Raw genomic sequence first — 48,299 nt, 5'->3', positions numbered from 1 at the left:
CTGACCATCCACCGGGAGATCGACCTGGCCACTCACCGGGATTTCCGGTGACCACACCAGGAATTTTGATGGCCACCAGCCGGGAGAAATCTGGCCGCTCAACTGGAGAACGGCGTGTCCGCTAGCAGTCTAGAAGCCGGAGCTCGGTTCAGCTTGGGTGCGATCGTTGATCCATCGGGTCGGAAGCCGCGCTGGCCCGGGTGTGCGGGAAAGCGTTAGCTCCTGCGCCACACCATCACAGCCAGGCACTGCCGATATCGGTCAGGGAGACAGCGATCAATGCGGTGGACACGTCAGGCCACAGCCAGTTCTCCACATCACGCACCACATTGGCGAGCCGATCAAGAGGGATGAGAGCGGCCTGCTCGGGATCGGGAGGCCACGTGGGAGAGGTGTGCACCTCCACCAGGCCATGCCGTGCCAGAGACACGACAGCATCGGCGAGAAGCGGCACGGCTTCGATACGTTGATCTTGAGTGCCGTTGTGCGTCAAAGCCGCCGCAAGCTCCCACAGCAGGACGTCGCCCGCCTCCGCTTCCTCCACCACGAAATGCTCAACAGGCGTCAACCCCTCAAGCTCGTTCACGAACGCATTCTTCCTGATGCCGTGCGCACGGGCGGGGTATGCCGGACTGCCTTTGGCCGGCCTACTCGGCTGGTTGTCATAATCGCCGGAGGAGAGAGCAACCGGCATTGCGGTCATAAGGCCTCAAGAGCCCTCCCTGAAATGATCTGTGGCCCTGCGGCAAGTGAGGCAGAATACCGGCGCGTGAGGGATAGACCGGCGGGTCTGGCGGAGGCCGAACTGATGGTGGCACTGACCGAGGGCTGGGGCATCGAGCCCCACTCGGTCGAGTATCTCCCGGTGGGCGCAGGCAGCTACCACTGGTCGGTGGTGGATCAGCGTGGGACTGCGTGGTTCGTCAAGGTCGATGACCTCGGCGTCGAGGACGCTGGACGTGATGATGCGTTCGACCGGCTCGGCCGATCGTTCGGTGCCGCCCTGGCACTGCGCCGGGACGCGGGGCTCGACTTCGTCCTCGCGCCGATCCCGACCACGACCGACGCCGCGGTCTGGCGGCTGACCTCGCGGTACGCCCTGTCGGTGTTTCCAATAGTGGCGGGTGCAGCCGGGCACTTCGGTGCGCACCGGCCCGAGGATCGCGCCGAGGTAATCGACCTGCTGGCCGAGCTGCACGAGGCAACCCCGATCGTGGCGGACACCGCATCACGGGCTGACCTGGTGCTGCCCGCTCGGGACAAGCTGGAGGAGGCACTGCGGGACCTCGATCGGGAGTGGACCGGCGGGCCCTATGCCGAGCCAGCCCGCAAGCTGCTGTCCGTCCATGCCGGGCAAGTCCAACGATTGCTCGCCGACTTCGACCGGCGGGTCGACCAGGTACGAAACACCGCGGCGGTCTGGGTGGTCACCCACGGCGAACCGCACCCCGGGAACTTCATGCGTACCCCGGCTGGACTGCGGCTCATCGACTGGGGCACCGTGCAGATCGCTCCGCCGGAGCGGGACCTGTGGATGCTCACCCCCGCCCTCGCCCGCATGCTCGGCGAGGACCCGGCTGCCGACGTCGACGACGTACTCGTCCGTTACACCCGGGCCACCGGCCGGACCGTCACACCGGCCGGCCTCGCTCTCTATCCTCTTTGGTGGCGGCTCGCCGACATCGCCATCTTCGTCGACGAGCTGCGCCGGCCGCATGGCACCGGTGAGGACATCGCTGCGTCGTTGACCTATCTCACCGGCTATCTCGAATCCAGCCGGGACTGACCTGCGGTCCGGATGCCGGTGCGGCGCCCTGTGCGGCACACCCGGGCATGTCATCTGGCTGCCAGCCCTATCAGCGCAGGAGGACGCGCTCCGACGCCTTAACAGGCTGTTCGAGTGAGGCCGTTGCAGTACCCGTTGCAGCAAACGCCCCGGAGCTTGATCGCTACGGGGCGTTTTCGCTGGTGGGGCTACCAGGACTTGAACCTGGGACCTCTTCCTTATCAGGGAAGCGCTCTAACCGTCTGAGCTATAGCCCCGTCGTGCGGTGCAGAGAACACTATCGTCTTCGTCGGGCGGAGGCGAATCGTCTCTCTGACAGGGAAAAGCTTACCGTGCTCTGGCGCCGTGTGCGTCCATGGAACGGAGTCGTTTGCGGGTGTGGGCGGGGGCGGTGGGGGTGCCGTCGGGTGGTGGTGCTGGTGGACGGCAGCCCCCGGGCCACGGGTGTTCAGGTCTACTCGGCCTCGCTGAAGGTCACCTCGACGCCGCCCACCAGGTCGGAGGCGACGTTGTAGATGACCGAGCCGAGGGTGGAGAGGGCGGTGATCAGCACGACGTTCACCGCGCCGAGCAGGGCGGTGTAGCCGAGGATGCGCACCGGCTCGAACCAGGACTTGATGTCGATGCCGCTGTTGGTCTTGCCGTCGGCGACGGTGAGCTGCGTCACGGTGTTCACGATCGAGTCGAAGACGCCGAGCGCGGACAGCACGCCGTACAGGACGGCGACGGCCACGAACAGGACCACGAAGCAGACGAGCGAGACGACGAAGCTGAACTTCATCGCCGACCAGGGCTCCACCCTGCGCAGGACGAGGTGGGCCTTGCGGGGGGCCTTCAGCGGCGCGGGCTTGTCGCGCCGCTCCTGGCCGGTGATCGGCTCCGGGGTGGCCAGGGCCGAGACGTTGCCGAGGCCGGACTGCTTGGACGCGCCGCCGGGGCCGGACGGCCTGCCCCCGCTGGACGGACGCCCGCCAGGACCGCCCGCAGAGCCGGGGCGGCCGGGGCCTCCCGGACCACCCGCGCCGCCCGGACCTCCTGGGCCGCCAGGGGCGCCCGGGCCCCCGGGACCGGGGCGCGGGGGTGCGGACGGCATGGAACCCGAGGAGGGCGGCGGCAGAGGGGCGGACGGAGGCTTCTGGGAGGGCCTCGTAGGGCCGCCGCCCGCGCCGTCGGAGGAGGGCGACCACGAGTTGTCGGGCATGGCGGAGGAGCGGATGCGCATGGTGGCGTCCCTGCCCTCGCCGTTCTCACCCGGGCCCGCGTTGCCGCCTCCAGGCTTCTGGCCGTCGCCGGAGGAGGCAGCGGCGTCGTCGTCACTGGTCACGACGACAACTGTGTCATCCGGCGGGTCGGTCGACGCGCGGACTTTACCCGGAGCGTCCGGGCTGTTCACGCTTTCTGTTACCTGGTTTCGGGTCGACGAGTTCATTGAGGAGGCCGGCCTGGGCCCCTTGGTCGTCGTCGTGCTTCGCTTGCGGTTCGGCGAACCCGGAGGTTTGCCGGAGCCACCCGAGTTGGATTGTGGGCTCATTCGGTGTCATCTCCCCCGTTGTCCGCGTTCTCCGTGATGTCGGAGGTGTCCCCGTTTTCGTCAGTGTCCAGCGATTCCGCGTTGCGGGCGAGGGCGACCACACTGTCCCCCTCAGACAAGTTCATCAGGCGCACTCCCATGGTCTGGCGGCCGGACTGCTTGATCTCGCCCGCGCTCGTACGGATCACCCCGCCTGCGGAGGTGATCGCGAACACCTCGTCTTCGGGACTCACCATGACTGCTCCGACCAGCTTGCCACGGGCACTGACAATCTTGGCAGTCAGCACACCTTGCCCGCCTCTTCCTTGTACGGGATATTGATCCGCAGGTGTCCGCTTCGCATACCCGCCTTCGGTCGCGATAAGCACGTCGTCGCCATCGCTGACGACGTTCATGGCCAGCAGTTCGTCGCCGTCCAGGAACCGCATTCCGATGACGCCGCTCGTGGCGCGGCCCATGGGACGCAGCGCCTCGTCGGAGGCGGTGAAACGGATGGACTTGGCGCCCCGGGAGACGAGCAGCAGATCGTCCTCCTCGGAGACGAGCCGAGCCGCGATCACCTCGTCGTCCTCGCGGAGGTTGATGGCGATCAGGCCGCCGGACCTCGGGGAGTCGTACTCCGACAGCCGGGTCTTCTTCACCAGGCCGCTGCTGGTGGCCAGCACCAGGTAGGGCGACACCTCGTAGTCGCGCAGGTCGAGAACTTCCATGACATGTTCGTCGGGCTGCATGGCCAGAAGGTTCGCGAGGTGCTGGCCGCGCGCGTCGCGGCCGGAGTCGGGCAGCTCGTAGGCCTTGATGCGGTAGACGCGGCCCTTGTTGGTGAAGAAGAGCAGCCAGTGGTGGGTGGTCGTCACGAAGAAGTGCTCGACGATGTCGTCCTGCCGGAGCTGCGCGCCGCGCACGCCCTTGCCACCGCGCTTCTGGGCACGGTACAGGTCGGTCTTGGTGCGCTTGGCGTAGCCGCCACGGGTGATCGTGACGACCATGTCCTCCTCGGCGATGAGGTCCTCGATGGACATGTCGCCGTCGTAGGCGATGATCTCGGTCTTGCGCTCGTCGCCGTACCGGGAGACGACCTCGGCGAGCTCGTCGGCGACGATCTGCCGCTGCCGGGACTCCGAGGCCAGGATCTCCTGGTAGTCGGCGATCTGCGTCATCAGCGACTCGTACTCGTCGATGATCTGCTGGCGCTCCAGGGCGGCCAGCTTGCGGAGCTGCATGTCGAGGATGGCCTGCGCCTGGATCTCGTCGATCTCCAGCAGCTCGATCAGGCCGCCGACCGCCTGCGCCGCCGAGGGCGACCGGCGGATCAGCGCGATGACCTCGTCCATGCGGTCCATCGCCTTGAGCAGACCGCTCAGGATGTGGGCGCGCTCCTGCGCCTTGCGCAGCAGGTAGCGGGTGCGCCGGACGACGACCTCGATCTGGTGGGTGACGTAGTGCTTGACGAACTGGTCCAGGCGGAGCGTCCGCGGCACGCCGTCGACCAGCGCCAGCATGTTGGCGCCGAACGTCGTCTGCAGCTGGGTGTGCTTGTACAGGTTGTTCAGGACGACCTTGGCGACGGCGTCGCGCTTGAGCACGATCACCAGGCGCTGGCCGGTGCGCGAGGAGGTCTCGTCGCGGACGTCGGCGATGCCGGAGACCTTGCCGTCCTTGACGAGCTCGGCGATGGTGAGCGCGAGGTTGTCCGGGTTGACCTGGTAGGGGAGGGCGGTGACGACCAGGCACTGGCGGCCCTTGGGGTCCTCCTCGACCTCGACGATGGCGCGCATCGTGATCGAGCCCCGCCCGGTGCGGTACGCGTCGTCGATGCCGCGGCGGCCGACGATCAGCGCGCCCGTGGGGAAGTCGGGCCCCTTGACGCGGGCGATCAGCGCTTCGAGCAGTTCCTCCTCGGTGGCCTCCGGGTGCTCCAGGCACCAGCGGACGCCCTCGGCCACCTCGCGCAGGTTGTGCGGCGGGATGTTGGTCGCCATGCCGACCGCGATGCCGGCCGCGCCGTTGACCAGCAGGTTCGGGAACCGCGATGGCAGGACGACGGGCTCCTGGGAGCGCCCGTCGTAGTTGGGCTGGAAGTCGACGGTCTCCTTGTCGATGTCACGGAGCATCTCCATGGCGATCGGCGCCAGCCGGCACTCGGTGTACCGCATGGCGGCGGCCGGGTCGTTGCCGGGGGACCCGAAGTTGCCCTGGCCGTCGACCAGCGTGTAGCGCAGCGCCCAGGGCTGCGCGAGCCGCACGACGGTGTCGTAGATCGACGCGTCGCCGTGCGGGTGGTAGGAGCCCATCACGTCGCCGACGACGCGGGAGCACTTGAAATATCCGCGGTCGGGCCGGTAGCCGCCGTCGTACATGGCGTAGAGGACACGCCGGTGCACGGGCTTGAGGCCGTCGCGGACATCGGGGAGCGCCCGGGACACGATGACCGACATCGCGTAGTCCATGTAGCTGCGCTGCATCTCGGACTGGATGTCCACGGGCTCGATGCGGTCAGCGGGGGTCCCCGGCGGGACGTTGACTTCAGTCACGGGTGGTGTGTCCTTTTACGAGATGAGCGAGATATGTCCGTACGGCGGCCGCTACACGTCCAGGAATCGGACATCCCGTGCGTTTCTAATGATGAACGATCTGCGCGCCTCGACGTCCTCCCCCATGAGCACGGTGAACATCTCGTCCGCCTGGGCGGCGTCGTCGAGGGTTACCTGAAGAAGCACCCGGGTGGCCGGGTTCATGGTGGTGTCCCAGAGCTGGGCGGCGTTCATCTCGCCGAGACCCTTGAAGCGCTGGACACCGTCGTGCAGGCGCGGGTCGCGCCTTCCCTGCTCGATGCCGGCCTGGATGACGGCGTCGCGCTCGCGGTCGGAGTAGGCGTAGCTCGCGTCCTCGCCCTTCCGGTCCCACTTGATCTTGTAGAGCGGCGGCTGGGAGAGGTAGACGTGCCCGGCCTCGATCAGCGGCCGCATGAAACGGAACAGCAGCGTCAGCAGCAGCGTGGTGATGTGCTGGCCGTCGACGTCGGCGTCCGCCATCAGGATGAGCTTGTGGTAGCGGAGCTTCTGGATGTCGAACTCGGCGTGCACGCCCGTGCCCAGCGCCGTGATCAGGGCCTGGACCTCGTTGTTCTTGAGGACCCTGTCGATGCGGGCCTTCTCGACGTTGAGAATCTTGCCGCGGATCGGGAGGATCGCCTGGAACTTCGGATCACGGCCGCCCTTGGCCGAGCCGCCCGCCGAGTCACCCTCGACGATGTACAGCTCGCACTTCTCCGGCTCGGTCCACTGGCAGTCGGCCAGCTTGCCCGGCAGCCCCGACCCGGCCTCCAGCAGCGACTTGCGCCGGGTGAGGTCGCGGGCCTGGCGCGCGGCGATGCGGGCGCGGGAGGCCTGCAGGGACTTGTTCAGGATCTCCTTGGCCTCGCCGGGGTTGCGCTCGAACCAGTCGCGCAGCGAGTCGTTGCAGGCCTTCTGGACGAACGACTTGGCCTCGGTGTTGCCGAGCTTGGTCTTGGTCTGGCCCTCGAACTGAGGGTCGGCCAGCTTGACCGAGATGATGGCGGTGAGGCCCTCACGGATGTCCTCACCGGTGAGGTTGTCGTCCTTGCCTTCCTTGAGGATCTTCTGCTCGCGCGCGTAGCGGTTGACGATGGTGGTCAGCGCCGCGCGAAAGCCCTCCTCGTGGGTGCCGCCCTCGGCGGTGTTGATCGTGTTCGCGAAGGTGTAGACCGACTCGGTGTACGAGGCGTTCCACTGCATGGCGATCTCGACGGAGATGCCCTCGCCCTCGGCCTCGAAGTCGATGACCGAGCCATGGACGGGCTCCTTCTTCGAGTTGATGTGCTTGACGAAGTCGGAGATGCCGCCCTCGTAGTGGAACGTCACGACGTGCGGCTCGCCGTTGACGTGGTCGGCCCGCTCGTCGCGCAGGACCATCGTCAGGCCCTTGTTGAGGAAGGCCATCTCCTGGAACCGGCGGGACAGGGTCTCGAAGTTCCATGACGTCGTCTCGAAGATCGAGTCGTCGGCCCAGAAGGTGGTCGACGTGCCGGTTTCGTCGGTGGGCTCGCCCCGCTCCAGGGGGGCGTTGGGGACGCCCCGGGTGTAGGACTGGCGCCAGTGGTGGCCGTCGGTCCTGACCTCGACCTCCAGGCGGGAGGACAGGGCGTTCACGACCGCGGCGCCCACGCCGTGCAGACCGCCGGAGACGGCGTACGACTTGCTGTCGAACTTGCCGCCCGCGTGGAGCACGGTGAGCACGACCTCGACGGCCGGGCGCTGCTCGCCGGGGACGATGCCGACCGGGATGCCGCGGCCGTTGTCGACGACGCGGACGCCGTTGTCGGCGAGGAGAGTGACCTCGATATGGTCGGCGTACCCGGCGAGCGCTTCGTCGACCGAGTTGTCCACGATCTCTTGGACCAGGTGGTGCAGGCCTCGTTCTCCGGTCGACCCGATGTACATGCCGGGGCGCTTTCGAACCGCCTCAAGCCCTTCGAGAACGGTGATAGAGCTAGCGTCGTAGGACAAGTGCCAAATCCTCCTGCCGTCGGACACGCGGCGGGAGAGGCCATAATGGGGCTGCCCCTGCCGTGCCCGTCACCGTCGTGAGTGCCTCGATGCGACCACCCAGGGGTACCGGCGCGCGGCCGGGGGTGACTCGCATGCGGACGTGTCCGGAATCCGGTTTCATTCTACCGGTCAGAAGCGCATCAGGTGGCATTGACGGCCGCTGTGATGGCCTGTCGGGCGTTGAATACCCTCTTCGGCATCCCCCCACTAGGGATGGGGGTCACCACCGCCAACGGGATTCTGATCGGTTTCCGGGGGCGGGCACCCCGCCGCCCGGGGTTCCGGCGGCGCGGTGAGGGGCCGCTCAGCCGTACGTGTCGCCCGGACCTCTGCTTCCGGTAACGCGCAGGCCACCGGCGGGTCTGGGCCCGTTCTGCGGCCCGCGCACCTTCACCCTTCGCACGGTACCGTCGCCGAGCTCCTCGTTCAGACGCCTGACCAGCGTGGACGCCAGCAGGCGTACCTGGGTGGCCCAGGCGGTCGAATCGGCCACGACCACGAGCTCGCCGTCGACCAAGGTCTCGGGCTTGGTGTGGGCGGCGTTCTCGGGGCCGACGATCTCGTGCCAGCGCCCGAACACTCCCCCGACCGCGGCCGGCTGCTCCCACCCCCGGTCGGCCAGAAGATCGCGGATCGCCCGGCCGAAGAGCTGCGGATCGCCGGAGTCGCGGCGGACCGCCGAACGGCGCCTGGGCTCACGCCGTGGGAGCCGGCCGCGTTTGGCGGCGTCCGCCTTGGCCTGGGCGAGTTTCTCGCGCGCGAGGGCCGCCCCGCGCGCGGCGAGGCCCTCCGGCGACTGCACCCCCGTCACCGCCGACGCCTCGGCGCCGGAATCATTTGACACGGATGACGCTCCCTTCCGCGACGTCGAACCGGGCACCCGCGAGCTGCGCGGGGACGTCCTCGGGCACCGCGGCGGTGATCAGCACCTGCTCGGCGGGGCTCACGATCTCGGCCAGGCTGCGACGCCTGCGGCTGTCCAGCTCGGCGAACACGTCGTCGAGGATCAGCACCGGGTCGCCCCCCTCGGCCCTCAGCAGGTCGTAGGCGGCGAGCCTGAGCGCCAGCGCGAACGACCACGACTCGCCGTGGCTGGCGTAGCCGCGCGCGGGCAGCTCGCCGAGGCTCAGGAACAGGTCGTCGCGGTGGGGGCCGACGAGCGTCACGCCGCGTTCGAGCTCGGCGGGCCGCGCCTCGAGCAGGCTCGCCCGCAGGGCTTCCTCCAGGACCGCGCGGTCGGCCACAGGGGTCGCCCCGCCTGTGGACGGCGACGCGGCGGCGGTATCCCCCGGTTCGCCCACGGCTGTGGACGCTGTGGACGACAACGTGCCGCGGTACTCGATGCCGGCGGGCGCGGAGGCCGGGGCCAGCAGCGCGTACGCCCGCGCGACGTAGGGCCGAAGCGCCTCCACCAGGTCGAGCCTCGCGGCGAGCAGCTCGGCGCCGTGCCGGGCGAGGTGAACGTCCCAGACCTCCAGCGTGGAGAGCGCGTCTCCGGCGCCGGCGGCCGAGAACCCGGCCTCGGACTCCTGGCGGCGCGGGCTCTGCCGCCTGCCCGGCCGTGCCTGCATCGCGCTGCGCAGCAGGGCGCTCCGCTGCTTGAGCACGCGGTCGTAGTCGGCGCGCACGCCCGCGAAGCGCGGCGCGCGGGCCACCAGCAGATCGTCCATGAACCGGCGCCGGTCGGACGGGTCGCCCTTCACCAGCGAAAGATCCTCGGGCGCGAAGAGCACCACGCGCAGCAGGCCGAGGACATCGCGCGGCCGCGGCACCGGGGAGCGGTTGAGCCGGGCGCGGTTGGCGCGCCCCGGGTTGATCTCCAGCTCCACCATGGCGCGGCGGTCGTCGCGGACCACCACGGAACGGATGATCGCCCGCGCGGCGCCCTGGCGGACCAGCGGCGCGTCGGTCGCCACCCGGAAGCTGCCGAGCGTCGCCACATAGCCGAGCGCCTCGACCAGGTTGGTCTTGCCCTGGCCGTTGGGGCCCACGAACGCCGTCACCCCCGGCTCCAGCTCCAGCTCCACAGAGGAGTAGGACCGGAAGTCGGTCAGCGACAGGTGGGCGACATGCACCTCACGAAGGTTAGTGCGCCCCTACGACAACATGGGCACAACTGGTTCACGCTCTCGGCGCGCGCCGGTGCCGGGTCCGAAGTGTCTGAGGCGGCGGAGGGGGCCAGAGGTGCCACGGAGGGCCATGAACCGGCCGTTGGACACCGGGCCCATCCACGGACCCCGGGCGTGGTGCGTGCGGGATCCCTGGAGCCCTTACAGGGCCTCGGATGGGGCGGCCCGGCTCAGCGCTGCGCCTCCACCGGCGGGACGACGTCGGCACCCGGCGCGTCGGCGCCCTTGGCGCGCTGGCCCTCGACGGCGGAGACGGCGTGGCCGCCGAACTGGTTGCGCAGGGCCGCGACCATCTTCATCGCCGGAGAGTCGGTCTGGCGGGAGGAGAACCGGGCGTAGAGCGCCGCGGTGATCGCGGGCAGCGGCACGGCGTGGTCGATCGCGGCCTGGACCGTCCAGCGGCCCTCGCCGGAGTCCTCGGCGTAGCCCTTCAGCTCCGACAGGTCGGCGTCCTCCTCCAGGGCGCGGACCAGCAGGTCGAGCAGCCAGGAGCGGATCACCGTGCCGGTGCGCCAGCTCTTGAAGGTGCCGGGCACGTCGGTCACGATGTCCGTGGCCTCCAGAAGCTCCCAGCCCTCGGCGAACGCCTGCATCACGCCGTACTCGATGCCGTTGTGGACCATCTTGGCGAAGTGGCCGGCGCCGATCTTGCCGGCGTGGACGAAGCCGTCCTCCCCCTCGGGCTTCAGCGCCTCGAAGATCGGCATCAGCCGGTTCACGACCTCGGCGTCGCCGCCGACCATCAGGGCGTAGCCGTTGCGCAGGCCCCAGACGCCGCCGCTCACGCCGACGTCGACGAATGAGATGCCCTTGGCCGCGAGCTGCTCGGCGTGCTTCTGGTCGTCGAGGTAGTGGGAGTTGCCGCCGTCGATGACGACATCGCCGGGGGAGAGAAGCTCGCCGAGCTGCTCGATCGTCGCTCTGGTCGGGTCACCGGCCGGGACCATCACCCAGACCACGCGAGGGGCGTTCAGGCGGTCGACGAGCTCGCGCAGGCTGCCGACGTCGCTGGCCTTGGGATCGCGGTCGTACCCCACCACGTCATGACCGGCACGGCGCAGCCGCTCGGCCATGTTGCCGCCCATCTTGCCCAGCCCGATCATGCCGATCTGCATGCCTGTCACCCCTCGATGAAGGTCTTTCATCATTCACGACGCACCGCTCGCGCCGTACCCCGGCCTGCCCGGTCCAATCAGACGGGCCGACGGGGATCCTAGCTGGACAACCGGATCGGCATGATGAGGTACCGGTAGTCGGGCGTGATGCCGTCGTCCACAGGCTTTCCGGTCAGGATCGCGGGTTTCGTGGACGTCGTGAACTGCAGCCGCGCCACGTCGGAGTCGATCGCGCCGAGGCCTTCCAGCAGGAACTGGTGGTTGAAGGCGATGTTGATCTCGTCGCCGTCGAAGTCGACCGGCAGCACCTCGACCGCCTGCGCCTCGTCGCCGCTGCCGGCCTCCAGGACGACCTCGCCGCCGTGGAAGGCCAGGCGCACCGGCGTGTTGCGCTCGGCGACCAGCGCGACGCGCTTGACGGCCTCGACGAACGCGGAGGTGGCCAGGTCGGCGTGCGCGGAGAACTCGGTCGGCAGCAGGGAGCGGTACTTGGGGAACTCCGGGTCGAGCAGGCGGGTGGTGGTGCGACGGCCCGCGCTGGAGAACCCGATCATGCCCTCGCCGGTGCCGCCCGTGGAGCTCAGCGCGATCTCGACCTCGGCGCCGGTGGTCAGCGACTTGGCCGTGTCGGCGAGCGTGCGGCCCGGGATCATCGCGATGGCCGAGAAGTCGGGCTGGTCCGGCTGCCACTTGAGCTCGCGGACGGCGAGGCGGTAGCGGTCGGTCGCGGCGAGGGTGACGGTGTCGCCCTCGATCTCCATGCGCACGCCGGTGAGCATCGGCAGCGTGTCGTCCTTGCCCGCCGCGACGGCGACCTGGGCGACGGCGGAGGAGAAGATGTCGCTGCCGACCCGGCCGGCCGCCGGGGGCATGGCGGGCAGCGAGGGGTAGTCCTCGGCGGGCATCGTCAACAGGGTGAACCGGGCGCTTCCACAGGTGACCACCGCTTTCGCGCCTTCAACCACGAAATCCACAGGCTGTGCGGGAAGGGCTCGCGTGATCTCGGCGAGGAGGCGGCCGGAGACGAGCACCAGGCCCGGGTCTCCGGTCTGCAGCTCCAGGGTGACCTCGGCGGACACCTCGTAGTCGAACCCTGAGAGCTTGAGCTGCTGCTGGTCGGTGACCTCCAGCCGCATGCCGGCGAGCACCGGCACGGACGGCCTCGCGGGCAGGCTGCGCGCGGTCCACGCCACCGCCTCTGCCAGCACGTCTCGTTCGACCCGGAACATCACGTGGATCCGCCTCCTGTTGATGAGCTGTGTGTCTGTGTGTCGGTTGCTGGGCGTCGCGGTCTTCGTCCCGGCTCAGGCGCTCCGCGCCCTTGGTGCAAGTCTTCACCCTCGGGCACGGGCGCACCTCCGGAACCCTTCTATGGGTCTTGAGTTCTTAGTAGAGAGAGATACAGGTCATCTAAGTAGGGGCCGTGGATACTGTGGAAGTCTACTGTCTTCCCAGCTCAGAGGCCTTTTGTTATCCACCGGGCCTGGGGATGACCGGTGGGTTTCCGAGCCCGGCCTGGGGATGACGGAAGGTTGCGCACAGGCCGTCCCCAGATTCGGGGGTCTTCATCCACCGGTCATCCACCGGGTTTCCACCGGTTATCCACGGGGTAGGAAGGACATTTCGGAGGGGGCTCCGACACTACCCACAGGCCGCCCACAGGTCGTCCACGAGTAGTCCCCAGGTCTTCCCCAGGATGTCCCCAGAGTTGTCCCCAGGGTCGGAAACCAGGTTTCCCGGCCGGTCGCTTGCTTGGTCGCGTCCTGTGCGCCGGTTTCGCTGCATTCATCGGCAGTGTGCCCTGATCCACAGAGTTATCCACAGGCTGTGGATCATTAGGCGCTACGGGAGTTCTGTTTGATGCGGTTCGTCAGCTCGGTGACCTGGTTGTACATCGACCGCCGCTCGGCCATCAGCGACCGGATCTTGCGTTCCGCGTGCATGACGGTGGTGTGGTCGCGCCCGCCGAACTGCTGGCCGATCTTGGGAAGCGAGAGGTCGGTGAGCTCGCGGGCGAGGTACATGGCGATCTGCCGGGCCGTGACGAGCACGCGCGAGCGCGAGCTGCCGCACAGGTCGTCGATGGACAGCCCGAAGTAGGCCGCCGTCTGCGCCATGATCGTCGCGATCGTTATCTCGGTGCTGGAGTCCTCGGTGATGAGGTCCTTGAGCACGACCTCGGCGAGTTGCAGGTCGACCGACTGCCGGTTGAGGCTCGCGAACGCCGTGACCCGTATGAGCGCGCCCTCCAGCTCACGGATGTTCGTCGAGATCTTGCTCGCGATGTATTCGAGCACGTCACCGGGCGCGGCGAGCCCCTCCTGGATGGCCTTCTTGCGAAGGATCGCGATGCGGGTCTCCAGCTCGGGCGGCTGCACGTCCGTGATCAGCCCCCACTCGAAGCGGTTGCGGAGCCGGTCCTCCAGGGTGACCAGCTGCTTGGGCGCCCGGTCGCTGGAGATGACGATCTGCTTGTTGGCGTTGTGGAGGGTGTTGAAGGTGTGGAAAAACTCCTCCTGCGTCTGCTCCTTGCCTTCCAGGAACTGGATGTCGTCCACGAGCAGGATGTCCACAGCCCGGTACCGGGCGCGGAACCCGTCCGCCTTGTGGTCGCGGATCGAGTTGATGAAGTCGTTGGTGAACTCCTCGGAGCTCACGTACCTCACCCGCGCGCCGTCGTACAGGCGCTGGGCGTAATGCCCGATGGCGTGGAGAAGGTGGGTTTTCCCCAGCCCCGAATCGCCGTAGATGAACAGCGGGTTGTACGCCTTGGCCGGCGCCTCGGCCACGGCGACGGCGGCCGCGTGCGCGAAACGGTTGGACGCGCCGATGACGAACGTTTCGAATGTGTACTTGGGGTTCAGCCGGGCGGGCTCGCTGGGCTTGCCGCCCCTGCTGTCCCAGCGGTTCTGCACAGGCGGCCGGTCGAAGTTGTCCGGATCCTGGCGCGGACGCGGCGGCTGTGCCTCCGGCCTGCCCGGATAGGACGGTTGCGCGGCGTATCCCCCGGTGGGAGAGGAGTACGACTGCCCGGCGTCGCCGCGCGCGTACGGCTGCGGGGGCTCGACCCGGGGAAAAGGCTGAGAGGAGTCGCCCCGAGGCTCGGCCGGGTAGGGCTCGGAGCCCTCGCCACGAGGAAACGGCTGGTCACCCCGGGGGAAGCGCTGCTGAGAGTCGCCGCGGGGAAAGCTGTCGCCTCGGGGGAAGGGCTGCGCGGAATCGCCGTGGGGATAACGCTGCGCGGCGTCGTCACGGGGGAACGGCTGCTCGGAGGCGGCGGCGTCCTGCTGCGGGGCCGGGGACTGGTCGAGCCCGCCCTTGCCCTGCCGGTCGAAGCCGTCCTGCCCCTGGTAGCCCTCCTGTGGATAACCCTGGGACGGACCCGCGGGCGCGTCGCCGTAGGAGCCTTCGGAGTTGCCCCCATAGCCGTAGGAGTACGGCTGCCCCTGTGGCCGGGGCTGTGGATAGTCGGTGGATATCCCCTGCTCGCGGAACGGCGGATGGCCCATGGACCCCGGCCCACCAGGCTGTCCGTACCCCTGCTGCGGTTGTCCACCCTGGGGATAACCGTCGCCGCGCGGAGCGGGATTCTGGGGATAACCCGTCCCCGAGGCGGGCGGGGCGTCACCGGCGCCCGCGAGCGGGTCCACCATGACGGCCACCCGCATCGGCCGACCGAACTCCTGGGAGAGGGCCTGGGCGATCACCGGGCGGAGCTTCGTCTCCAGGACGTCCTTGGCGAAATCATTGGGCGCCGCGAGGATGAGCGTGTCGTTGGCCAGCCCGATCGGCCGGGTCATGTTCAGCCACGCGCGCTGCTGGGGCGAGACGCGTCCTTCCGCGAAGCTCTCCAGCGCTCGGGCCCACAACGAGCCGAGGTCGACGCCATCCATTGGCCGGCCCCTCCTCCCTTACGCGGCCCCCGTAAGCTCGCCGCGGTTCGTTATCCACATGGACGCCCACCGGAGCAGGCTCCGTCGGTGCCGGGCCTCGCGGCTGTCCCCACAGCGTTGTCCGCAGGCTCCTTTCGGTGGTCCACAGCGGGTCCACACTGTTTCCACAACCCTTGGACGCGCCTCCAGGCACTTCGACGAGCGGGAGGGAAGGTTCCGGAGGGCCGACAGTAGCGCTGTGCACACCCCTGTTCAAGACGTTGTCCACAGCCTAGTGGCTGGTTGGGGGAGGCACGATGCACATCCTGTGGATGACGCGGCGCCGGTGGAAAGAGGGGCTGTGGAATAGTGGATAACCTGCGGTGGACTCGCGGGGACGCCCGTCCGGTTTGACCTTTGCCCCGCCTGCCCCGTAACGTACGACGGTCGGCTTGTCGCGCGACGGCACTTCGGCGTGCCCGCGCATCCGGCAAGCTTTTCCCTGTGTTTCCCTCACTCCGCACCGCGTGCGGGTGAACTCAAGCCTGGAGCCCACTCGTGAGCAAGCGTACTTTCCAGCCGAACAACCGTCGCCGCGCGAAGACCCACGGCTTCCGGCTGCGCATGCGCACGCGGGCCGGTCGCGCGATCCTCGCCGCCCGCCGTCGCAAGGGCCGCGTGGAGCTCTCCGCCTGACGGCGCGGAGCGTCCGGTGCGTGTTCGTTCGCCCGTCGGGACTGACCGGCGGGCGATAGCCGTACCCGGACCCGTGCAGGTCTGAAAGCAGGTCCGCTCGTGCTGCCGTCCGCCTCCCGCATGCGGCGGGGTGAGGAGTTCGCGAACGCGATCCGTGGAGGAAGACGCGCCGGACGCCCCACCCTCGTCGCCCATCTGAGCACCCAGGGCGATCCCGAGGCCCCGCCCCTGGTGGGTTTCGTGGTATCCAAGGCCGTCGGCGGCGCGGTCGTCCGGAACCGCGTCAAGCGCAGGCTGCGCCACCTGATGCGGCACCGCCTGCACTGTCTACCGCGAGGTAGCCTGCTTGTTGTACGCGCCAATCCACAGGCGGCGTCCGCGCGAAGCGAGCACCTCGCCGCCGAGCTCGACGTCGCGCTGGATCGACTGATCGGGCGGCGGTCGCCTGAACGGCGGCCAGATCGTCCGGCCGCGACGGATGGACGATCATGACAAGCCGTGACACGGGGGCCGGCGAGCGGGTCGCGACGCCGGCACCGCCGCCGGGCGTCAGCGTGAGCCCGCCACCCCCGCCGGTATCACCGGCCGCTCGGGTGCTCATCGGCCCGATCCGGTTCTATCGAGCCTTCATAAGCCCCCTCCTCGGGCCGCGATGCCGCTTCGAACCATCCTGTAGTGCCTATGGCCTCGAAGCGATCGCCGTCCACGGCGCGGCGCGGGGGCTGTGGCTGACCGTCAGGCGAATCGGGCGTTGCCACCCCTTCCACCCGGGAGGTTACGACCCGGTGCCTCCGCGCCCGGTCGGGTCCCACGACGAAACGCAAGGGAGCTAGCTCGGTGGAGCTGACATTCCTGGAGCCGCTGTATACGGCGGTCGCTACGGTGATCGCCTGGATTCACGGGGCCTACAGCGTCATCATCCCCCCCGATAACGGGCTGAACTGGGCCCTCACCATCATCACGCTCACCGTGCTGATGCGACTGCTGATCTTCCCGCTCTTCCTCAAGCAGATGCGCTCGTCGAAGAAGATGCAGGAGCTCGCCCCCAAAGTTCAAGAGCTGCGCAAGAAGTACAAGAACGACAAGCAGCGCATGAACCAGGAGGTCATGAAGGTCTACCAGGAGGCGGGCGCCAATCCTCTCGGCGGCTGCCTCCCGATCGTGGCCCAGTTCCCGATCTTCATCTCCGTCTTCACGGTGCTGCGCGCCATCGCCGAGGACAAGGCCGCCCACGGCATGTCCCAGGCGCTGGTCGACAGCGCCCGGGCCGCGCACATCTTCGGCGCGCCCGTGCCGGCGACCTTCTTCACCAGCGCCCACGACATCGAGGCGTTCGGGGCCGACCCGATCATCACCAAGGTCGTGCTCGGCATCTTCGTGGCGATCAGTTCCGCCACGACCTTCCTGACGGTCCGGCAGAGCGTCACCCGCTCCATGGCGCAGATGCCGGACAACCCGATGGCGCAGCAGCAGAAGATCCTGATGTACATCTCGCCGCTGTTCGCGGTGTTCAGCCTCAACTTCGCGCTCGGGCTTATCCTTTACTGGGTCACCACCAACCTGTGGACGCTCGGTCAGCAACACTGGTTCTACAGCCGTCACCCGATGCCGGTCGTCGACGCCAAGGGCAACGTGGTGCAGCCTGAGCCCAAGCCAGGGCTGCTGAGCAAGATCCTGCCGAGCAGGGCCGCCAAGGCCGAGGACGCGCCCCAGGACGCGCCTGCCGAGCCCGAGCAGAAGATCATCCGCCAGCAGCCCACCAGGCAGCCGCGCAGCAAGCGCACAGGTACCAAGAAGTCGTAGCCGGTTGTCTAAAGGAGTCCGGACGTGACAGAAGTCAACGAGGATCAGGCCCCGCAGGCCGTCAAGGCCGCCCCCGACGTCGCCGCCCTGGAGCAGGAGGGCGAGATCGCGGCCGACTACCTCGAAGGGCTGCTGGACATCGCCGACCTCGACGGCGACATCGACATGGACGTCGAGGGCGACCGCGCCCTCGTCTCCATCGTGGACATCAAGGGCAGTGACCTCATCGGGGAGAACGGCGAGGTCCTGGAGGCGCTGCAGGAGCTCACCCGCCTGGCCGTGCACCGGCGCACGGGCGAGCGCTCGCGGCTCATGCTCGACGTGGGCGGCTACCGCCAGGGCCGGCGGGTCGAGCTCAGCAAGCTGGGAGCCAAGGCCGCCGAGGACGTGAAGCGGTCCGGCGAGGCGAAGTCGCTCCAGCCGATGACGCCGTTCGAGCGCAAGATCGTGCACGACGCGGTCGCCGCCGCCGGGCTGCGCAGCGAGTCGGAGGGCGAGGAGCCCGAGCGCTACGTCGTCGTCCTCCCCGCCTGAACGACCGGAGCGACCCACGCGTCCGGAGCGTCACAGGCAGGGACCGACGTAGGCGGGCAGAACGTGCGCAGGCCGCCGATCCTGAGGGGATCGGCGGCCTGTCGGCTTTTCCAGGCTCCTTTCTGTCGCGAAGGAGCCGGGCAATCCGATGCGTCTTCTTTGTTGTAACCCATGGGTCGTACGGTCCCGGCGGCGGCTCTTGGTGACTTTCGCGATCTTTGACCTGCTTATGACCTGCCGATGACCCCGGCACTCCCCCGCGCCGCCGGACGGCCGCACGTCCTCGCGCGCCCCGCACCCTGGTTCGCCAGGGGCAGGTCCTCGTCACCTCCGTCGCGTCGGACCGACGAAGAGTGCCGGGACGGCTACCCTTACGCGGAGATGTTGTGACCGTTCTAGTTGAGTGAGTGATGGCGGAAAGCGACGAGCTGCCCGACGCGCCCGCTGTGGCGCGCGAGGTTTTCACCGGAGAGGCGTGGCCCCGGGCCCAGGAGTTCGCGGAGATGCTGGCCGGGCCCGGCGTCGTCCGAGGGCTGCTCGGGCCACGGGAGATCCCCCGCATCTGGGACCGGCACCTGCTGAACTGCGCCGTGGTGGCCGAGGCCGTGCCGGAGGGCGCGCACCTCGTCGACATCGGTTCCGGCGCGGGCCTCCCCGGGGTGGTGCTGGCGATCGTCCGGCCCGACGTCCAGGTCACTCTGCTGGAACCCCTGCTGCGCAGGACCACGTTCCTCGAGGAGTGCGTGCAGGAGCTGAAGCTGGACAACGTGGAGGTGCTGCGGGCGCGTGCCGAGGAACTCGCCGGCAGGCGGACGTTCGACGTCGCCTCCGCCCGCGCCGTCGCGCCGCTCGACCGGCTGCTCTCGTGGTCCATGCCCCTTCTGCGCGAGGGCGGCCAGCTTCTGGCGATGAAAGGGGAGCGCGCGGCGGAGGAATTGGAGGCCGCAAGGCAACAATTGCAGGCATATGGGGTGCAGACCGCCGAGCTTGTCACGGTCGGGCGCGGTAAGGTCGATCCGCCCGCGACTCTTGTCCGGGTGGTCGCCGGACGCTCGCCAGCTCGACGCGCGCAGGCTACGCGGCGTCGACGGAAGAGGTGACGGTTATGCCGGATACGGCAGGCGGCCTGGGCTGGCCGGGTAGTCATGTCTCCGCCACAAGCGGGAGGCCGTCCGGCCTCGGCTGGCCGTCAACCCCCCCTGCCGTGCCGGTTGAAAGGACGACGGCCGTGACACAGTCCCCCCTTAACCCCGGCGATTCGCCGCTGGTCCGAGAGGCGCTCAGCTCAGTGGTTTCACGTGAAACAGCTCCGTCAGCTCCCGTGGCCGCTTCGATCGGCTACACCTCAGGCATGTCGGAGGGCGACTGGCCCCGTCCTCCGAGACGACGCATCATCACCATCGCCAACCAGAAGGGCGGCGTCGGCAAGACCACGACGGCGGTGAACCTCGCTGCGGGGCTGTCGATGCACGGCCAGCGGGTCCTGGTCGTCGACCTCGACCCCCAGGGCAACGCCTCGACGGCGCTGTCGGTCGAGCACCGCGGGGACATCCCGTCCGTGTACCAGGTACTGGTAGAGGACCTCCCGCTCAAGGAGATCGTCAGCCCGGTGCCGGACATGCCCAACCTCTACTGCGCCCCGGCGACGATCGGCCTGGCCGGCGCCGAGATCGAGCTCGTCTCCCTCGTCGCGCGGGAGGCCCGCCTGAAGCGGGCGCTCGAGGCCTACGACGCGAACGAGCTCGACTACATCCTCATCGACTGCCCGCCCTCGCTCGGTCTGCTCACCGTGAACGCCATGGTCGCGGCCGAGGAGGTCATGATCCCGATCCAGTGCGAGTACTACGCGCTCGAAGGGGTCAGCCAGCTCCTCCAGAACGTCGAGCTCGTGCGGGTGCACCTGAACCAGGTCCTCCGGGTCTCCACGATCCTGCTCACCATGTACGACGGCCGCACGCGGCTGGCGTCCCAGGTGGCCGACGAGGTGCGCTCTCACTTCGGTGACACGGTGCTCAACACGGTCATCCCCCGCAGCGTCCGGGTCTCCGAGGCGCCCAGCTACGGCCAGTCCGTGCTCACGTATGACGCGGGCTCCAGTGGCGCCATGGCCTACATGGACGCCGCGCGTGAGCTCGCCTTCCGGGGGGCCACGGTGGCGGGAAGCTGACCCGGCCCGGCGGCGGCGCCCTCCCCCGGAGGGTCACGCGCCGGGCCCGACCGGTACGTCAGGATCAAGTCGAGGACGCGGCGGCAGAGGCGGCGATGACGGTGGCCGTCTCCGCGTGAGCGGGCCGTTGGGCAAGGAGGAGTCGTGGGCCAGCAGAGGCGTGGTGGATTGGGGAAGGGACTCGGAGCCCTGATCCCCACCGGGCCGATCGTCGAGGCGCCGGCGGGCGCGGGTACGGGTACGGGCGCCGGGGTGGGCGCGGTCCCGGAGACCGCCCCGGTGGACGGCGGGCTCAAGCCCGTCGCGGGCGCCTATTTCATGGAGATCCCCATCGAGGCGATCACCAGGAACCCGAGGCAACCCCGCGAGATCTTCGACGACGACGCCCTCGGTGAGCTCGCCGATTCCATCCGCGAGGTCGGCCTTCTCCAGCCGATCGTCGTGCGGTCCTTGGGCGACGGGGCGTACGAGCTCGTCATGGGGGAGCGGCGCTGGCGGGCGTCCAAGCTCCTCGGCCTCAACGAGATCCCCGCCATCGTCCGGAACACCCAGGACGACGAGATGCTCCGCGACGCCCTCATCGAGAACCTCCAGCGGGAACAGCTCAACGCGCTGGAAGAGGCCGCGGCCTACCGTCAGCTCCTGGACGACTTCGGCGCCACGCACGAGCAGCTCGCCCAGCGCATCGGCCGCTCCCGCTCGCACATCACCAACACGCTGCGGCTGCTCAACCTGCCCGGCAACGTCCAGCTCCGGGTGGCGGCCGGCATGATCAGCGCGGGGCACGCCCGGGCGCTGCTCACGCTGAACGACCCGGCGGCACAGGACCACCTCGCCGCCCGCATCGTCGCCGAGGGCCTGTCCGTCCGCACCGTCGAGGAGATCGTCTCGATGGGGGAGGCCACCGCGGCCCCGGCGCCCCGCGCCCGCCGTGCCAAGGAGGCCGCCGACCCAACGCTGGCGCACCTGGCCCACCGTCTTTCCGACCACTTCGAAACCCGGGTGAAGGTCGATCTCGGCCGGCACAAGGGCCGTATCGTCGTCGAGTTCGCCACCATGGACGATCTCGAACGCATCATCAGCGCCATGGCCCCGGGAGCGGCGAGCTCCGTGAACGGCCTGGAAGACTGAACGCTCCTCGTGGGGCGGGGAGGCCCGGCCGGGCGATCCCCGCACCGTTTCACGTGAAACACCGCGCGCCCGTCTGTGCCTGTGGCCGAGCCTCCGGCTCGGCGGGGAGTTCCAGAGGCGGGTCAGTAGGGCCTGTGGCCTCCCCCCTAACTTGGGTCAGCCCTTGAGGGCCTGGCGGATCGCCGTCGCGAACGTGTCGACGTCCTCCGGTGTGGTGTCGAACGCGGTCATCCAGCGGGCGGCGCCGTCCATGACGTGGAAGCGGAACCGCGCCTGCAACACGGCGGCCGCCTCCGCCGGGATGGACGCGAAGACGGCGTTGGACTGCACCGGCCAGCGGATCGTCAGCCCGGGAAGGTCCTCGACCGCGTCCGCGAGCCTGCGGGCCATGGCGTTCGCGTGGGCGGCGTTCCGGCGCCAGAGCTCGTCGGTGAGCAGCGCGGAGATCTGCGCCGAGACGAACCGCATCTTGGACGCGAGCTGGAGCGTCTGGCGCCGCAGGATCGAGCCGCCCTCCGCCAGCTCGGGCCGCAGCACGACCACCGCCTCCCCGATCATCGCGCCGTTCTTGCTGGCGCCGAAGCTCAGCACGTCCACCCCGGCGTCGGTCGTCAGCGCGCGCAGCGAGCACCCGAGGTAGGCGGCGGCGTTGGCGAGCCGGGCGCCGTCCATGTGGAGCAGCATGCCGTTGGCGTGCACCGTCTCCGCCAGCGCGGTGACCTCCTCCAGCGTGTAGCAGGTTCCGATTTCGGTCACCTGGGAGATGGAGACGACCTTCGGCTGGACCGCGTTGAAGTCCTCAGGGTCGGCGAGCCGGGCAGTCACGTCGCCGGGTGTCAGCTTCCCGTCGGGCGTCGGGACGGTGAGGAGCTTGACGCCGAGGACGCGCTCGCTCGCGCCGCCCTCGTGGCCGGCGATGTGCGCGGTCTCCGGGCAGATGACCGCTTCGTAGCGCCGCCCCAGCATGAGGCTGAGGCCCACCATGTTGGCGCCGGTGCCGTTCAGGACGACCAGGTTCGTGGCCGCGTCGCCGAACTCGGCGCGGATCCGGACGTCGAGGGCGTCCGTCCACGGGTCACCGCCGTACGGGACCGCGTCACCGTCGTTGGCGGCACCCGCGGCGGCGATCACGGACGGGTGGGCGCCCGCGTGGTTGTCACTGGCGAAGCTCTTGGAGTAAAAGGTCTCGATCACGTCCGCAAGGCTACGCGGCGGCTCTGGTCTCGATCGGGACGGATGGCCGGTAGCGGCGCCGCGCGGTGGCACGACGCCGCGAGGGGTCTATTCGGCGGAGGCGCGGCGGACGGCGGCGCGCAGCAGCGACGCGCAGATCACGGACAGATCCTCGCCTGCGGCCTCGACCGCCATGGGGAGGAGGGAGGTCTCGGTCATGCCGGGCGCCACGTTGACCTCCAGGAAGTGCGGGAGGCCCTCGGCGTCGACGATCAGGTCGGTCCGCGAGAGGTCGCGGAGGCCGAGCGCGGTGTGCGCGGTGATGGCCATCTGGGCGCAGGCGTCGGCCACCTCGGGGCGCAGCCGCGCCGGGGCGAAGAACTCGGTGTGCCCGGCGGTGTAGCGGGCGGAGTAGTCGTACACGCCCTCGTTCGCGACGATCTCGACGGGCGGCAGCGCCACCGGACCCTCGCCGAGGTCGACGACCGACACGGCGACCTCCACGCCCTCGATGTACCGCTCGACGAGCGCGGTGTCGCCGTACGCGAAGCAGCCCACCATGGCGGCGGGCAGCTCGTCGGCCTTGCGGACGATGGAGGCCCCGAGGGCCGAGCCGCCGCGCGACGGCTTGACGAACAGTGGCAGCCCGAGCCGGTCGATGATGCGGGCCAGCACGGCGGACGCGCCGAGGTCGTGGAACGTCTCCTTGGGAAGCACGACGGCCTCCGGGGTGCGCACGCCGACCGAGCGCACGACGGTCTTTGCGGTCGGCTTGTCGTAGGCGATGCGGCACGCGTCGGGTGCCGCCCCGACGTACGGCACCGAGAGCAGCTCCAGCACCGAGCGGATCGCGCCGTCCTCCCCGCTTCCGCCGTGCAGCGTCACGAACACCGCCTCCGGGGGGTCGGCGAGGACGGCAGGTACCAGGCTCGCGTCGGTGTCACGCGTCTCGACGTCGATCCCGGCCGCACGTAGCACCTCGCTCACCCGGCGGCCCGAGCGGAGGGAAACCTCGCGCTCGTACGACAAACCGCCCGCCAGCACCAGCACATGGCCGAGATCGCTCATCGAGGACCCTTCTTACTTCGGTGGATAGAGAGAGGCGCCCCCGCCCGGCCGGGACGGGGGCGCCACCAGGTGATGTCTTCAGGCTAGGTCGGGCCCGGGGGTGTCCACCCCGGTGTGGGCCGGCGCCGAGCCCGTGCCGAACGTGTCGCGGGTCAGCAGCTCCTGCTGCACCACGCCCGCCAGGCGCCGGACCCCCTCGCGGATGCGGTCCGGCTCGGGGTAGCAGTACGACAGGCGCATGTTGCGCGCGCCGGAGCCGTCGGCGTAGAAGCCGGTGCCGGGGACGAAAGCCACCCGCTCGGCGACGGCGCGCGGCAGGATCGCCTTGGAGTCCAGCCCCTCGGGCAGCGTCATCCACACGAAGAAGCCGCCCGCGGGCCGCGTCCAGACGCAGCCGGGCGGCATGAGCGCCTCCAGCGCGGCGAGCATGGTGTCGCGCCGCTCGCGGTAGAGCTCGCGGAACGACTTGATCTGCTCGCGCCACGGCTGGGTGGCGAGGTACTGCCCGACCGCGAGCTGGGCGAAGCTCGAATGGGACAGCACGGCCGACTCCATCGCGAGCACCAGCTTGTCGCGGACGGCGTGCGGCGCGAGCGCCCAGCCGACGCGGAAGCCCGGGGCCAGGGTCTTGGAGAACGACCCCAGGTAGACGACGCCGTCCGGGTCGTCCGCCCTTAACGCCCGCATGGGGTCGCCCTCGAAGCCGAGCAGCCCGTAGGGGTTGTCCTCCACGACCAGGACGTCGGCGCGGCGGCAGATCTCCATCACCTGGCGCCGGCGGGCGGCGCTGAGCGTGACGCCCGCGGGGTTCTGGAAGCTCGGGATGGTGTAGAGGAACTTGATGCGGCGGCCCTGGCGCGCCACCGACGCGATCGTCTCGGCCAGGGCCTCGGGGACGAGCCCGTGGTCGTCCATGGCGACGTGCACGACGGACGCCTCGTAGGCCGCGAACGTGCCGAGCGCGCCGACGTAGGACGGCCCCTCGGCGAGCACGACGTCGCCGGGGTCGATGAAGATGCGGGTGACCAGGTCGAGGGCCTGCTGCGAGCCGACGGTGACGACGACGTCGTCGGCGTTCGCCTCGATGCCCTCCAGGCGCATGACCTCGCAGATCTGCTCACGCAGGGCGGGGTCGCCCTGGCCGGAGCCGTACTGGAGCGCCACCGTGCCACGCCGGGCGACCAGGTCGGCGACGAGCTCGCCCACGCTGTCGAGGGGGAGGGCCGTGACGTACGGCATGCCGCCGGCCAGCGAGACCACCTCGGGCCTCGACGCGACGGCGAAGAGAGCTCGGACCTCGGAGGCCACCATGCCGGCCGCGCGTGCCGCGTACCGGTCGATGTAGGCGTCGATGCGCGACCCGTGGGCCGCCGTGCTCCGACCGTGATCCCGCTCCTGCGTCACGGTCCACCTCCTCGTCGTAGCCGACTAGGTCCTTGCGAAGACACCAGGGTACGGCAGTGAATGGCCGGGCCCCTGGTAATTACTTCACTTAGGGCGCTTATCACGGGCAAAGCGAACAAAATGCGCGTGACATCGGGGGTTCCGGGTGGGGAACCTCGTGCGGGTCGGACGACCAGGACCGCCGTACTCCGCTTTCACTCGGCTACCATGCCAGTCTGGAGACGCCCGTAATTCGTGCGCTATCTCGCCATGACCCGCGCTCGTCTCGCAAGGATTGGGGGCCCTGAGGTGTCGCGCCGGCTCGTGAACGTCACGCTCGACAATCTTGATGATCTGCCGCGCCGCTGCAGGCGGTGCGTTTTCTGGGAACTCGACCCGGTGAGCGGAGAACGCGCCCAGATGGCGGGCGATCCGGGGCTGGAAAAGGAGGCCTGGATCTCCGCGACGCTCCTGGAATGGGGCAGTTGCGGGAAGATCTGCTACGTGGACGGGGTGCCCGCCGGTTTCGTCCTGTACGCACCCCCGCTGTACGTCCCGCGCTCGGTCGCCTTCCCCACTTCGCCGGTGAGCGCGGACGCCGTCCTGCTGATGACCGCGCACATCGTGTCGGAGTTCTCCGGCGGCGGCCTGGGGCGCATGCTCATCCAGGGCGTCGCGAAGGACCTCACGCGGCGCGGCGTCCGGGCGATCGAGGCGTTCGGCGACCTGAAATGGGAGGAGCCCGGGTGCGTCCTGCCCGCCGAGTACCTGCTCGCGGTCGGGTTCAAGACGGTTCGCCCGCATCTGCGCTTCCCGCGGCTCCGGCTGGAGCTGAAGACCGCCGCCTCATGGCGTGAGGACGTCGAGGTGGCCCTCGAACGCCTGCTGGGCTCCATGACCCCCGAACGGGCCCTGCGTCCCGTCTGAGGCCCTCTCAGCCGCCCGAACCCGCGATCACCCGGCACCGCCAACCGGTCCAGAACGCCACAGAGCCCCTCACGCCAACGGCGTGAGGGGCTCCTGGGTGGGGTGTGCCGCTCGGAAGCGGTGGTACGGCTCGTCGGAGCCGCAGGGGCGTCAGATGACGCCGTCGAGCTCGCGCAGCAGCATGGCCTTCGGCTTGGCGCCGATGATCTGCTTAACGACCTCTCCACCCTTATAGACGTTCAGGGTCGGAATCTGGAGTACGCCGTAGTCCCGCGGAGTCACGGGATTCTCGTCAATATTGATCTTGACGATGCTGAGCTTGTCGGCGTGCTCGGTCGCGATCTCCTGGAGGATCGGCGCGACCTGGCGGCACGGACCGCACCACTCGGCCCAGAAGTCCACGAGCACGGGCTTGTCGCTCTTGAGGACTTCGGCGTCGAACGTGGCGTCGGTCACTGACTTGATCTCGCCCAAGGTTCTCTCCCTTAACTGTTAGGCGGTGGCGTGGTCCGCGAGCCAGCGCTCGGCGTCGATCGACGCCGAACAGCCGGTGCCCGCGGCGGTGATCGCCTGGCGGTAGGTGTGGTCGACGACGTCGCCGGCGGCGAAGACGCCGTCGATGTTCGTCCTGGTGGTCGGCGCGTCGACCACGACGTAACCCTCGTCGTCCACGTCGAGCTGGCCCTTGAAGAGCTCGCTGCGCGGGTCGTGGCCGATCGCGATGAACACGCCCGTCACCGGCAGCTCGGTCTCCTCGCCGGTCTTGAGGTTCTGGACCTTGACGGCGCTGACGCGGGTGTCGCCGACGATGTCGGTCACCACGCTGTCCCACACGAAGCTGATCTTCTCGTTGGCGAAGGCGCGATCCTGCATGATCTTGCTCGCCCGGAGCGTGTCGCGCCGGTGGATCACCGTCACCGACCGGGCGAACCGGCTGAGGAACGTGGCCTCCTCCATGGCGGTGTCGCCACCGCCGACCACCACGATGTCCTGGTCGCGGAAGAAGAAGCCGTCACAGGTCGCGCACCACGACACACCGCGGCCCGACAGCCGCTTCTCGCTCGGCAGGCCGAGCTGGCGGTAGCCGGAACCGGTCGCGACGATCACGGTCTTCGCGTAGTAGGTCTCGGTGTGGGTCTTGACCACCTTGGGGGTCTGGGTGAGGTCGACCTCGATCACGTCGTCGGCCAGGAGTTCGGCGCCGAACCGCTCCGCCTGCTTGCGGAAGTTGTCCATCAGCTCGGGGCCGAGGATGCCGTCGGGGAAGCCGGGGTAGTTCTCGACGTCGGTGGTGTTCATGAGCGCGCCGCCCGCCGTGACGGAGCCCTCGAACACCAGCGGATTCAGGTCCGCGCGCGCGGCGTAGACCGCGGCCGTATACCCGGCCGGCCCCGACCCGATGATGATGACATTCCGGACGTCGCTCACGCTCTTGGCCTCTCATGCCCGTGGGTGGTCACTCGCTCGACTGCCTGGTGGGACCGCCGGGGACGCGTCGCCGCACCGGCCCCGGCCTTTCCTGCCTGTTCATCGATGCCAGTCGCCTCAACAGATCCTAGGCGTCGGAGATTCCCGCCCCGCCCATGCGCGGCCCTGACACGGCGAAGTCCCCCGAGGGTACTCCCCGGGGGACTTCGGCGGCGCGTGCGGGGCGGTCGTGGTGACCGCCCGTGAGGGACGACTACTGCCAGCGGCTCACGGCGGGCGGCCGCACGTTGGCGCAGCCGTCGTTGACGACGTACACGAAGACGGCGTTGCGGAAGCGGTCCTTCCAGAAGGCCACGACGGTGGCCTCGTTGCCCTCGTAGAAGCCCTGGTCGACGCCGATGGGCTTCGGAGCCTTGACGCCGAGCTTCTTGCCCACGCGCGCGGAGAGCTTCGCCACGCAGCGCGTGACGGCGGCGTCGGCCGTCGCCGAGCTGTCGGTACCGGGGCCGGTCGCGCCGACGTAGGTGGCCAGAGGGCCGTCCAGGACGCTGCTGGAGTAGTTGTAACCGCTCTTGCCGACGATGTAGTCGGCGGCCTGCGGGGCCGAGCCTGTGCCGATCTCATAGTGCTTGGTCGGCTTGGCGCTCGGCTTCGGCTGGTCTATGGCGATGGGCGGCGCCGTCCCCGTGCCGGGGCCGGACGCCGTCAGCATGCTCGCGGTCACGCCCGCCCCGCCGATGACGACGGCCGCCGCGACGCTCGCCGCCACGGGCATCGCCCAGCTGCGCCGCCGGGACGTCCTGCGCGTGCGCCTGGCCGGGACGATGGAACCGTCGTCGGCGACGATGCCGAGGGGGACGACCTCCTCGGGCCGCTCGACGGCCGGTGGGGGCTCCGCGGGCAGCTCGGGAAGAGGCGCGGGGGTCTCCCAGGGGGAGTTCGCCATGATGCGGTCCCAGTCGGGCGCCTCGTCGAGCTTGAGGCCCCCTTCGCGCCTGGACTCCGCCTCCGCTGCCAGCGCCTTGTCGATGCGAAGCGCGACACCCATGGGCATCGCCGGCACCGGCACGGCCGCGAGCAGCTCGCGGACCGCCGCCAGCTCGGCGAGGCTCTCACCGCAGGGGTCGCATATCGCGAGATGCTCGCGGACCCGTGCGGCAGTTGCGACGTCGAGGAGACCCTCGGCCAGTTCGGCCAGGACCTCGAGGTCGTAGTGCGTATCACCCGTCACGAAGTTCTGCTCCCTTCGCGGATGAGACGCGGGTTAGGTCCGATCGGTTCCGCAGATGCGCAAGAATCGGGGCGAGTTTCGCACGGCCCCGGGCGCAGCGGCTCTTGATCGTGCCGGTCGGCACGCCGAGCACCTGGGCGGCGTCCTCCACGGAGTAGCCCATCATGTCGACCAGGACCAACGCGGCCCGCTGGTCGGCCGGCAGGAGCTTGAGCGCGGCCGAGACCTCCATGGACACGTCCCGATCGCCCGTGTGGTCGGGAATCGGCGTGTCCCGCTCGGCCGCCTCGACGAGCTCGTCGTCGGCGACAGGGCGGATCGACTTGCGGCGCATGCGGTCGAGGCAGGCGTTGACGACGATGCGGTGCAGCCACGTGGTGACCGCCGCCTCGCCGCGAAAGCTGTCGGCCTTGCGGTAGGCGGAGACGAAGGCGTCCTGCACGGCGTCGGCCGCTTCGTCCGGGTCACCGAGAGTGCGCAGGGCCACGGCCCACATGCGATCTCGGTGTCGGCGGACGATCTCGCTGAATGCGTGTGGATCACCGCCGATATGGCGGGTCAGCAGGTCGGCGTCGGTCGACGCGGACCCTGCGGCCTGCTGTGCCGCCGGTGGGCTATCGGGGGGAAGGTTCACAACGCGTGTCCTGTTAGGCCGATCCGGGAGAGTTCACCACTACCTCATAGATGGTGCCACGAAACTTCGCGTCAAACGCTGGAAGGCGCGTAAACCAGATCAAAACGTACTGACCTGTCGTCGCCTTCGCCGGTGTGAGGGTCACCGTGCCGGAGACGTTCTCCTGCTTCGCGGCCGTCTTGAGCGCCTTCAGATCAGGGCTGTCACCCACCTTGAGCTGGATGGTGGCCCCGGGCCTGTCGCCCAGCGACACCACCACGTCCGACACCGCGGTCGCCTTGCCCATGTCGAGCAGCAGCCCGACGCCTTCCTTCAGTCCGCCCAGGTCGGCGGTCTGGTAGCTCAGGGTGTGCCACTCGGTGGACGCCTTGCCGTCGATGGCCAGGTGGGCGGTCTCGGGGTGCTCGGCGAGGTCGTCGCCGAGCGGGTCGAAGCCCGTGGCGCTCGCCGGCTTCACGGTGACGATCTTCGGTGGCGGAGGCTTGGAGGCGGACGCGGACGGGCTGGCCGCCGTGTCGCGCTTGCCGAGGTTCTGCCCCAGAGTCCACGCGCCGATGCCCACCGCGGCGATGATCAGCAGGACGACCACGGTCACCATGACACGGCCGGCCACGCCGCCGGAGCGGGGAGGTCTCGGCTGCACGGGCGGATGGGAGGATTCCTGCTGCCGGGGCGGCATCGTGTGGTCGAGGGCGTCGGGCGCCTCGGAGCGGAAGCCGAGGGCCGGCGGGATCGCCGACACGGGCACGGGCGCGGGCCTCGGCACCTCGGCCAGCGCCTCGGCGACGTCGGCGGGGGTGGCGAGCGGGGGAAGCCCGCGGCGCGGCTCCTGGAGCAGCGCCCGGCACGTGATCGCGTCCAGGAAGCCGGGGACGCCCGCCGTGACCTGGCGGGGCGTGCAGATCTTGCCGTCGTCGAGCGGGGCGGCGGGGAGGCCGACATCGCCGTCGCCGGGCCAGTGGCCGGTCAGGGCCGTGTAGAGCAGGCGTCCGAGACCCTGCGCGTCCTCCCGGGCCGCATCGTCGCTCTCGACCGCGCACAGGGAGGCGTCCACCGCCAGGCCGAGCAGCTTGACGGTGTTCCCGGCCGTCCAGATCAGCCGGTCGGGGGTGAGGCACAGGTGGGCGAGCCCGGCCTGGTGGGCGTGGGCGACCGCCTCGGCGGCCTCCGCGACCAGCGCCGCCGCGCGCTCGGGCGCCATCGGCCCCGAGGAGACCATGTCGGTGAGCGTCTCGCCGGTGACCCACTCGCTCACGACGTAGGCCTGGCCGTCCTCTTCGGCGGCGTCGAAGACCTGCGTGAGGCGGGGGTCGGTGAGACGGCTCGCGCCGCGGGCCGCGGTCACGACCTCGGCGACGCGCTCGAACTCCGGGGACAGCGTGAGGACGGCGACGGGCCGCGCCAGCACCTCGTCGATGGCCTTCCACAAGGTGGCGCCACCTGACTCGCTGACACGGTCTTCCAGGCGGAACCGGTCGGCCAGCCGGCCGCCGGGCTCCACGGCAGGGGCGCTCATGAGGCGTTCCTCTCCCTGGTCGTGGGCGATGTCCGTGCGAATACCCCCACGCCCCTCCTGCTCCTTGTCAGCCGGCAGTGCCCGGCCTCCACCGTGCACCGGCACCATGGTAGTCCGGAGCGGGTGCCGCCCGTGTTGCCCTTGGAACACGGGCGAACCGGACTTCGCGGTTCCCTATGCCTAGCGGCCTACCCGTCCGGCAACAAGTCCAATGATCGAAGTGATCTCGGTGATGCGCATTCTGTGGGACGCGACCAAGTAGATCAGCCCGCCGGCGCCGCCGCCCGCGATCAGCATGATCGCCGAGCTGAGGGGCGTGACGCCCGCGATCTGCTTGGTGCCCCACAGCGCGGCCAGCGCGATCGCGGCCGCCGGAATCGACGCGATGTACATGCGCGACAGTCCCGACGCGACGGCCCGGCCACCGAGGCCGCCCTCGACCTTCGTGGCGGCGAGCCGCCACGCGACCGCCCCGCCGAGGACGTACGCCAGCGTGAAGGCCAGGGCGAGCCCCATGACGATGAGATGGGGCGGCAGGACCAGGTAGAGGAGGAACCCCGAGGTGGCGTTGAGCACGACGTTGCCGACGGCGATCAGTGCCGGGGTGCGGGTGTCGCCGAAGCTGTAGAACACCCGCAGCAGCAGCTGGTAGATCGAGAAGGGCACCAGCGCGAGCCCGAACACCTGGAGCACGTTTCCGATGTTCACGGCGTCGTCCACCGACGTGTTGCCGTGCGCGAAGATCAACACGGCGATCGCCGGGCCGAGCACCATGAGCATGAGCCCGGCGGGCACGATGACCGCCGAGACGAGCCGCACGCCGGAGGTGAACTCCTGGCGGATCGCGTCGAACTGCCCCTCGTGGGCGTAACGGCTCATACGGGGCAGCATCGCCGTGATCACCGAGACGGCGATGATGCCGTACGGCAGCTGGAAGAACTGGTACGAGAGGGTGTACGACGTGAAGCCGGCGACGTGCTCGGAGCCGGCCTTGGCGGTGGCGCCGGTCGCGAGGTTCGTGGTGATGATCAGGCCGATCTGGTTGACCACGACGAAGCCCAGCGTCCACGCGCCCATCTTGCCCATCTCGCCGAGCCGGGCGTTGCGCAGGTCGAACCGGGGCACGAAACGGAACCCCACCCGGTGCACGGCGATGACGAGGATGATCCCCTGCGCGACGATGCCCGCCGTGGTGCCGATGCCGAGCAGCGCCAGGTCCGAGGAGGTCACCGCCTTGACGTCACCGCCCGCGTGGCTCACGACGTGATACATCAGGCCGACCGCGATGACGACGATGTTGTTGAGCACCGGAGCCCACATGGGCGCCGCGAACCGGTCGCGGGTATTGAGGATGGCGCCCGCGACCGCGCCGATCCCGAAGAACGCGATCTGGGGCAGGATGTAGCGGGTCAGCGTGACGGTCACCTGGAACTCGACCTCGTCGAGGTTCGTCGTCATCACGCTGACCAGCACCGGGGCGAAGATCACGCCGAGCACGGCGATGGTGAGCAGCGCCAGTGTCGCCACGGTCATCAGCCGCTGCTCGTACGCCCGGCCACCGTCGGGGTCGGTCTTCTGCGCCTTCACGATCATGGGGACGACGACGCTGCTGAGCACGCCTCCGATGAGGAAGTCGAACAGCATCATCGGGATCATGTACGCGACGTTGTACGCGTCGCCCAGGGCCGCGACGCCGATGGCCGAGGCGAGCACCGCGGTCCGGAAGAAGCCCGTCACGCGGGAGACCATCGTGCCGGCGGCCATGATCGCGCTGGCGCGCAAGACCCGGCTCATGAGGGCCCCTCTCGGTGCTGGGCGGGTTCGGGGACGACGGCGGGGGCGGGCGGCGGCGCCGGCCTGCGCCGGCCGGTGGGGCGCCGCGAGTGGCGGCGCAGGATGCGCAGCGTCACCGCGGCCAGCATGACGGCCAGGGCCGCGCCGACGATCACCAGCGCGATGCCGGTGTACCCGGTGGTGCGCACGGTGATCTCGACAGGGGGGCCGTACCGAGCCCCGGTCGCGCTGGTGAGCTGCACCTTGACCGTCGCCTGGCCGCCGCCGCTGGCGGTCATCGGGATGTCGATGGGCCGGGTCTTGCCGGGGCTGATCGTGACCGGGGACTCGTAGGAGCCGATCGTGAGCAGCTTGCGGTCCCCGGACGTGATCTTGACGCCGACGGTGACCTCCTGGTCGGGGAGGTCGTTGCGGATGCTGATCGGGATCACGCCGTTGTTGCCCGCCAGCATGCGTTCCTGCTCGCCGGTGCTCACCGAGATGGCGTCGGTGCGCGTCGTCACCGCCGCGTCGATCTGCTTGACCAGGGGGGACGCCTCGCCGGTGCGGCCGCGCCACGCCGAGGAGGTGAGCCGGAGCAGGGCGGTGTCGAAGACCCGCCGGCGGTCCTGGGTGACGACGGCGGTGAGGTCGGCGCGGCGGCCGAGCTTCTTGACGCCCGAGAGGTAGGACTTGCCGAGCTCGGCCTGCCGGTCCTTGTCGGTGTAGAGCAGGCCGGTGCGCGGAGTCGCCGGCTTGGACGGCTTGACGGAGCCGAGGGTGACCGGCTTGAGCCAGGGCGCGGACGCGGTGGCCTTCAGCAACGCCGTGACGAAGGCGGGGTCGGGGTTCCAGCGCCGGGGAGGCGCGGCCACGACCGTGCGGGCCTCCTGGGGACGCTCGGCGCCGATCATGACCGTCTCGGCGAGGAAGCGCTGGGTGGCCAGCGTGGGGCCGCCGGGGGCCGAGGCGCCGGACGTGAGGAGCTGGCTCAGCACGGGGTCGACGAGCACCACGCCGACCGTCCCCTTGACCGTCTCCAGCTTCGCCCCGGCGTCGGGGGTGTAGGTCACCGGAGGGTTCGGGGGCAGGGCCGTCGCGGACAGCAGGACGGTCTTGACATCGCCGACGGCCAGCGCGTCGAGGGCGTCGTTGTCGATCACCCCGCCGACCGGCCAGTTCACGCTGGTGGTGACCTCCTTGCCGAGGAGGTCGGTGGCGACGGACCCGCCCATGTCCAGCGCGGTGCGCGCGGCGGAGTCGAGCCCCTGGTGGCTGACCGCCGCGACGTCGGGGTCGCCGTAGGGGGTGGCGGAGACGGGGACGTCGGCCAGCGCCGTGCGCACCCTCTGCAGCCACTGGCCCGCGGCCTGGTCGGCGGGCTTCTTGGCGGCTCCGACGGAGTATCCCTGCGACATGGCGCGCGCGTCGTCGAGCAGGGACGGGTCGACGAACCAGGTGACGCCCTTGGACGGCGTCTCGGCGATCTTCAGGATCTTCCCGAGCCGGCCGTCGTCGGCGAGGGACTGCTTCAGGCCGTCGTCCACGAAGGTGGAGTCGTCACCCCTGCGCGGCTGGTCGACGAGAGGCAGCGCCCAGGCGATCTTGGTGCGGGCGACGGGCTGGTTCGCCGGCGCGTAGGGCATGAGGGTGCGCTGGGCGGCGAGCTGCTGCCCGGCGGTGTTCACCAGCTCGATGGTCATGGGGTAGACGCCGAAGCGGAACATCTGCAGCTCGGCGGGGGTGAAGGTGAACTCCCAGGGCACCTTGCCCGACGCCGGGAGCTGGCTCACCGGGACGGTGAACCGCGTCGAGTCGAGGATCTGGCCGCCGTCGGCGAAGGCCTGCATCTCGGCGCGGGTCGCGAACGGCTGGCGGGAGAAGCGGAGCCGGACCGACACCCACGACATGGTCGCCGCGCCGGTGTTCGCCACGGCGCCGGTGATCTTCACTGGAGTGGAGGAGTCGCGCGGCACCGCCGGGGCGATGGAGCTCACCACGATCTGGGCGTCCTGACGGCTGGTCGCGGAGGCGGCCTGCACCTGCCCGGCCGGAGCGACGGTCGCGCGCGCGGCACCGGCGACCGCCGCCGGGACGAGGAGGAAGGCGGCGGTCAGCACAGAGATCAGGGCGGCTCCGCGGGTCACGTGCCGGCCAGGGGTGGAGTTCGGCGCACGCCCAGAATGGTATGGCCTAAAGCAGGGCGGACGGCGATTCGCGCCGGGGGAGCCCAACCACCGGGCGCACCTCGCGGGAGCCGGGGAGGCGCACGGTCTTGTGGCGCGACGCCTGGAGGTCGACGTATCGGCCGCGGGTGAGTCCGAGCAGGTCGAGGGTGCGCAGGCGCACCGCCGTATGGCGTTCGCCGGTGGCGATATAGACGTCGGCGTCGGCGGCGGAGGGCTCGGTCAGGCGGTCGTCGATGAGGACGGTGAGCTCATCGGGGAGCAGGAGGGGTGACACTGATGTGGCGGCGTAGTCCGTGGCCGAGTTCACCAGGAACGCGGACGCGGGCCGCACCCTGCGGGCGCAGAGGAGGGCTCCCACGGCGCCGGGCCGCGGTGGGTCCGCGACCGTGGTGACGACGGCGACCGGCGCCCGGCCGTTGCGGGTCGTGACCTCGAACACCGTGACCCGGATGCACCGGGCGGGCTCCACGCCGAGGATCTCGGGAAGATCGTCGGCGCACGTCAAGGCCCGCGGAAGCCGTACGATCTCATGGTGGGTCTGGTGGGACAGGAGCCAGCGGTGGATCGCGAGGGCGTCTTTCATCTCTCGTGCTCCTTGTCTTGTACGGGTGCCCCCGACAGATCTGCGACTGACCGTCACCTAGTGACCGCTTGGGTTTCGCCCCGGCGGGTTACACCAGGGCTGACGCGGAGATTCTGTTCCGTGACCGAAGGACCTACCCAGCTTGTCCGTCTCAAATCTGAGCGTTAGTCAGCAGAGGGCCGTGATCGACCTATTCCGGCGGATCGCTCCGGTCGCCGACGAACTCGGCGAGCTGTTCGCCGCGCAGGGGCACGAACTCGCCGTGGTCGGCGGGTCGGTTCGCGACGTCTTCCTCGGCCGCATCGGCAACGACCTCGACCTGACCACCGACGCGCGTCCCGAGCGGGTGCTGGAGATCGTCACCGGCTGGGCCGACTCCGTGTGGACGATCGGCATCGACTTCGGCACCGTCGGCGTCCGCAAGGGCGGCTGGGTGCTGGAGATCACCACCTACCGCAGCGAGTCCTACGACCCGAAGTCCAGGAAGCCCGAGGTCGCCTACGGCGAGACGCTGGAGGCCGACCTGGAGCGGCGCGACTTCGCGGTCAACGCGATGGCCGTCCGGCTGCCCGGGCACGAGTTCGTCGACCCGTACGGCGGCCTGCGCGACCTCGGCGAGAAGGTGCTGCGCACCCCCGGGACGCCCGAGCGGTCGTTCGACGACGACCCGCTCCGCATGCTGCGCGCGGCCCGTTTCGCCTCCCAGCTGGGCTTCACCGTCGATCCTGCCGTGGTGGCGGCCATGACGTCGATGGCCGAGCGCGTCGAGATCGTCTCCGCCGAGCGCATCCGCGACGAGCTGGACAAGCTGATCTGCGGGGCGGGGCCGCGCGAGGGCCTCGGCCTGCTGGTGGACACGGGCCTCGCGGCGCACGTCCTGCCCGAGCTGCCCAAGCTCCGGCTGGAGATCGACGAGCACCACCGGCACAAGGACGTCTACGAGCACACGCTCATCGTGCTGGAGCAGGCGATCGCCCTGGAGGCCGCGGGGCCGGACCGCGTGCTGCGCTGGGCGGCGCTGCTGCACGACATCGGTAAGCCGAAGACGCGGCGGTACGAAGAGGGCGGCCGCGTCTCGTTCCACCACCACGAGGTGGTGGGCGCGCAGATGACCAAGAAGCGCCTGACCGAGCTGCGGTTCCCCAAGGACGTCGTGGCGGACGTCGCCCGCCTGGTCGAGCTACACCTGCGCTTCCACGGCTACGGCACCGGCGAGTGGACCGACTCGGCGGTGCGCCGCTACGTCCGCGACGGCGGCCACCTGCTCGAACGGCTGCACAAGCTCACCCGAGCCGACTGCACGACCCGCAACAGGCGCAAGGCGCAGGCCCTCTCGCGCACCTACGACGAGCTGGAAGTGCGCATCGCCCGCCTCGCCGACGAGGAGGAGCTGGCCAAGATGCGGCCCGAGCTCGACGGCAACGAGATCCAGGAGGCGCTCGGGGTCGGGCCGGGTCCCGTGGTGGGCAGGGCGTGGAAGTTCCTGCTCGACCTGCGCCTCGACAAGGGCGTGCTCGGCAAGGACGCCGCCCGGGAGGCGCTGATGGAGTGGGCGCGCGGTCAGGGGCTCGCCGGCTGAGGTCGACGGGCGGTCGTCCACAGGCCGGGGCCGGGTTCCGGGACTTTTCCACAGGCGGGGCCGAGGTCGCCGTGCGCGGCGGGCGCCGGGGCTAATGTGGCCCGCGTGGACGCCGAAACGCTTCGTGAACTGGACCGCAGGCACCTGTGGCACCCCTACGCCCCCGCCTACCCGGCCACGGCCGCCCATCCCGTGGCCGGCGCCGAGGGCGTGCGGCTGAGGCTGGCGGACGGCCGTGAGCTGGTCGACGGCATGTCCTCATGGTGGGCCGCCATCCACGGCCACAACCACCCGGCGCTGAACGCCGCCGCCCGCGACCAGGTCGGCGTCATGGCGCACGTCATGTTCGGCGGCCTGACCCACGAGCCGGCCGTGCGGGTCGCGCGGCGCCTGGCCGAGATGACCGGGCTTGAGCGGGTGTTCCTGGCCGACTCCGGGTCGGTCGCGGTCGAGGTCGCCATCAAGATCGCGATCCAGTGCACGGGGAAGAGCCGCCTGCTGACCGTGCGGGGGGGCTACCACGGCGACACCTTCGGCGCCATGGCGGTGTGCGACCCCGTCAACGGCATGCACCACATGTTCACCGGCGTCCTGCCCCAGCACGTCTTCGCCGACAGACCCCCCGGCGGCTACGGCCACCACCCAGGCAGGGCCGGCGGTGCACGACCCTCGCGGCCTGGAGCGCCCGCCGAGCCGCTCGGCACGCACGACGGGACGTTCGTGCCGAGGGAGCCGTCGGCCACGTCCGCGGCGGTGGCCGGTGGGCCGCCGGACGAGGCGTACATGGATCATCTGGCCGAAGTGGTCGCGCGGCACGCCGGCGAGCTGGCGGCGATCATCGTCGAGCCCGTCGTCCAGGGGGCGGGCGGCATGCGATTCTACCATCCGGCCTACCTGGCCCGGCTTCGTGAGCTGGCCGACGAGCACGGGCTGCTGCTCATCGCGGACGAGATCGCGACCGGCTTCGGCCGCACGGGCGAGCTGTTCGGCTGCGACCACGCGGGCGTCAGGCCCGACATCATGTGCGTGGGCAAGGCGCTGACCGGCGGTTACCTCACCATGGCGGCCACGCTGTGCACGCGCGAGGTGGCCGAGCGCGTCGGCGTGCTGATGCACGGGCCGACGTTCATGGGCAACCCCCTCGCCGCGGCGGTGGCCGACGCCTCGCTCACCCTCCTCGGCGAGCGCCCGTGGCGGCAGGAGGTCGCGCGCATCGAACGGGGCCTGGTCGACGGGCTCGCCGAGGCCGCCCGCGCCCCGGGGGTGAAGGACGTACGGGTGCTCGGCGCGATCGGCGTCATCGAGACCAACGCGCCGGTGGACGTCCCGAAGATCCAGGACATCGTGATGGAGCACGGCGTCTGGCTGCGCCCGTTCGGGCACCTTGTCTATACGATGCCGCCGTACGTGACCGGCTCCGAGGAACTCGGCATGATCACCCGCGCGATGGTCGCCGCCGCGAACGCCCTGCCCGCCTGACCGCCTCGCCCCCCGGCGGGCCGATCTCCGGTGAGACCGGCCACCGGCAGGAGCGGCCGTGCCATGCCGTGCCTCACGGACGGGAAAGCCGGCCACCCGGGGCGGGATTCGGCGCTCGGAATCGGCAGGTTCGCGGAGCGTTCGTCCGCGGACGGTGTGGCCTGATCAGCGGGTGACTTCTTGGGGGGTACGGGGCTTGGCGTCGGTCGTCAGCAGGCGGTAGCCGAGGGCGCTGAGCAGGTAGCCGGCGGCGGCGATCGTCAGCACGGTGTACGACTTGCCGTTGGCCGGCAGGATCAGCGCCGCGACGGCCGCGGCCAGCACCAACGTGCCGTTGAAGAGCATGTCGTAGATGGAGAAGACCCGGCCGAGGTAGGCGTCCTCGACGTCGCGCTGCACGATCGTGTCGGTGCAGATCTTCACGCTCTGCCCCGTGACGCCGAGCACGAAGCCCGCCGCCAGGAAGCCGGGCTGGCGGAACGGCAGGCAGAGCAGCAGCCCGAGCACCCCGGACGTGGCCAGCATGATCGGAATCCACGCCTCCGGGCGGAAGCGCTCGGTCGCCCACGGCGTGATCAGCGCGGCGGTGAAGAACCCGACCCCGGAGGTCGCGAGCACGCCGGTGATGTGGTTCAGGCCCGCCTCGGCGTCGGTGGTGAAGTAGAAGCGGTACAGCATCACGGTCATCACGAAGGTCATGCCGTACAGGAACCGGTGGGCGGCCATGCCCCCGAGCGCGGCCGCGGGCGACCGCAGGTGGACGATGTGCCGCGCGCCGTCGGCAAGGCCTGTGACGACGTTGCGCAGGGCCTCGCGCGCCTGCGGCAGGCCGGGGTCGTACGAGGGGCCGAGCAGGCCGCGCCGCATCGTCAGGGCGATCAGCGCGCTGCCCCCGAAGATGAGGCCCGAGGCCACGAGCAGCAGCGCCGTGCCGCCGTGGCCGGAGCCGAAGGCCAGCCGCAACAGGTAGCCGACCCCCGCCCCGATGAACGTCGCGACCGTTCCGGAGGTCGGGGTGACCGCGTTGGCGAGCATCAGGCGCTCGGGCTCCACCACGTGGGGCAGTGAGGCGCTGAGCGCGGACAGGAAGAAGCGGTTCACGCCGAGCACGGCGAGCGCCGCGGTGTAGAAGCACCAGTCGGGCGCGCCCAGCGCGACGAGCAGCGCGGCGACGGTCAGCAGCGACCCCCGGACCAGCGGCGCGATCACCAGGATCTGGCGGCGCGACCAGCGGTCGATGAACACCCCGGCGAACGGCCCGAGGATGGAGTACGGCAGCAGCAGGACGGCGAACGCCACGGCGGCCTCGGTGGCGCTGGTCTGCTTCTCCGGGGTGAAGAAGGCGTACCCGACCACGGCGAACTGGAAGATGCCGTCGGAGAACTGCGAGACCAAACGCGTGGAGAAAAGACGTCTGAAGTCCCGGACTCGAAGGACGGCGCGGAGGTCGGAGACGAAGGACACGCGGGTCAGCCTAGTGGCCGGGTCCGAAGGCCAACATCGGGAACATCCCCGATGTCCCCTCGGGGATAGGAGATCCGGATGTGGTCATGCCTCACGCTATGCCGGGCCGGAAGCCCGCTCGCGCGACCCCGGCGATTTCTTCCGTTTGTTTACCAAGACGAGGACCGCCCGGGTGGCGGGCCGTGACAGGGGAGGTCGGTGTACCAGGAGTGACGGTTCTGTGGTTCTCCGAAGTTTCACCAGGTAGACGGTTGGTGTACCCGGGATGAGGTTTGCCCGCCCGTGACTGATGCTTCTGCGACGTTTGCCGGTCGCGGCCAGGGGCGGGGGCTGAGCGTATCGACATGATCACGTAATCTCGGTCGCGTGACCCATGACGAACATGTCGTGCTCGTGGACGCCGAGGGCGAAGCGATCGGCACAGCGCCCAAGAGCATCGTGCACGGTGCCGACACCCCCCTGCATCTGGCGTTCTCGAGCTATGTGTTCGACGCCGAGGGGCGGGTGCTGCTGACCCGGCGCGCGTCCCACAAACGCACCTGGCCGGGGGTGTGGACCAACAGCTGCTGCGGCCATCCCCTGCCCGGCGAGAAGCCCGCGGACGCGGTGGCGCGCAGGCTGGCCTACGAGCTCGGCATCACCGCCGCCACCGTCGAGCTGATGGTGCCGGGCTTCGCCTACCGCGCCGTGATGAGCGACGGGACGGTGGAGCACGAGATGTGCCCCGTCTACCGGGCCGTCGTCTCCGGCGACCCGAGCCCCAACCCCGACGAGGTCGGCGCGACGCGGTGGATGCCGTGGAAGGAGTTCGCCGACGACGTCATGAGCGGCCTGCTGGCGATCTCGCCGTGGTGCGCCCAGCAGGTGCCGCTGCTCACCGCCCTCGGCCCCGACCCCTTCGCCTGGCCTGTGGCCGACCCGGCGGGCCTTCCCCCGGCGGCCCGCGGGCCTCGCTAGCCCGAGAACCCGCAGACGCGAAAGCGCCCGGTTTCACGTGGAACCGGGCGCCTGCGTCTCCGCCTACCGCGGGAGCCGCGAAGGAGCGGTCAGCGCTCGACCTCGCCGCGGATGAACTTCTCCACGGCCTCGCGGGCCTCGTCGTCGGAGTACTGCTCCGGCGGCGACTTCATGAAGTAGGACGACGCCGACAGGATCGGGCCGCCGATGCCGCGGTCGAGCGCGATCTTGGCGGCGCGGACCGCGTCGATGATGACGCCGGCGGAGTTGGGCGAGTCCCACACCTCGAGCTTGTACTCCAGGTTCAGCGGGGTGTCGCCGAAGGACTTGCCCTCCAGGCGGACGTAGGCCCACTTGCGGTCGTCGAGCCACGGCACATGGTCGGAGGGGCCGATGTGGACGTCGGCCTTGCCCATCTCGTGCGGGATCTGCGAGGTGACCGACTGCGTCTTGGAGATCTTCTTGGACTGGAGGCGCTTGCGCTCCAGCATGTTCATGAAGTCCATGTTGCCGCCGAAGTTGAGCTGGTACGTGCGCAGCAGCTCGACCCCGCGGTCCTCGAAGAGCTTGGCCATGACGCGGTGGGTGATGGTGGCGCCGACCTGGGACTTGATGTCGTCGCCGATGATCGGGACGCCCGCGTCGGTGAACTTCTGCGCCCAGACCGGGTCGGAGGCGATGAAGACGGGCAGCGCGTTGACGAAGGCCACGCCGGCGTCGATGGCGCACTGCGCGTAGTAGCGGTCGGCCTCCTCCGAGCCCACGGGGAGGTAGGACACCAGGACGTCGACCTTGGCGGCCTTGAGCGCCGCGACCACGTCGACCGGCGACTCGTCCGACTCCTCGATCATCTCGAGGTAGTACTCCCCGAGGCCGTCATAGGTGGGACCACGCTGGACGGTGACGCCCGTGGGCGGCACGTCGCAGATCTTGATCGTGTTGTTCTCGGAGGCGACGATCGCCTCGGAGAGGTCGCGGCCGACCTTCTTGGCGTCGACGTCGAACGCCGCCACGAACTCCACGTCGCCGACGTGGTAGTCGCCGAACCGGACGTGCATCAGGCCCGGCACCCGGCTGGCGGGGTCGGCGTCCCTGTAGAAATGCACGCCCTGCACCAGCGCCGCGGCACAATTACCGACACCGACGATGGCTACGCGCACGGAACCCATCGCACTCGCTCCTTTACTCATTCGTCTTATCGGGAACGGGCCCGGCGTCCTTCGCCTGCGACCTGTCCTCTTTCGCCCGGACGGCCTGCGCCCGTTCGGTATCGATCAGCTCGTTGAGCCAGCGGACCTCGCGTTCGACCGACTCCAAGCCGTGGCGCTGCAATTCCAGGGTGTAGCTGTCCAGTCGCTCACGTGTGCGCGCCAGAGCCGTGCGAACGCCGTCCAGGCGTTCTTCGAGGCGGCTCCTGCGCCCTTCGAGGATGCGCAGCCGTACTTCCGCCTCTGTGTGGCGGAAGAAGGCGAAGTGGACTCCGAAACTCTCGTCCTCCCATGAGGAGGGGCCCGCCTGGGTGAGCAGCTCCTGCAGGCGCTCCTTGCCCTCGGCGGTGAGCTTGTACACGATCTTCGATCGACGGCCGGCGAGCGGCGGGGTGACGTCCCGCGCGTTCTGCGCCGCCGAGCCGGGGGCGTGCTCGTCCGGCGGCTCCTCCGCGATGAGCCCCGCGGCCAGCAACTGCCGCAGGCACGGGTAGAGCGAGCCGTAGGAGAACGCCCGGAACATGCCGAGCAGGGCGTTGAGCCGTTTGCGCAGCTCGTAGCCGTGCAGGGGTGTCTCGTGAAGCGAGCCGAGCACGGCGAGTTCCAGGACCCCGCCTCTGCCGACAGCCACTGGAACCGCCCCCTCTCGCACCGATGTGTCCTGACGATGTATCGAGTCGATACATCCTGAGGATACGTCCGCTCGGCATAGTCTGCAATCGGTGAAACCGTCAAGCGGATGGGCGGAATAGATAAAAAAGTCGTAGTCTGACGCTCATGTGGTCACAGCGAGGGGTCGTGGACTACGGCCTCGCGAAGCGGGCGACCCTCCAGTCGCTCCGCTCCGGTCGCATGACCAGGCGTGACGTGTGTGATGCTCATCCGTACCTCCTCCGTGCGGCTCGGTTCCACGGGGAGGCCACGCAGCGCGTCTGCCCGATCTGCGAGCACCGGAACGTGACCCATGTCACATATGTGTACGGCGACCAGTTAGGTCGCAGCGCAGGACGTGTAAAGGCCACGTCAGACCTTGTTCAGATGGCCCGTGAATACGAGGAATTCCGGGTCTACGTGGTCGAGGTCTGCCAAGGTTGTTCATGGAATCACCTGACGGTTTCCTTCGTCCTGGGCAACGGCGGGCCTCCGAGCGGCTCCGGCACGGACGGGCGGATCGCCGAGACCTAGCCCGTCGCGGCCGAGATTCCCGTCCGGGAAGGCATGCCCTCCCGCCCACCGTGTAGACGTCGAAGACCCTCCGATCGCCAGATGACCCAACGAGGACGCGTGAGTTACAGCAGCTATGGCCCCGAGCCGACCGGACGCCCGGACCCTTCCGAGGGCCCCGGCGGATCGGCACGTCCCGGGCGGCGCCGTCGCTCGCCCGAGGGGGGCGCGCCCGCCGGTGGATACCCGGCATCGCATTCCGCACCGACTCCGCAGCCCGCGCCCCGGCGTTCCGCGCCGCCGCAGGACGGTGATCGGGGCGCGCCGTCCGGCCGTACCGGCCCGGCCCGGCCCAATGCGGGTGATCCGCGCCAACGATCAGGCATGGGCGACGCGCTCGCCGGCGCCGGAGACCCGCGTTCCGGCGGCCAGGGGAGGCCGAGGCAGCGCCCGGCCGACCCGCGGGGCGGCCCGGGCGGTCCCGGCGAGCCCCGGCAGCGACGCCCGGAGGCCGCCTTTGAGGACACCCAGTCGATGGGCCAGGTAGGGGCGCCGCGTCCCCAGGGCACTCCCCGGCGGGAAGCTCCGGGCGTCACCAATTCGGACACCGTGGTCAGCCGCGATCTGGACGGCCGTGGCCGCAGGGGCCGCGGCGGTCCTCCTCCCGGTCCCGGCGGACGCGGTCCCGGTGACGGGGATGGCGGCGGCCCCGGCCGGCGGCGTGCGAAGGGCGGCGGCGAGCCCCCGGGCCGTCGCAGGGGCTGGAGGCGGTTCCTCCCCAACTGGAAGATCGTGATGGTCGGCTTCGCCGTGCTGGCCGCCGGCGTCTTCGGCATGATCGCCGTCGCGTACGCCAACACGGTGCTGCCCACCGAGCAGGACGCCCAGGACCAGGCGACCGCCCAGGGCAGCACCTTCTACTACGGCGACAACAGCCTCATGGCCAGGCTCGGCACCGAGCGCCGCGCCGTCGCGCTCGACACCGTGCCGAAGTACGTCCGCGACGCCGTGATCGCCGCCGAGAACAAGACCTTCTACAGCGACGCGGGCATCTCGCTGTCCGGCATCGTGCGCTCGGCATGGAGCACCGCCACCGGCGCGCAGGTCCAGGGCGCGTCCACGATCACCCAGCAGATGGCCAGGAACTACTTCAAGGGCCTCAGCAACGAGCGGGCGATCAAGCGGAAGATCAAAGAGATCTTCATCGCCGTCAAGCTCGACAAGGAGTGGTCGAAGGACAAGGTCCTCGAGTACTACCTGAACACCGTCTCCTTCGGCCGCAACACCTACGGCATCGAGGCGGCGGCGGTGGAGTTCTTCGGCCACGGCGCCAAGAAGCTCACGCCGGCCGAGGGCGCCTACCTCGCGGGCCGCATCCAGCAGCCGGGCCAGTTCGACATCGCCGAGGAGAAGAAGAACTACTCCGGCACGCAGTTCCGCTTCACCTACGTGCTGAAGCAGATGGCCGAGATCAACCCGCAGGAGTACGGGAACTACCCCTCCACGCTGAAGTTCCCCAAGCCCAAGCCCCGCAGGGACAACGAGTCGTTCGGCGGGCTGCGCGGCTACATGCTGACCGAGGCGCTCAAGGAGCTGGAGGCCAAGGGTCTGCCGCGCTCGGAGATCGAGACCGGCGGGTACAAGATCTACACCACGTTCGACAAGAACCTCATGAAGGCCGCGAGGACGGCGGTGGTCCAGACGACGTCCGGGCTGCCCAAGGAGGTTCACACCGGCCTGGCCGCCGTCGACCCGACCAACGGCCGCGTCATCGCGTTCTACGGCGGCAACGACTACCTGGGCAAGCACCCCGACCAGTTCAACGAGGCGTTCCAGGCGCGCAAGCAGGCGGCGTCGGCGTTCAAGCCGTACGTGCTCGCCGCGTGGCTGGAGGCCGGGCACAGCCTCAAGAGCTACGTGACCGGCAAGCAGCCGCTCAAGCTGGAGGGGACGACCCCGATCTCCAACGGCCACTCGGCGCCGTCGGCCATGGACATCATCTACGCGACCCAGCACTCCATCAACACGGCCTACGGCCAGATGGGCGCCGAGGTCGGGCTGGACGCGGTCAAGCGCATAGCCGAGGAGGCCGGGCTCAGCAAGGACAGCCTGGACAAGGACGTCGAGGAGCACAAGTTCCTGTTCTCCATCGGCAGCGCCGGCGTGACGCCCGTCGAGCAGGCGGGCGGCTACTCGATCTTCGCCAACCACGGCAAGCACTACCAGACCCACACGGTGATCCGCGTCGTCAATCCCAAGGGCGTGCAGATCATCGCCGAGGACAAGACGCCGAAGCAGGTCATCTCCGAGGAGGTCGCGGCCGACGCCATCGTGGCGCTGCGGTCGGTGGTGAAGGGCGGCACGGGTACGGCGGCGGCGCTGTCCGACCGTCCGGTCGCCGGCAAGACCGGGACGAACAACGACAACAAGGAAGCGTGGTTCGTCGGCTTCACCCCGCAACTCTCCGCCGCGGTCGGGATGTACAAAGAGGACCGCAAGACCGGGGCCGAGCTGTCGCTGGGCAACAACTTCGACGGCGGCACCGTCCCGGCGCGCGTCTGGCGGGCGTTCATGGCGGAGGCGATGAAGGGCCAGAAGGCCGAGGAGTTCCCGCCGCCGTCCAACATCGGCTCACCGCTCGACCTCGCGCCCAAGCCGGTGCCCACCCCGACACCGACTCCGAGCGGCGACCCCGGGTTCCCCACCGACGACAACTGGCCGCCCGCCGACAACGGCGAAGGGGACCAGGGCGGTGGCGGCGACGGCGGCTGCCTGCCATGGGACGATTCGTGCAACAACGGCAACCACGGCGCCGACCCGTTCAACACGGGGGAGGCGCCGGCGAACTCGGCCACGCCGACCCCGACACCCTCGGGAGGACGCCGGCCGGCGCCCACCCCGTCCTCCCGGTAACGAGAGACGCCCCATGAGCCGACCGACCTACGTCCCCGACTCCGCCGTGCCCGCGGCCCGCGCGATGCTGCCCCTGGTGCCGGTGGGGCTGTTCGCGGCCCTCGGCGCGGTGCTGGCCTACGCCTGGAAGGCGCCGTGCCGGTTCGGCGGCGCGTGGAACGACGGCACGCAGCAGTTCCTGAGGTTCTGCTACACCGACATCTATCCGCTGTGGTGGAACGAGAAGCTCGACCAGGGCATGGCCCCGTACTTCGGGCATCCCGTCGAGTATCCGGTCGGCATCGGCGGCCTGATGTGGGTCATCCAGAAGCTCGTGTCCGGGCTGAACGAGCCGGGGGTGTGGTTCTTCGACCTCACCGTGCTGGTCATGGGGCTGTCCCTGGTCGCCGGCGTCGTCATCATGGCGATGCTGGCGGGCGTCCAGGGACGGCCGTGGGACGCCGCCTGGTACGCGATCGCTCCCGCGGTGATCCTCACGGCGTTCATCAACTGGGACCTGCTGTGCGGCGCGCTGAGCCTCGGCGCCTTCCTCGCCTGGTCGCGGCGCCGACACGTCCTGACCGGCGTGCTCCTCGGGCTCGCCATCGCCACCAAGTTCTACCCGGTCGTCTTCTTCGGCCCGTTGTTCCTGCTCGCCCTGCGCACCCGCAGGTTCCCCGCGTTCCTGTGGGCGCTCGGCGGCACCGTGGTGACGTGGGTGGTCGTCAACCTGCCGATCATGGTGCTCGCGTTCGACGGCTGGAAGAGGTTCTACGTCTTCAGCAGCGAGCGCGGCGCCGACTGGGGATCGGTGTGGTTCTTCTTCCAGCGGGAGCAGTGGCCCTTCCTCGGGGACGGCGAAAGGCTGGACATGCTGGGAATCGCGTCGTTCGCGGTGCTCTGCCTGGCCGTCGCCGTGCTGACCTTCACCGCCCCGACCAGGCCGAGGCTGATGCAGCTGGTCTTCCTGGTGCTGGCCGCGTTCATGGTCACCAACAAGGTGTGGTCTCCGCAGTACGTGCTGTGGCTCGTGCCGTTCGCGGTGCTGGCGCGGCCGAACTGGAAGCCGCTGGTGCTGTGGCAGGTGGCCGAATGCTGGTACTTCTTCGCGATCTGGCTCTACCTGGTCGCCCAGCAGCCGGGCAACGAGGCGTTCGGCATCGGCGACGGCGCGTACTACACGGCCGTCTGGGGCCGGGTGCTGACGATCGCGATCATGGCGGCCTTCGTGGTCAGGGACATCCTGCGGCCCGAGCACGACGTGATCAGACAGGGCGGCCTGGACGACCCCGCCGGCGGCGTCTTCGACCAGGCCCCCGATCACTTCGTCCTGCGCGTACCGTCCGCCCCCGAGCCCGCGCCGAGGTCCGCCTAGACACCTGCGGCGGCTCATCTAAGGCCCCAGATGACCCTTTATTCTCCACTGTGTGCAAACGATCCCCCCGGAGACCGTTTCGCCCGTGCGGGTGCGCGGCGCGATGGGCGATGTCCTGGCGCTCTGGCTGGGGTCGCGGGCGGGGATCGTCCTGGCGGCCACGGTGGGGGCGGGCGTGCTCGCGAGGGACGACCGGCTGCCGTCGTTCCTGGAGCGCTGGCAGCACTGGGACGCCAAGCTCCTGGTGGACATCGCGAAGCACGGCTATGACGGCGATCCCGCGGCCGACCCCGACCAGGGGCTGCCCGCGTTCTTCCCGGGGATGCCCCTCGCGCTGCGCCTCGTCCACGTGATCGTGCCCGACTGGTCGCTGGCCGGGCTGCTGATCTCGCTGGTCGCCGGCATGATCGCCATGGTGGCGCTCGCCCGGCTCGCCGACTTCGAGGGGCCAGAAGGCGCGGGGCGGCGCGCCGTCCTGGCGCTGGTGCTGTGCCCCACGGCGGTGTTCCTGTTCGCCGGGTACACCGAGTCGCTGTTCCTGGCCTTCGCGATCCCCGCCTGGCTGCACGCGCGGCGGCAGAACTGGGTGGCCGCGGGCCTGCTGGCCGCGGGGGCGTCCTGTGTGCGGATCACCGGGCTGTTCCTGGCTCTGGCGCTGATCGTGGAGTTCGTGATGCGGCGGGGCAGGACGGGTGCCGTCCCCTGGCTGTTCGTTCCCTTCGTCCCGTTGGTGCTGTACTCGCTTTACCAGCACGCGCGCACGGGGGACTGGCTCGCCTGGCAGCACGCCCAGGAGGCGGGCTGGGGCCGCCAGATGGTCTGGCCCTGGCAGTCCTTCTGGACGACCTGGCAGATGGCGACCGGGGACGGGCAGTTCGCCTGGGCGTTCCGCATGGAGCTCGCGGGCGCGGTCGCCGGGGTCGCCGTGGTGGGGTGGCTGC

Annotated in this window: 39 protein-coding genes, 1 tRNA gene and 1 pseudogene (1 of these 41 running past the window's edge); 17 read left to right on the top strand and 24 right to left on the bottom strand. The window is 69.9% G+C overall.

What is annotated here, in order from left to right:
• Positions 1–235: 235 nt before the first annotated feature.
• Positions 236–586 (bottom strand): hypothetical protein, encoded by a 351-nt coding sequence (locus DQ384_RS18455; protein WP_114030057.1) that lies wholly within the window; start codon positions 584–586, stop codon positions 236–238.
• Between the two features lie 222 nt (positions 587–808).
• On the opposite strand from DQ384_RS18455, the gene DQ384_RS18450 reads away from it, so the two are divergent.
• Positions 809–1,786, top strand: a complete 978-nt coding sequence (locus DQ384_RS18450; RefSeq protein WP_245966577.1) for a phosphotransferase — start codon at positions 809–811, stop codon at positions 1,784–1,786.
• Between the two features lie 180 nt (positions 1,787–1,966).
• On the opposite strand, the gene DQ384_RS18445 is transcribed toward DQ384_RS18450, so the two are convergent.
• The 9 genes and pseudogenes from DQ384_RS18445 to dnaA all read right to left on the bottom strand — a co-directional run bounded on the left by DQ384_RS18445 (position 1,967) and on the right by dnaA (position 15,025).
• Positions 1,967–2,043, bottom strand: a tRNA-Ile gene (locus DQ384_RS18445).
• Between the two features lie 197 nt (positions 2,044–2,240).
• Positions 2,241–2,618, bottom strand: a pseudogene (locus tag DQ384_RS44185) (DUF3566 domain-containing protein); the annotation flags it as partial.
• A gap of 695 nt (positions 2,619–3,313) precedes the next feature.
• Positions 3,314–5,851: a DNA gyrase subunit A gene (gene gyrA, locus DQ384_RS18430; RefSeq protein ID WP_114030055.1), complete on the bottom strand. Its 2,538-nt coding sequence runs from the start codon at positions 5,849–5,851 to the stop codon at positions 3,314–3,316.
• A 51-nt stretch (positions 5,852–5,902) separates the two neighbouring features.
• A complete protein-coding gene (gene gyrB, locus DQ384_RS18425; protein ID WP_114030054.1) occupies positions 5,903–7,846 on the bottom strand; it encodes a DNA topoisomerase (ATP-hydrolyzing) subunit B in 1,944 nt (647 codons plus the stop codon).
• A 346-nt stretch (positions 7,847–8,192) separates the two neighbouring features.
• Positions 8,193–8,732, bottom strand: a complete 540-nt coding sequence (locus DQ384_RS18420; RefSeq protein WP_114030053.1) for a DciA family protein — start codon at positions 8,730–8,732, stop codon at positions 8,193–8,195.
• A complete protein-coding gene (recF, locus tag DQ384_RS18415) occupies positions 8,722–9,963 on the bottom strand; it encodes a DNA replication/repair protein RecF (RefSeq protein ID WP_114030052.1) in 1,242 nt (413 codons plus the stop codon). Before recF ends, DQ384_RS18420 begins: the two co-directional genes overlap by 11 nt.
• A 224-nt stretch (positions 9,964–10,187) precedes the next feature.
• On the bottom strand, positions 10,188–11,162 hold the full coding sequence (gene gnd / locus DQ384_RS18410; protein ID WP_181871279.1) for a phosphogluconate dehydrogenase (NAD(+)-dependent, decarboxylating): 975 nt from the start codon (positions 11,160–11,162) through the stop codon (positions 10,188–10,190).
• Positions 11,163–11,230: 68 nt separating this feature from the next.
• Positions 11,231–12,364, bottom strand: coding sequence for a DNA polymerase III subunit beta (gene dnaN, locus DQ384_RS18405; protein WP_114030050.1), 1,134 nt, complete (start codon positions 12,362–12,364; stop codon positions 11,231–11,233).
• A gap of 603 nt (positions 12,365–12,967) precedes the next feature.
• Positions 12,968–15,025, bottom strand: a complete 2,058-nt coding sequence (gene dnaA, locus DQ384_RS18400; RefSeq protein WP_114030049.1) for a chromosomal replication initiator protein DnaA — start codon at positions 15,023–15,025, stop codon at positions 12,968–12,970.
• Between the two features lie 537 nt (positions 15,026–15,562).
• On the opposite strand from dnaA, the gene rpmH reads away from it, so the two are divergent.
• The 8 genes from rpmH to DQ384_RS18360 all read left to right on the top strand — a co-directional run bounded on the left by rpmH (position 15,563) and on the right by DQ384_RS18360 (position 21,335).
• On the top strand, positions 15,563–15,700 hold the full coding sequence (rpmH, locus tag DQ384_RS18395) for a 50S ribosomal protein L34 (protein WP_012895733.1): 138 nt from the start codon (positions 15,563–15,565) through the stop codon (positions 15,698–15,700).
• Between the two features lie 99 nt (positions 15,701–15,799).
• Entirely contained in the window at positions 15,800–16,192 is a 393-nt protein-coding gene (gene rnpA, locus DQ384_RS18390) for a ribonuclease P protein component (protein WP_114030048.1), read from the top strand.
• Positions 16,189–16,533 (top strand): membrane protein insertion efficiency factor YidD, encoded by a 345-nt coding sequence (yidD, locus tag DQ384_RS18385; protein ID WP_114030047.1) that lies wholly within the window; start codon positions 16,189–16,191, stop codon positions 16,531–16,533. Before rnpA ends, yidD begins: the two co-directional genes overlap by 4 nt.
• A gap of 4 nt (positions 16,534–16,537) precedes the next feature.
• Positions 16,538–17,503 (top strand): membrane protein insertase YidC, encoded by a 966-nt coding sequence (gene yidC / locus DQ384_RS18380; RefSeq protein ID WP_114030046.1) that lies wholly within the window; start codon positions 16,538–16,540, stop codon positions 17,501–17,503.
• Positions 17,504–17,527: 24 nt separating this feature from the next.
• The gene (locus tag DQ384_RS18375) at positions 17,528–18,037 is read left to right on the top strand and encodes a Jag family protein (protein ID WP_114030045.1); all 510 of its coding nucleotides are present in this window, start codon (positions 17,528–17,530) and stop codon (positions 18,035–18,037) included.
• A 410-nt stretch (positions 18,038–18,447) separates the two neighbouring features.
• Entirely contained in the window at positions 18,448–19,137 is a 690-nt protein-coding gene (rsmG, locus tag DQ384_RS18370) for a 16S rRNA (guanine(527)-N(7))-methyltransferase RsmG (RefSeq protein WP_114030044.1), read from the top strand.
• Between the two features lie 251 nt (positions 19,138–19,388).
• Positions 19,389–20,204 (top strand): ParA family protein, encoded by an 816-nt coding sequence (locus DQ384_RS18365; protein WP_114030093.1) that lies wholly within the window; start codon positions 19,389–19,391, stop codon positions 20,202–20,204.
• Between the two features lie 144 nt (positions 20,205–20,348).
• Positions 20,349–21,335, top strand: coding sequence for a ParB/RepB/Spo0J family partition protein (locus DQ384_RS18360; protein ID WP_114030043.1), 987 nt, complete (start codon positions 20,349–20,351; stop codon positions 21,333–21,335).
• Between the two features lie 156 nt (positions 21,336–21,491).
• On the opposite strand, the gene DQ384_RS18355 is transcribed toward DQ384_RS18360, so the two are convergent.
• The 3 genes from DQ384_RS18355 to DQ384_RS18345 form a co-directional block, all read right to left on the bottom strand.
• On the bottom strand, positions 21,492–22,529 hold the full coding sequence (locus tag DQ384_RS18355; protein WP_114030042.1) for a threonine aldolase family protein: 1,038 nt from the start codon (positions 22,527–22,529) through the stop codon (positions 21,492–21,494).
• Between the two features lie 87 nt (positions 22,530–22,616).
• A complete protein-coding gene (locus tag DQ384_RS18350) occupies positions 22,617–23,576 on the bottom strand; it encodes a D-alanine--D-alanine ligase family protein (RefSeq protein WP_114030041.1) in 960 nt (319 codons plus the stop codon).
• A 78-nt stretch (positions 23,577–23,654) separates the two neighbouring features.
• Positions 23,655–24,887, bottom strand: coding sequence for an aminotransferase-like domain-containing protein (locus tag DQ384_RS18345; protein ID WP_114030092.1), 1,233 nt, complete (start codon positions 24,885–24,887; stop codon positions 23,655–23,657).
• 396 nt (positions 24,888–25,283) lie between these two features.
• Here DQ384_RS18345 and DQ384_RS18340 point away from each other — a divergent pair, with 396 nt between their 5' ends.
• Entirely contained in the window at positions 25,284–25,886 is a 603-nt protein-coding gene (locus DQ384_RS18340; protein WP_245966576.1) for a GNAT family N-acetyltransferase, read from the top strand.
• Positions 25,887–26,036: 150 nt separating this feature from the next.
• Here the strand turns inward: DQ384_RS18340 and trxA are convergent, their stop codons facing one another.
• The 8 genes from trxA to DQ384_RS18300 all read right to left on the bottom strand — a co-directional run bounded on the left by trxA (position 26,037) and on the right by DQ384_RS18300 (position 35,240).
• On the bottom strand, positions 26,037–26,360 hold the full coding sequence (gene trxA, locus DQ384_RS18335; RefSeq protein WP_114030039.1) for a thioredoxin: 324 nt from the start codon (positions 26,358–26,360) through the stop codon (positions 26,037–26,039).
• Between the two features lie 18 nt (positions 26,361–26,378).
• Positions 26,379–27,314: a thioredoxin-disulfide reductase gene (gene trxB / locus DQ384_RS18330; RefSeq protein ID WP_114030038.1), complete on the bottom strand. Its 936-nt coding sequence runs from the start codon at positions 27,312–27,314 to the stop codon at positions 26,379–26,381.
• Positions 27,315–27,567: 253 nt separating this feature from the next.
• Positions 27,568–28,545 carry a hypothetical protein gene (locus DQ384_RS18325; protein WP_114030037.1) on the bottom strand — a complete coding sequence of 326 codons (978 nt, stop codon included), beginning with the start codon at positions 28,543–28,545 and terminating at the stop codon, positions 27,568–27,570.
• Positions 28,535–29,179 (bottom strand): RNA polymerase sigma factor SigM, encoded by a 645-nt coding sequence (gene sigM, locus DQ384_RS18320; protein WP_114030036.1) that lies wholly within the window; start codon positions 29,177–29,179, stop codon positions 28,535–28,537. The genes DQ384_RS18325 and sigM overlap by 11 nt, the downstream gene beginning before the upstream one ends.
• Before the next feature lie 13 nt (positions 29,180–29,192).
• A complete protein-coding gene (locus tag DQ384_RS18315) occupies positions 29,193–30,695 on the bottom strand; it encodes a protein kinase family protein (protein ID WP_114030035.1) in 1,503 nt (500 codons plus the stop codon).
• Between the two features lie 180 nt (positions 30,696–30,875).
• On the bottom strand, positions 30,876–32,489 hold the full coding sequence (murJ, locus tag DQ384_RS18310) for a murein biosynthesis integral membrane protein MurJ (RefSeq protein WP_114030091.1): 1,614 nt from the start codon (positions 32,487–32,489) through the stop codon (positions 30,876–30,878).
• A complete protein-coding gene (locus DQ384_RS18305; protein ID WP_114030034.1) occupies positions 32,486–34,615 on the bottom strand; it encodes a DUF6049 family protein in 2,130 nt (709 codons plus the stop codon). Before DQ384_RS18305 ends, murJ begins: the two co-directional genes overlap by 4 nt.
• A 46-nt stretch (positions 34,616–34,661) precedes the next feature.
• Positions 34,662–35,240 carry an aminoacyl-tRNA deacylase gene (locus DQ384_RS18300; RefSeq protein WP_114030033.1) on the bottom strand — a complete coding sequence of 193 codons (579 nt, stop codon included), beginning with the start codon at positions 35,238–35,240 and terminating at the stop codon, positions 34,662–34,664.
• A 142-nt stretch (positions 35,241–35,382) separates the two neighbouring features.
• Between DQ384_RS18300 and DQ384_RS18295 the strand changes: the two genes are divergently transcribed.
• Together DQ384_RS18295 and DQ384_RS18290 are read left to right on the top strand one after the other, a co-directional pair.
• Complete coding sequence (locus tag DQ384_RS18295) at positions 35,383–36,819, top strand: CCA tRNA nucleotidyltransferase (protein ID WP_114030032.1); 1,437 nt, start codon at positions 35,383–35,385, stop codon at positions 36,817–36,819.
• Between the two features lie 105 nt (positions 36,820–36,924).
• Positions 36,925–38,298 (top strand): aspartate aminotransferase family protein, encoded by a 1,374-nt coding sequence (locus DQ384_RS18290; protein WP_114030090.1) that lies wholly within the window; start codon positions 36,925–36,927, stop codon positions 38,296–38,298.
• 165 nt (positions 38,299–38,463) lie between these two features.
• Here the strand turns inward: DQ384_RS18290 and DQ384_RS18285 are convergent, their stop codons facing one another.
• Entirely contained in the window at positions 38,464–39,762 is a 1,299-nt protein-coding gene (locus DQ384_RS18285) for an MFS transporter (protein ID WP_114030031.1), read from the bottom strand.
• A gap of 366 nt (positions 39,763–40,128) precedes the next feature.
• Here DQ384_RS18285 and idi point away from each other — a divergent pair, with 366 nt between their 5' ends.
• On the top strand, positions 40,129–40,719 hold the full coding sequence (gene idi / locus DQ384_RS18280) for an isopentenyl-diphosphate Delta-isomerase (protein WP_114030030.1): 591 nt from the start codon (positions 40,129–40,131) through the stop codon (positions 40,717–40,719).
• An 89-nt stretch (positions 40,720–40,808) separates the two neighbouring features.
• On the opposite strand, the gene DQ384_RS18275 is transcribed toward idi, so the two are convergent.
• Together DQ384_RS18275 and DQ384_RS18270 are read right to left on the bottom strand one after the other, a co-directional pair.
• On the bottom strand, positions 40,809–41,888 hold the full coding sequence (locus DQ384_RS18275) for an inositol-3-phosphate synthase (RefSeq protein WP_114030029.1): 1,080 nt from the start codon (positions 41,886–41,888) through the stop codon (positions 40,809–40,811).
• Positions 41,889–41,901: 13 nt separating this feature from the next.
• On the bottom strand, positions 41,902–42,558 hold the full coding sequence (locus tag DQ384_RS18270; protein ID WP_114030028.1) for a PadR family transcriptional regulator: 657 nt from the start codon (positions 42,556–42,558) through the stop codon (positions 41,902–41,904).
• A gap of 146 nt (positions 42,559–42,704) precedes the next feature.
• Between DQ384_RS18270 and DQ384_RS18265 the strand changes: the two genes are divergently transcribed.
• The 4 genes from DQ384_RS18265 to DQ384_RS18250 all read left to right on the top strand — a co-directional run.
• Complete coding sequence (locus DQ384_RS18265) at positions 42,705–43,112, top strand: DUF5318 family protein (RefSeq protein ID WP_114030027.1); 408 nt, start codon at positions 42,705–42,707, stop codon at positions 43,110–43,112.
• A 363-nt stretch (positions 43,113–43,475) separates the two neighbouring features.
• Positions 43,476–46,004, top strand: a complete 2,529-nt coding sequence (locus DQ384_RS18260; protein ID WP_147268818.1) for a transglycosylase domain-containing protein — start codon at positions 43,476–43,478, stop codon at positions 46,002–46,004.
• 13 nt (positions 46,005–46,017) lie between these two features.
• Positions 46,018–47,358, top strand: a complete 1,341-nt coding sequence (locus DQ384_RS18255) for a glycosyltransferase family 87 protein (protein WP_114030025.1) — start codon at positions 46,018–46,020, stop codon at positions 47,356–47,358.
• A gap of 52 nt (positions 47,359–47,410) precedes the next feature.
• Positions 47,411–48,299: the 5' portion of a mannosyltransferase family protein gene (locus DQ384_RS18250; protein ID WP_245966575.1), read on the top strand. It continues 236 nt past the right edge of the window; 889 of the gene's 1,125 nt are visible here — the first part of the coding sequence; it begins with the start codon at positions 47,411–47,413; its stop codon lies beyond the right edge, outside the window.

This window comes from Sphaerisporangium album, from assembly GCF_003323745.1.
In the GTDB taxonomy this organism is placed as follows: Bacteria; Actinomycetota; Actinomycetes; order Streptosporangiales; family Streptosporangiaceae; genus Sphaerisporangium; species Sphaerisporangium album.
This window is presented reverse-complemented; position numbering and strand designations above follow the sequence as displayed.

Coding starts and splice junctions, on each gene's coding strand:
- yidD (WP_114030047.1), top strand. CDS start 16,189: ATGACAAGCCGTGACACGGGGGCCGGCGAGCGGGTCGCGACGCCGGCA.
- DQ384_RS18315 (WP_114030035.1), bottom strand. CDS start 30,695: ATGAGCGCCCCTGCCGTGGAGCCCGGCGGCCGGCTGGCCGACCGGTTC.
- gnd (WP_181871279.1), bottom strand. CDS start 11,162: ATGAAAGACCTTCATCGAGGGGTGACAGGCATGCAGATCGGCATGATC.
- dnaA (WP_114030049.1), bottom strand. CDS start 15,025: ATGGATGGCGTCGACCTCGGCTCGTTGTGGGCCCGAGCGCTGGAGAGC.
- DQ384_RS18260 (WP_147268818.1), top strand. CDS start 43,476: ATGGGCGACGCGCTCGCCGGCGCCGGAGACCCGCGTTCCGGCGGCCAG.
- rsmG (WP_114030044.1), top strand. CDS start 18,448: ATGGCGGAAAGCGACGAGCTGCCCGACGCGCCCGCTGTGGCGCGCGAG.
- DQ384_RS18300 (WP_114030033.1), bottom strand. CDS start 35,240: ATGAAAGACGCCCTCGCGATCCACCGCTGGCTCCTGTCCCACCAGACC.
- DQ384_RS18275 (WP_114030029.1), bottom strand. CDS start 41,888: ATGGGTTCCGTGCGCGTAGCCATCGTCGGTGTCGGTAATTGTGCCGCG.
- DQ384_RS18265 (WP_114030027.1), top strand. CDS start 42,705: ATGTGGTCACAGCGAGGGGTCGTGGACTACGGCCTCGCGAAGCGGGCG.
- DQ384_RS18365 (WP_114030093.1), top strand. CDS start 19,389: ATGTCGGAGGGCGACTGGCCCCGTCCTCCGAGACGACGCATCATCACC.
- DQ384_RS18345 (WP_114030092.1), bottom strand. CDS start 24,887: ATGGTGGCCTCCGAGGTCCGAGCTCTCTTCGCCGTCGCGTCGAGGCCC.
- murJ (WP_114030091.1), bottom strand. CDS start 32,489: ATGAGCCGGGTCTTGCGCGCCAGCGCGATCATGGCCGCCGGCACGATG.
- DQ384_RS18255 (WP_114030025.1), top strand. CDS start 46,018: ATGAGCCGACCGACCTACGTCCCCGACTCCGCCGTGCCCGCGGCCCGC.
- DQ384_RS18350 (WP_114030041.1), bottom strand. CDS start 23,576: ATGAGCGATCTCGGCCATGTGCTGGTGCTGGCGGGCGGTTTGTCGTAC.
- DQ384_RS18450 (WP_245966577.1), top strand. CDS start 809: ATGGTGGCACTGACCGAGGGCTGGGGCATCGAGCCCCACTCGGTCGAG.